This window comes from Nocardia cyriacigeorgica GUH-2 (genome assembly GCF_000284035.1).
GTDB classification, from domain to species: Bacteria; Actinomycetota; Actinomycetes; order Mycobacteriales; family Mycobacteriaceae; genus Nocardia; species Nocardia cyriacigeorgica_B.
Map to the genome: position 1 here is coordinate 2,979,378 of NC_016887.1, position 56,503 is coordinate 3,035,880.

At 68.6% G+C, this 56,503-nt stretch carries 52 protein-coding genes and 1 pseudogene (2 of these 53 only partly in view); 32 read left to right on the top strand and 21 right to left on the bottom strand.

The features are described from left to right. Positions 1-45: the final stretch of a DUF397 domain-containing protein gene (locus tag NOCYR_RS13365; protein WP_014350909.1), read on the top strand. It extends 177 nt beyond the left edge of the window; the window shows 45 of its 222 coding nt (coding positions 178-222); its start codon lies beyond the left edge, outside the window; its stop codon occupies positions 43-45. A gap of 86 nt (positions 46-131) precedes the next feature. Next, the gene (locus NOCYR_RS13370) at positions 132-1,022 is read left to right on the top strand and encodes a helix-turn-helix domain-containing protein (protein WP_048833326.1); all 891 of its coding nucleotides are present in this window, start codon (positions 132-134) and stop codon (positions 1,020-1,022) included. A 126-nt stretch (positions 1,023-1,148) separates the two neighbouring features. Here NOCYR_RS13370 and NOCYR_RS13375 read toward each other — a convergent pair whose 3' ends face one another. The 3 genes from NOCYR_RS13375 to NOCYR_RS13385 form a co-directional block, all read right to left on the bottom strand. Beyond that, entirely contained in the window at positions 1,149-1,376 is a 228-nt protein-coding gene (locus tag NOCYR_RS13375) for a hypothetical protein (protein WP_014350911.1), read from the bottom strand. Between the two features lie 264 nt (positions 1,377-1,640). Then, positions 1,641-2,300: an SDR family oxidoreductase gene (locus tag NOCYR_RS13380; RefSeq protein WP_014350912.1), complete on the bottom strand. Its 660-nt coding sequence runs from the start codon at positions 2,298-2,300 to the stop codon at positions 1,641-1,643. A 16-nt stretch (positions 2,301-2,316) separates the two neighbouring features. Next, the gene (locus NOCYR_RS13385; RefSeq protein WP_014350913.1) at positions 2,317-2,844 is read right to left on the bottom strand and encodes a DUF2599 domain-containing protein; all 528 of its coding nucleotides are present in this window, start codon (positions 2,842-2,844) and stop codon (positions 2,317-2,319) included. Positions 2,845-3,000: 156 nt separating this feature from the next. On the opposite strand from NOCYR_RS13385, the gene NOCYR_RS13390 reads away from it, so the two are divergent. Next, positions 3,001-4,128, top strand: coding sequence for an alpha/beta hydrolase (locus NOCYR_RS13390; RefSeq protein ID WP_231856076.1), 1,128 nt, complete (start codon positions 3,001-3,003; stop codon positions 4,126-4,128). A 15-nt stretch (positions 4,129-4,143) separates the two neighbouring features. Here the strand turns inward: NOCYR_RS13390 and NOCYR_RS13395 are convergent, their stop codons facing one another. Then, on the bottom strand, positions 4,144-4,386 hold the full coding sequence (locus tag NOCYR_RS13395) for a hypothetical protein (RefSeq protein ID WP_014350915.1): 243 nt from the start codon (positions 4,384-4,386) through the stop codon (positions 4,144-4,146). 278 nt (positions 4,387-4,664) lie between these two features. Here NOCYR_RS13395 and NOCYR_RS13400 point away from each other — a divergent pair, with 278 nt between their 5' ends. The 4 genes from NOCYR_RS13400 to NOCYR_RS13415 all read left to right on the top strand — a co-directional run bounded on the left by NOCYR_RS13400 (position 4,665) and on the right by NOCYR_RS13415 (position 9,796). After that, positions 4,665-5,909 (top strand): lipase family protein, encoded by a 1,245-nt coding sequence (locus tag NOCYR_RS13400; RefSeq protein WP_014350916.1) that lies wholly within the window; start codon positions 4,665-4,667, stop codon positions 5,907-5,909. Positions 5,910-6,123: 214 nt separating this feature from the next. Then, positions 6,124-7,551, top strand: coding sequence for a lipase family protein (locus tag NOCYR_RS30780; RefSeq protein ID WP_014350917.1), 1,428 nt, complete (start codon positions 6,124-6,126; stop codon positions 7,549-7,551). Positions 7,552-7,694: 143 nt separating this feature from the next. After that, positions 7,695-8,759, top strand: a complete 1,065-nt coding sequence (locus tag NOCYR_RS13410; protein ID WP_014350918.1) for a fused (3R)-hydroxyacyl-ACP dehydratase subunits HadA/HadB — start codon at positions 7,695-7,697, stop codon at positions 8,757-8,759. A gap of 182 nt (positions 8,760-8,941) precedes the next feature. Next, a complete protein-coding gene (locus NOCYR_RS13415; protein WP_014350919.1) occupies positions 8,942-9,796 on the top strand; it encodes a helix-turn-helix domain-containing protein in 855 nt (284 codons plus the stop codon). Between the two features lie 206 nt (positions 9,797-10,002). On the opposite strand, the gene NOCYR_RS13420 is transcribed toward NOCYR_RS13415, so the two are convergent. Continuing rightward, the gene (locus tag NOCYR_RS13420) at positions 10,003-11,553 is read right to left on the bottom strand and encodes an acyl-CoA carboxylase subunit beta (protein ID WP_014350920.1); all 1,551 of its coding nucleotides are present in this window, start codon (positions 11,551-11,553) and stop codon (positions 10,003-10,005) included. A gap of 501 nt (positions 11,554-12,054) precedes the next feature. Here NOCYR_RS13420 and NOCYR_RS13425 point away from each other — a divergent pair. From NOCYR_RS13425 to NOCYR_RS13435, 3 genes are read left to right on the top strand one after another with little or no spacing between them, the layout of a single operon-like run. Continuing rightward, positions 12,055-13,041, top strand: coding sequence for a hypothetical protein (locus tag NOCYR_RS13425; protein ID WP_052315502.1), 987 nt, complete (start codon positions 12,055-12,057; stop codon positions 13,039-13,041). Positions 13,042-13,087: 46 nt separating this feature from the next. Further along, on the top strand, positions 13,088-14,038 hold the full coding sequence (locus NOCYR_RS13430; protein ID WP_014350922.1) for an acyl-ACP desaturase: 951 nt from the start codon (positions 13,088-13,090) through the stop codon (positions 14,036-14,038). Then, on the top strand, positions 14,035-15,084 hold the full coding sequence (locus NOCYR_RS13435; protein WP_014350923.1) for an alpha/beta hydrolase: 1,050 nt from the start codon (positions 14,035-14,037) through the stop codon (positions 15,082-15,084). The genes NOCYR_RS13430 and NOCYR_RS13435 overlap by 4 nt, the downstream gene beginning before the upstream one ends. Positions 15,085-15,087: 3 nt before the next feature. Here NOCYR_RS13435 and NOCYR_RS13440 read toward each other — a convergent pair whose 3' ends face one another. Together NOCYR_RS13440 and NOCYR_RS13445 are read right to left on the bottom strand one after the other, a co-directional pair. After that, a complete protein-coding gene (locus NOCYR_RS13440) occupies positions 15,088-16,125 on the bottom strand; it encodes a fused (3R)-hydroxyacyl-ACP dehydratase subunits HadA/HadB (RefSeq protein ID WP_014350924.1) in 1,038 nt (345 codons plus the stop codon). A 43-nt stretch (positions 16,126-16,168) separates the two neighbouring features. Then, positions 16,169-16,789, bottom strand: coding sequence for a YdcF family protein (locus tag NOCYR_RS13445; RefSeq protein ID WP_231856077.1), 621 nt, complete (start codon positions 16,787-16,789; stop codon positions 16,169-16,171). A gap of 402 nt (positions 16,790-17,191) precedes the next feature. On the opposite strand from NOCYR_RS13445, the gene NOCYR_RS13450 reads away from it, so the two are divergent. The 3 genes from NOCYR_RS13450 (at position 17,192) to NOCYR_RS13460 (ending at position 20,647) form a co-directional block, all read left to right on the top strand. Next, complete coding sequence (locus NOCYR_RS13450) at positions 17,192-18,385, top strand: esterase/lipase family protein (RefSeq protein WP_048833327.1); 1,194 nt, start codon at positions 17,192-17,194, stop codon at positions 18,383-18,385. Between the two features lie 679 nt (positions 18,386-19,064). Next, positions 19,065-20,306, top strand: a complete 1,242-nt coding sequence (locus NOCYR_RS13455) for an oxygenase MpaB family protein (protein WP_048833328.1) — start codon at positions 19,065-19,067, stop codon at positions 20,304-20,306. Positions 20,307-20,341: 35 nt separating this feature from the next. Further along, a complete protein-coding gene (locus tag NOCYR_RS13460; RefSeq protein WP_048833329.1) occupies positions 20,342-20,647 on the top strand; it encodes a hypothetical protein in 306 nt (101 codons plus the stop codon). 13 nt (positions 20,648-20,660) lie between these two features. Here the strand turns inward: NOCYR_RS13460 and NOCYR_RS13465 are convergent, their stop codons facing one another. Continuing rightward, a complete protein-coding gene (locus NOCYR_RS13465; RefSeq protein ID WP_014350929.1) occupies positions 20,661-21,914 on the bottom strand; it encodes a Glu/Leu/Phe/Val dehydrogenase dimerization domain-containing protein in 1,254 nt (417 codons plus the stop codon). 195 nt (positions 21,915-22,109) lie between these two features. On the opposite strand from NOCYR_RS13465, the gene NOCYR_RS13470 reads away from it, so the two are divergent. Next, positions 22,110-23,063 carry a LysR family transcriptional regulator gene (locus NOCYR_RS13470; RefSeq protein ID WP_014350930.1) on the top strand — a complete coding sequence of 318 codons (954 nt, stop codon included), beginning with the start codon at positions 22,110-22,112 and terminating at the stop codon, positions 23,061-23,063. Between the two features lie 3 nt (positions 23,064-23,066). Here NOCYR_RS13470 and NOCYR_RS13475 read toward each other — a convergent pair whose 3' ends face one another. Beyond that, positions 23,067-23,525, bottom strand: a complete 459-nt coding sequence (locus NOCYR_RS13475) for a hypothetical protein (protein ID WP_014350931.1) — start codon at positions 23,523-23,525, stop codon at positions 23,067-23,069. Between the two features lie 254 nt (positions 23,526-23,779). On the opposite strand from NOCYR_RS13475, the gene NOCYR_RS13480 reads away from it, so the two are divergent. Further along, the gene (locus tag NOCYR_RS13480; protein WP_014350932.1) at positions 23,780-24,799 is read left to right on the top strand and encodes an alpha/beta hydrolase; all 1,020 of its coding nucleotides are present in this window, start codon (positions 23,780-23,782) and stop codon (positions 24,797-24,799) included. A 173-nt stretch (positions 24,800-24,972) separates the two neighbouring features. After that, positions 24,973-25,449 (top strand): HAD-IIIC family phosphatase, encoded by a 477-nt coding sequence (locus tag NOCYR_RS13485; RefSeq protein WP_014350933.1) that lies wholly within the window; start codon positions 24,973-24,975, stop codon positions 25,447-25,449. Between the two features lie 74 nt (positions 25,450-25,523). Here the strand turns inward: NOCYR_RS13485 and NOCYR_RS13490 are convergent, their stop codons facing one another. Together NOCYR_RS13490 and NOCYR_RS13495 are read right to left on the bottom strand one after the other, a co-directional pair. Next, on the bottom strand, positions 25,524-27,119 hold the full coding sequence (locus NOCYR_RS13490; protein WP_014350934.1) for a GMC family oxidoreductase: 1,596 nt from the start codon (positions 27,117-27,119) through the stop codon (positions 25,524-25,526). Between the two features lie 145 nt (positions 27,120-27,264). Next, on the bottom strand, positions 27,265-28,995 hold the full coding sequence (locus tag NOCYR_RS13495) for a GMC family oxidoreductase N-terminal domain-containing protein (RefSeq protein ID WP_014350935.1): 1,731 nt from the start codon (positions 28,993-28,995) through the stop codon (positions 27,265-27,267). A 100-nt stretch (positions 28,996-29,095) separates the two neighbouring features. On the opposite strand from NOCYR_RS13495, the gene NOCYR_RS13500 reads away from it, so the two are divergent. Together NOCYR_RS13500 and NOCYR_RS13505 are read left to right on the top strand one after the other, a co-directional pair. Further along, on the top strand, positions 29,096-29,785 hold the full coding sequence (locus NOCYR_RS13500) for a MerR family transcriptional regulator (RefSeq protein ID WP_014350936.1): 690 nt from the start codon (positions 29,096-29,098) through the stop codon (positions 29,783-29,785). A 77-nt stretch (positions 29,786-29,862) separates the two neighbouring features. Then, the gene (locus NOCYR_RS13505) at positions 29,863-30,555 is read left to right on the top strand and encodes a TetR/AcrR family transcriptional regulator (protein WP_014350937.1); all 693 of its coding nucleotides are present in this window, start codon (positions 29,863-29,865) and stop codon (positions 30,553-30,555) included. Here NOCYR_RS13505 and NOCYR_RS13510 read toward each other — a convergent pair. Next, positions 30,516-31,208 carry a TetR/AcrR family transcriptional regulator gene (locus NOCYR_RS13510; RefSeq protein ID WP_014350938.1) on the bottom strand — a complete coding sequence of 231 codons (693 nt, stop codon included), beginning with the start codon at positions 31,206-31,208 and terminating at the stop codon, positions 30,516-30,518. The genes NOCYR_RS13505 and NOCYR_RS13510 overlap by 40 nt on opposite strands. 153 nt (positions 31,209-31,361) lie before the next feature. Here NOCYR_RS13510 and NOCYR_RS13515 point away from each other — a divergent pair, with 153 nt between their 5' ends. Next, positions 31,362-33,398, top strand: coding sequence for a CocE/NonD family hydrolase (locus tag NOCYR_RS13515; protein ID WP_014350939.1), 2,037 nt, complete (start codon positions 31,362-31,364; stop codon positions 33,396-33,398). Between the two features lie 117 nt (positions 33,399-33,515). Next, positions 33,516-34,025, top strand: a complete 510-nt coding sequence (locus NOCYR_RS13520) for a GNAT family N-acetyltransferase (protein ID WP_014350940.1) — start codon at positions 33,516-33,518, stop codon at positions 34,023-34,025. 33 nt (positions 34,026-34,058) lie between these two features. Here NOCYR_RS13520 and NOCYR_RS13525 read toward each other — a convergent pair whose 3' ends face one another. The 4 genes from NOCYR_RS13525 to NOCYR_RS30785 all read right to left on the bottom strand — a co-directional run bounded on the left by NOCYR_RS13525 (position 34,059) and on the right by NOCYR_RS30785 (position 40,136). Continuing rightward, positions 34,059-35,228, bottom strand: coding sequence for an AI-2E family transporter (locus tag NOCYR_RS13525; protein WP_014350941.1), 1,170 nt, complete (start codon positions 35,226-35,228; stop codon positions 34,059-34,061). Positions 35,229-35,333: 105 nt separating this feature from the next. After that, positions 35,334-36,656 carry a family 1 glycosylhydrolase gene (locus tag NOCYR_RS13530; protein ID WP_014350942.1) on the bottom strand — a complete coding sequence of 441 codons (1,323 nt, stop codon included), beginning with the start codon at positions 36,654-36,656 and terminating at the stop codon, positions 35,334-35,336. 645 nt (positions 36,657-37,301) lie between these two features. Next, on the bottom strand, positions 37,302-38,750 hold the full coding sequence (locus NOCYR_RS13535; RefSeq protein ID WP_048834152.1) for an amidase: 1,449 nt from the start codon (positions 38,748-38,750) through the stop codon (positions 37,302-37,304). Positions 38,751-38,930: 180 nt separating this feature from the next. Next, positions 38,931-40,136 (bottom strand): site-specific integrase, encoded by a 1,206-nt coding sequence (locus NOCYR_RS30785; RefSeq protein WP_014350944.1) that lies wholly within the window; start codon positions 40,134-40,136, stop codon positions 38,931-38,933. Positions 40,137-40,318: 182 nt separating this feature from the next. Here NOCYR_RS30785 and NOCYR_RS13545 point away from each other — a divergent pair, with 182 nt between their 5' ends. The 5 genes and pseudogenes from NOCYR_RS13545 to NOCYR_RS13570 form a co-directional block, all read left to right on the top strand. Next, positions 40,319-41,512: an NAD(P)/FAD-dependent oxidoreductase gene (locus tag NOCYR_RS13545; RefSeq protein ID WP_014350945.1), complete on the top strand. Its 1,194-nt coding sequence runs from the start codon at positions 40,319-40,321 to the stop codon at positions 41,510-41,512. A gap of 10 nt (positions 41,513-41,522) precedes the next feature. Further along, entirely contained in the window at positions 41,523-42,461 is a 939-nt protein-coding gene (locus NOCYR_RS13550; protein ID WP_014350946.1) for a sigma-70 family RNA polymerase sigma factor, read from the top strand. A 91-nt stretch (positions 42,462-42,552) separates the two neighbouring features. Beyond that, positions 42,553-43,743: an NAD(P)/FAD-dependent oxidoreductase gene (locus NOCYR_RS13555; RefSeq protein ID WP_048834153.1), complete on the top strand. Its 1,191-nt coding sequence runs from the start codon at positions 42,553-42,555 to the stop codon at positions 43,741-43,743. Positions 43,744-43,835: 92 nt separating this feature from the next. Next, complete coding sequence (locus tag NOCYR_RS13560) at positions 43,836-44,750, top strand: RNA polymerase sigma-70 factor (RefSeq protein ID WP_014350948.1); 915 nt, start codon at positions 43,836-43,838, stop codon at positions 44,748-44,750. Between the two features lie 546 nt (positions 44,751-45,296). Next, positions 45,297-45,584, top strand: a pseudogene (locus tag NOCYR_RS13570) (Tn3 family transposase); the annotation flags it as partial. Between the two features lie 281 nt (positions 45,585-45,865). Here NOCYR_RS13570 and NOCYR_RS13575 read toward each other — a convergent pair. Then, on the bottom strand, positions 45,866-46,510 hold the full coding sequence (locus NOCYR_RS13575) for a class I SAM-dependent methyltransferase (RefSeq protein WP_048833331.1): 645 nt from the start codon (positions 46,508-46,510) through the stop codon (positions 45,866-45,868). Positions 46,511-47,168: 658 nt separating this feature from the next. Then, positions 47,169-47,795 carry a TetR/AcrR family transcriptional regulator gene (locus tag NOCYR_RS13580; RefSeq protein ID WP_148280629.1) on the bottom strand — a complete coding sequence of 209 codons (627 nt, stop codon included), beginning with the start codon at positions 47,793-47,795 and terminating at the stop codon, positions 47,169-47,171. Between the two features lie 183 nt (positions 47,796-47,978). Between NOCYR_RS13580 and NOCYR_RS13585 the strand changes: the two genes are divergently transcribed. The 4 genes from NOCYR_RS13585 to NOCYR_RS13600 are packed head-to-tail and all read left to right on the top strand — an operon-like array spanning position 47,979 to position 50,785. Next, positions 47,979-49,202, top strand: a complete 1,224-nt coding sequence (locus NOCYR_RS13585) for an alkane 1-monooxygenase (protein WP_014350954.1) — start codon at positions 47,979-47,981, stop codon at positions 49,200-49,202. After that, on the top strand, positions 49,202-49,378 hold the full coding sequence (locus NOCYR_RS13590; protein ID WP_014350955.1) for a rubredoxin: 177 nt from the start codon (positions 49,202-49,204) through the stop codon (positions 49,376-49,378). The genes NOCYR_RS13585 and NOCYR_RS13590 overlap by 1 nt, the downstream gene beginning before the upstream one ends. Before the next feature lies 1 nt (position 49,379). Continuing rightward, positions 49,380-49,565: a rubredoxin gene (locus NOCYR_RS13595; RefSeq protein ID WP_014350956.1), complete on the top strand. Its 186-nt coding sequence runs from the start codon at positions 49,380-49,382 to the stop codon at positions 49,563-49,565. Then, positions 49,562-50,785 carry an NAD(P)/FAD-dependent oxidoreductase gene (locus NOCYR_RS13600; RefSeq protein ID WP_014350957.1) on the top strand — a complete coding sequence of 408 codons (1,224 nt, stop codon included), beginning with the start codon at positions 49,562-49,564 and terminating at the stop codon, positions 50,783-50,785. Before NOCYR_RS13595 ends, NOCYR_RS13600 begins: the two co-directional genes overlap by 4 nt. Before the next feature lie 38 nt (positions 50,786-50,823). On the opposite strand, the gene NOCYR_RS13605 is transcribed toward NOCYR_RS13600, so the two are convergent. Continuing rightward, positions 50,824-51,981 (bottom strand): FAD-dependent oxidoreductase, encoded by a 1,158-nt coding sequence (locus NOCYR_RS13605; protein ID WP_048834155.1) that lies wholly within the window; start codon positions 51,979-51,981, stop codon positions 50,824-50,826. A 130-nt stretch (positions 51,982-52,111) separates the two neighbouring features. Here NOCYR_RS13605 and NOCYR_RS13610 point away from each other — a divergent pair, with 130 nt between their 5' ends. After that, entirely contained in the window at positions 52,112-52,462 is a 351-nt protein-coding gene (locus tag NOCYR_RS13610; protein WP_014350959.1) for a hypothetical protein, read from the top strand. A 144-nt stretch (positions 52,463-52,606) separates the two neighbouring features. On the opposite strand, the gene NOCYR_RS13615 is transcribed toward NOCYR_RS13610, so the two are convergent. Beyond that, complete coding sequence (locus NOCYR_RS13615; protein ID WP_014350960.1) at positions 52,607-53,473, bottom strand: alpha/beta fold hydrolase; 867 nt, start codon at positions 53,471-53,473, stop codon at positions 52,607-52,609. Positions 53,474-53,562: 89 nt separating this feature from the next. Between NOCYR_RS13615 and NOCYR_RS13620 the strand changes: the two genes are divergently transcribed. Next, a complete protein-coding gene (locus NOCYR_RS13620) occupies positions 53,563-54,123 on the top strand; it encodes a CGNR zinc finger domain-containing protein (protein WP_014350961.1) in 561 nt (186 codons plus the stop codon). Positions 54,124-54,710: 587 nt separating this feature from the next. Continuing rightward, complete coding sequence (locus tag NOCYR_RS13630; RefSeq protein ID WP_014350962.1) at positions 54,711-55,442, top strand: dienelactone hydrolase family protein; 732 nt, start codon at positions 54,711-54,713, stop codon at positions 55,440-55,442. A gap of 51 nt (positions 55,443-55,493) precedes the next feature. Here the strand turns inward: NOCYR_RS13630 and NOCYR_RS13635 are convergent, their stop codons facing one another. Next, a protein-coding gene (locus tag NOCYR_RS13635) for a GDSL-type esterase/lipase family protein (protein ID WP_148280630.1) crosses the window boundary here: on the bottom strand, positions 55,494-56,503 show its 3' portion. It continues 289 nt past the right edge of the window; 1,010 of the gene's 1,299 nt are visible here — the last part of the coding sequence; the start codon falls outside the window, past its right edge; the stop codon is at positions 55,494-55,496.

Sequence of the window (56,503 nt, forward strand, 5' to 3'; positions counted from 1 at the left end):
ATTCGCGGCGCGAAGGCCGGAGAGTTCGACGATCTGGCTAGCTGAGCGGTAGCATGGGCCGTCGGTGCGGTGTGTTCACGGTCTCAGTTGTGACACACTGTGGGTAAATCCCGAGTATCGGAGACGACTCCATGATCGCAGAGCCCGATGACGATGGTCGTGTGCAATCCGTTGTCGCGGAACGTGGTCCGACAGTGCTACGGATCGCGCTCGGTGGCCAGCTACGCAAGCTGCGGGAGGGGAAGGGCATCACCCGCGAGGCGGCGGGCGACGCCATCCGCGGCTCACACGCCAAGATCAGCCGGCTCGAACTCGGGCGCACCGGCTTCAAGGAACGGGATATCCGGGATCTGCTGACCCTCTACGGCGTCCACGATCCCGACGAGCGCGAGTCCTTCCTGGAACTCGCGCGCAAAGCGAACGAACCAGGATGGTGGCACCGCTACAGCGATCTGCTGCCGTCCTGGTTCGGCACGTATCTGGGCCTGGAACAGGCCGCCACCAAGATCCGCACCTATGAGGCGCATCTGGTGCCCGGCCTGTTGCAGACCCCGGAATACGCCCGCGCGGTGGTCACCCTCGGCTACGAAGACGCCGATACCGATCGCCGCGTCGCGGTGCGTCAGCGCAGGCAGGAGATCCTGCACCGGTCCGATCCGCCGTTCGTGTGGGCGGTGATCGACGAGGCCGCACTGCATCGTCCGGTCGGCGGGCCCGAGGTCCATCGCGCCCAGATGCGCCACCTCATCGAACTGGCCCAGCTGCCCAACGTCACCATTCAGGTGGTGCCGTACTCGGCGGGTGAGCACGCCGCGGCGGGAAGCTCGTTCAGCATCCTGCGTTTCGCCGAGGCGGAGCTGCCCGACATCGTCTACCTCGAACACCTGACCAGCGCCCTGTACCTGGACCGGCGCGAGGATCTGGCGCTGTACCTGTCGGTCATGGACCGGCTCAGTGTGCAGGCGGCCCGTCCGGAACGCTCGATGGAGATCATCAGCGACTACGCGAAGGGCCTGGGATAGCGGCCGCGAAAAAACCTCGGCCGTGATCACTTGCCGGGCAAGTGATCACGGCCTTCGTATGTTGGACGCGGTCGCACCGGCCGCCGGCGGGCAGGTGGCATCGCGAGCCGTGCCGAGCGGGCGCGGCTACTCCTTGATGAAACTGGAGGCGACGCGCCAGAACGTCGCGCTCTGCAACGAGGTGAAATCCCAGTCGTCGGCCAAGGCGTGCACGTGGGTCACGATCTGGTCGATATCGAAATCGTAACGAGTTGCCGCACCGGTGGATTCGATCGCGTCGATGACGAACTCGACGGCGCTCTCCCGGGTGGGGGCCTGGATTCGATGGCCACCGCGGGCCGAGATCGTATTCATATCAATACCGTTCGCCGACCGGGCAGCCGGTGCGGGATCGGCAATCGCGAACCGGCCGCTGGGTAGTGGTTGTTGCATGAACGCCCCTCACGTCAGGCGGCAGCGAACCGATGGTGATCTCAACCGCCGGCGCGCTCACGCGGCCTTCTTGGTTGTCCCCTGTAAAGCGTTGTAGGGCTGAGTCTAAGTTCATGTGCCTTTCAGATGCAAGCACATCTGCACGATCTAATGTGCGCGCGCTCTTCGGTTTTGGTGGGCAAATCCTCAGCGTCGCAAGGCCGCGACCGCGTCCGCGACCGGGGTGGAGCCGCCGACCAGCTCGAGGGTGAGACCCGCGGTGTGGCCGGCGGGCAGCAGCGCCGCGAGCACCGCGGCGACGTCGGCCCTGGCAATATCGCCGCGCTCGATCCGCGGCGTGGCGAGCCTGACCCGTCCGGTAGCGCCGTTGTCGGTCAGCACGCCCGGCCGCAGGATGGTCCAGTCGAGATCGCGGGCGCGCAGATCGTCTTCGGCCTGGGTCTTGGCGTCGATATAGGCGGCCCAGACCTCGTCGCGGTCGGGTGCGGGCGGCAATCCGGCGCCCATGGTGGAGATTTGCAGGAACCGCCGCACACCGGCTGCTTCGGCGGCGTCGGCCAGCAGCACCGAACCGTCGCGATCGACGCTGTATTTGCGGGCGGCGGTGCTGCCGGGCCCGGCGCCCGCGGCGAATACCACGGCGTCCGAACCCTGGACGGTGGCGGTGAGATCGGCGACGTCGGCGCGTTCGAGGTCGATGACGACCGGCTCGGCACCCACCGCGTAGACCTCGGGGGCGTGGCCGGGATTGCGGATCAGGGCCGCGACGCTGTGCCCGCGTCCGGTGAGCAATTCGGCCAGCAGGAGTGCGATCTTGCCGTGTCCGCCTGCCATGACGATGCGCATGGTCGTGTCCTTTCGCTCACCGTTCCGGTCCACCGGGGTTGCAGCGGGCCTCGACGGTGGCCAGATAGCCGACGTCGGGCCGCCAGGGTTCCAGATTCCAGCTGGGCTTGTCCGGTGCGACGATGCGCGCCCAATCCCAGTGGCAGATGAACTGATCGCGCATACCGGGGCTGCCGGCTTCCGGCGACCGGGCCAGGACCTCCTGCCAGGCGCGTTCCTCCGAGCCGGGGAAGGTGGTCTTACGCCCGGCGGGGGTGGGATGGACCAGCAGGCGGGGGCCGTCGATGTTCTCGGTCCACACGACGTTGTCGATCAGGGGTTGGCCGGCGTAGGGGTCGACCGTCGGCGCGGAGGCCAGCGGAGTTTCGGCGGGCGCGCCGAGCGGGGCCGCGGGCGTGGTGGTCGGCGGTGGGGTCGTGGTGGCGGGAGCCGTGGTGGTGGACGTCGGGCGGGCGACGGGGGCGTCGTCGGATCCGCAGCCGGTGAGCGCGAGTGCGGCCGGAATGAGCAGGGCGCAGACCGCCCCTGCGGTTGGTCGCCCCATCTGCTGATCCTCCCGGTCTTCGCGCCGGCACCGTCTGCCGGTCCGATCGAGCTTAGTGGTTGTGGCGTGCGTTGGCCCGATCGTGCAGCGTGGCCCGTGCGCGCCACTGATTGTGGTGTCTTGCCGACCACCGCCGCCGGTGGCGATAGTCGGTCGGTGAAGCGGACTCGGATCTCGACGGTGACAGTGGGCGCCGTGGTCGCGGTGGCCGTTGTCCTGGCGAATCCGGTGGCCGCCTCGGCCGTGGAGGCACCGGGCACGGTCATCGACTCGGTGGCACTGTCGGGACGTGTGCAGGTGCCCGCGGCGGCGTCATCGCACCGGTTGACCTACTGGTCGCGCGGTCCTCGCGCGCCGATGCAGAGCACGGCGGCGGTGTATCTGCCGCCGGGCACGCCACCGGCAGGTGGGTGGCCGATCCTGGCCTACGCGCACGGCTCGGTCGGGATCGCCGATCACTGTGCCTTCACCGCGAACCCGCGCGACTACTACCTGGACACGCTGTATCCGCGCCTGCTCGAGGCCGGGTACGCGGTGGTGATCTCCGATTACGTCGGCCTCGGCACCCCGGGCACCCATCCGTACCTGGACGGGCCATCGCAGGCGCGCAGCGTGATCGACGGCGTGCGAGCGGCGCGGTCGGCGATTCCCGAGCTGAGCGCGCAGTGGGCGGTGCTCGGCCAGTCCCAGGGCGGGCAGACCGCGTTGTTCACCGCACACATCGCCGCGGCCGACGCTCCCGAGCTCGATTTCCGCGGCGCCGCGGCGACCGGCGCGCCGTCGAATCTGGAGCTGGCGGTGCCCCTGGCCGGTCCGTGGATTCCGCGGTTGCCGTTGCGCCGCACCACCACCTATTTCGGGCTGCTGCTGGCCGGGTTGCGGGTCACCGCGCCGGAACTCGATATCGACAGCTATCTGACGCCGGTGGGGCGGGAGGTGCTGCGGATCGTGGAGTCCGACTGTGTTCCGGAGGCGGCCGCGCAGGTCGACGAGATCGCCATCGGCGCGATGCTGAACCGTCCACTCGACGATCCGGCGCTGTGGGCGGCGGCCGAGACGATGATGCGCATTCCGACTTCGGGCTATCCGGCGCCGCTGTTCGTCGCTCAGGGCCTCGCCGATCGGGAGGTGCCCGCGCCGTTGAGCGCGAAACTCATCGCCGAGCTGCGGGCGTCGGGGACCGATATGCAGGTGGCGGTGTATCCGGGCGATCACCTCGAGGCCGCCGATCAAGCGCTGCCGGACGTGCTGGAATTCCTGCGCCGCATTTTCGGCCGGCAGTGAGCGGGCCGGGCGCGATCAATGCCAGAGCGAACTGCACGGCAGGCGGCGCAGTCCGGGCCGGATCATGCCGTCGACGGTGACGGTGAGGCCGGCGTGGACGGCGGCCGAGGTGAATTCCCACGCCTCGGTCTTGGTGGCCGCGTATTCGAGGATCAGCGCGTCCTCGGGCGTCGGTCCGTCGAAGTAGACGGTGACGCGCCGGGTCGGCATCTCCGTGGGGCGGGTGCGGTAGGCGAATGCGTGTGCTGTGCCGTCCATATCACCGTCTCCTTCTCGGTGCCGGGTTCGGCACCGTTAGGTGTGACGGTAAGTCCTCACCATTACCGAGAACATGTTCCTACGTGCGCGCTGGACAATTCACAGCGGCACCCGTGGCAGTGTCGGAGATTCTCACCAGTGCGCACCCCCGCCACTCACAGGCCGGTCGGTGCACACTTGTGAATTGTCAAAAAGTCGGCCCGGTCCCGGGCCGGACGACGGTGCCGCAGCCGAGCATGTTCACAAACAGATCGCGAATATCGGGAGGCTCGACGTCGATGTGGCAGGCCAAACCTTCGACCGGAAAGGGACGGCCGCGTCGTCGGCTGCTGCGTGCGGCGGGCGCGTTGGCCGCCGGAGTGGTGCTGGTTCTCGGCACGGCCGCACAGGCGAGTACGGCTCCGCTGTATCCGGCTCCCGATCCCGACCCGTTCTACGCCGAACCACCGGGTCTGGCCGAGAAAAAGCCGGGTGATGTCCTGGCGGTGCGGCAGATGCCGCCGCTGGCGATGTTCCCGGACACCACGGTGACGGTGGTGCGTTTCCGGTCGACCAACTCCACCGGCAAGCCGATCGCGGCCACCACCACGGTGCTGACCCCGCGCTCGCACCGCAAGGACGGGCCGCTGCTGTCGTTGCAGCACATCATCAACGCGCTCGGCGCCAAATGCTCGGTGTCGCGGGTGCTCTACACCGACGACCCCGACCTGATGGTGCGCGAGGCCCCGGCGTGGAATGTGCTGTTGCAGCGGGGCTGGAGCATCGCGCTGCCCGATCACCTCGGGCCGCAATTCGCCTATGGCGCAGCCAAACTCGGTGGCCAGGTGACCTTGGACGGCATTCGCGCGGTCCAGCGGGTGGGTGAGCTCCAGGTCGAGAACAGCCCGGTGTCGATGATCGGCTACTCCGGTGGCGGCATGGCCACCGCCTGGGCCGCGGCCTTGCAGCCGACCTACGCCCCGGAGCTGAAGATCGCCGGCGCCGCGATGGGCGGGGTGCCGATGAACCTGGTGAAGATGCTCGAGGGGCTCGGCTTCGGTTCGCATCCGGTATTCGGGCTCGCGATGGCCGCCGGTATCGGCCTGGAACGGGAATACCCGGAGCGGTTTCCGATCAGCGATCAGCTCAATGCCAAGGGCTTGGCCGCGCGGGCCGCGATGGCCAACAGCTGCACCAATGGGCTGCTGACCACCGGCGCCGGTCACGGTGTGCTGGACTTCGCCGCGACCACTTCGATGGTCGATGATCCGCAGGCGCGGGCCGTCGTCGAGGAAAACAGCCTCGAGCTCTACGACGGCGCGCCGACGATGCCGGTCTTCGAATGGCATTCCCCGATCGACGGGCTGGTCCCGGTGGACGCCATCGTCAACACCAACCGCCGCTGGTGCGCGGCGGGCACCAAGGTGCAGGCCGAGACGGTGGCCGTGCCGGACCATCTGACGGCGGCGGTACTCGGCCTGCCCGCCGCGCTGGTGTGGGTCGATGCCCGGTTCCGCGGCGAGCCGGCGCCCAGCAACTGCTGAGCGGCGATAAGCGAAATCCGCTGGGCGAGGCCGCATCCGCCTCGATCGTCACGATCCGGCCTCGCCACGCGCACAACTCGGGCACGATGCGGTGTCCGGGTGTGCGCGCCCGCGTAATCTGATCTTCCGGCCCCGGCACACAGGGGGTTTTCGGGGGTCGACAACCGCATCACCCGGGGCGCCGGCATTCGAGGTCGCTGTAGAGGCGGGTGCCATGAAATCCTTACGAGCCGTCGTCGTCGCGACCCTGGTCGCGGGGGTGCTGATGTCCACCGGACCCGCCGCTGCGCAGCCACCGCTGCCGGCCCCACCGCCGCCGGTGCCCGCGCTGGGATTGCCGCTGCCGCCGCCTCCGGCGCTGCCCGATCCGGCGACGATCCTGCCGGGCATCCAGCAGTGGATCGACCAGGTGATCCCGCCGCCGCCCATTCCACCGCTACCGGCCGGGCCCGCTCCGGCACCCGCGCTCACCTCGCCGGCCCTGGCGGCACTGCATCAGGCGGTGCTGCCGTCCCCGGTGGGCGACCCGATGTTCGATCTGTGGCCCGCCGATCTGGCCGGTTTCCGCAATGGCGAGGTACTCGCGGTCCGTGATGTCACCGCGACCGCGGGCCTGCTGCTGACCGTGCCGATCGCGCGGGCTCAGCTGGTGAAGTACCGCACCGAGGACGCGCACGGCCGCCCGTCGTTCGCGACCGCGACCCTGGCGGTACCGGCGGCGGCGTGGACCGGCCCGGGTGCGCGCCCGGTGGTGGTGAACAACCTGCCCATCGACGCCCTCGGACGCGACTGCACTCCGGGATACACACTCGCGCACGGCTTTACGGCGCACACCGCGCTCACCGATTTCATTCCGCCGACCTCGCAGCTGGCCCTGTTGCGCGGCTACGCGCTGCTGATCCCCGATCACGAAGGCCCGCGCATGGCCTACGCCGAACCGTATGTGGCCGGTCATGCCGTGCTCGACGGCATTCGTGCCGTGCGCGGGCTGGCCCCGCACGAATTCGGCGCGAGCCGCTTCGCCATCACCGGCTACTCCGGAGGTGCCATCGCCACGCACGGGGCGGTCAAACTGATCGAGACCTACGCACCGGAGCTGGCGCCGGTGATCGCCGGGGCGGCGCTGGGCGGTGTGCCCGCCGACTACGAGGTGCTCGCCCGCAGCATGAATGCCAACCTGGCCTCCGGGGTGTTCATGGCCGCCGTGCTCGCGATCGGCCGGGAACGCCCGGAGATCCTGGACCGGATGAACCATCTGGCGCAGTGGGTGGCCACCTCGCCGATGAAGGACCAGTGCGTGTCGGTGTTCGCGCTGCCCGGAATCCTGCATCTGCCGATCGATATCGCCGCCGATATGGCCGATCCGCTGCGCTCGCCGCTGGCCGCCGAGATCTACCGGGTGACCAGGATGACGGGCCTGCGCTCGGCCACCCCACTCTACATCTACCACGGTGAACACGAGTGGTGGCTGCCCGCCGACGCGGCCCGGGCGCTGTTCGCCGAACAATGCGCGCTCGGCGCGACGGCGGTGTACCGCAACGTCTTCGGTGAGCACATCATCGCCGCCGGGCTGGGCTATCCGGAGGCCATGCTGTGGCTCGACGAGCGGTTACGCGGGGTGCCCGCCGCCAGCGAATGCTGAACCGCGATTTGTGAACGCCGACGACGCCGGCGCGCGCGGTTTGTCGCCCACCCCAGACTCGCCGCACGGCCGGGCACACCGCGCGTGGCGCCGATACGTTTACCCGGTCCCGGCGGCGGAGCGCCGGGCCGGAAGGCAGGCAGATGAACCACACCTCGACCACGGCGTCGGCGCAGGCCGCCGCCCTCGTCGGACGGCACTACCGGATGATCGACCACTACGAGGTCGGCCGGGAGAAGATCCGCGAATTCGCCCGGGCGTTGCAGGACCACCACCCCGCGCACTGGCGCGAGGACGCGGCCGCCGCACTCGGCTACGACACCCTGATCGCACCGCTGACCTTCCCGTCGGTGGTGTGGTTGCAGATGCAGCGGGCCATGTTCGAGGCCGTGCTCACCGGCTACGACATCAGCCAGGTCCTGCAGACCGAGCAGACCATCCGGATGTATCGCCCACTGGTGGCCGGTGACCGGTTGCGCTGTGATGCCTATGTCGAGTCGTTTCGCCAGTTCGGCGACAAGGACTTCATGGTCACCCGCAATGTGCTCTCCGATGAACACAAAGAGGTCGTGCAGGTCGCCCACACCACGGTCGTCGCCGTCACCGGATCGGTCGTCACCGACGAACTCGCCGCCGCGGTGGACGGGGTGATCATGTCCGGTCATTCCAAGGCCGACCGGCTGGCCATGGCGGCGCGCCGGGCCGAGCACGACGACGAGCCCGCGGTGATGGAATGCTTCGATCAGCTCAGCCCGGCCGAACCGGAACCGGCGCGCCCGTCGCGCGCACGGATTCGCTTCGACGATGTCGCCGTCGGTGACACGCTGCCCGCGCGCACGATCGCGCTCTCACGGGGCGATCTGGTCAACTACGCCGGTGTGTCGGGTGATTCCAACCCGATCCACTACAGCGACCGGGTCGCGCGCGCGGCCGGCCTGCCGGACGTGGTCTCGCACGGCTTGCTGACCATGGGGCTGGGCGCGGGCTACGTCACCGAATGGCTCGATGACCCGGCGGCGGTGGCCTACTACGGTGTGCGCTTCGCCGGCTTCGCCCCGATCGAGGCCACCCGCGCAGGCGCGGTCGAATTCCAGGGCCGGATCAAGGCGCTGGATCCGGCCCGGCGCTCGGCGACGGTGGCGATCACCGCGACATGCGGTGGGCGCAAACTGTTCGGGCGGGCCACCGCCGAGGTGCTGTTGCGCTGATCGTGGCCGGTCACCGGTGCGAACAGCGGTCGGGGCGGGGTGTTTTCGCGCCGGTGGCCGGGTGGGATCCATGGGAGACTCGAAGGATGGGTGCCTCGGAGCTACGTTCTGTCCCTATCGGCGTCCCGCATCCGGCGGGGGAGCGGACCCCGGCGGTCGACGGCGGGCCGACCGTCTTACGGATGGTGCTCGGCGGCCGGTTACGGCGCTTGCGGGAAGGGGCCGGCATCACCCGGGAGGCGGCCGGTGAGCACATCCGTGGCTCGCATTCCAAGATCAGCCGCATCGAACTGGGCCGCACACCCATCCGGGAACGCGATCTGGTGGACCTGCTCACGCTCTACGGCATGACCGATCCCGCCGAGGTCGGCGAATTCCGCAGGCTCGCAGAGGAAGCGGGCAGTTCGGGATGGTGGCACCGCGACAACGACTGGCTGCCCAAATGGTTCGACATGTACCTCGGGCTCGAACAGGCCGCGGCGATGATCCGCGGCTACGAGCCGCGCGCGGTGCCCGAACTGTTGCAGACCCCCGACTACGCCCGCGCCCTCATCCGGCTCGCTCATCCCACCGAATCCGAGGACGGCATCGAACGCCGGGTCGCGCTGCGGATGCGCCGCCAGGAGATTCTCACCCGGCCCGATCCGCCGCAGCTGTGGCTGATGGTGGAGGAAGCGGCATTGCGGCGTCGCATCGGCGGGACGGCGGTGTGGAGCGAACAGCTCGACCGCTTGCTGGCGGCGGTGGAGCAGCCGAATGTGACGGTGCAGCTGCTCGCCGATCACGTCGGCGGTCCGGCGCTGACCGAGGGCGCGTTCACCATGTTGCGGTTCGCCGAACCCGATCTGCCCGACATCGTCTACATCCAGCAGCTCACCGGCGCACTGTATCTGGACAAACGCGCCGACTTGGATGCCTACCGGACGGTGGCCAACCAGCTGTCGGTGCACGCCGCTGCGCCGGAACACACCCCCGATCTGCTGCGCGCGCTGCGTTCCCGGGAACAGCCGATCCTGCGCCACCCCAGCGCCGAATAGCGCGGGCCGCGACAGTGGCCTGCCCGGTGAGCAAGGGTAGGGAACGAGCTCACCGGACAGGCCGTGCACCCGGTCGACGCGGCGAACGAGAACCGGGCACGGCACCGACGTTAGGCCACCCCGGCCGGTACGGCACGGTGCGCGCACCGATCTCGTACATTCTCCGGGGCGCGGTGGAAACTGTTGTGAGCGAACACAATCGGCGTCTACACCGGGAACAGGCTGTGCCGCCGCGGATCGTGCTCGGCGACGCTGCCCTTTTCCCGCAGCAACCGCAACGCGCGCCGGATCTCGAGCCGGGTGTCGGCCGGTTCGATGACGGCGTCGATGTAGCCGCGTTCGGCCGCGATCCACGGGGTGGCGGTGGTGGCGTTGTACTGGTCGATCATGTAGTCGCGCACCGCCGCGCGCTGGTCGGCGGGCACCATCGACAACTGCTTGCGCCCGACGATGCTCACCGCGCTCTGCGCACCCATCACCGCGATCCGCGCGGTCGGCCAGGCCAGGCTGATATCGGCGCCCAGCTGTTTGCAGCCCATGACCGCGTAACCGCCGCCGTAGGCCTTGCGCACCACCACCGTCACGATCGGCACCGTGGCTTCCAGCACGGCCCGGAAGAAGCGCCCGCCGCGTTTGATCACCCCGTTGCGTTCCTCCTCCACACCCGGCAGCACGCCCGGGGTGTCGACGACGAAGATCAGCGGCAGCCCGAACGCGTTGCACAGCCGGATGAAATGGGTCGCCTTGTCCGAGCACTGGGCGTCGATGGCGCCGCCGAGGGCCATCGGCTGGTTGGCGACCACGCCCACGCTGCGGCCGTCGACCCGGCTGAAGCCGGTGATCAGATTCGGTGCGGTGGCGGCGCTGATCTCGTGGAATTCGCCGTCGTCGAAGATGCGCAGCAGGATCTCGTGCATGTCGTAGCCGTGGGAGTCGGCGTCCGGGATGATCGCATTGAGCTCGAGATCGGAGTCGGTGCGCTCGGGTTCGAGACCGGGGTTGACCACCGGCGGCTGCTCCAGACAACTCGACGGCAGATAGCTCAGGTATTGGCGTGCCCAGGCGAAGGCGTCCTCCTCGGTGGCGGCGACGTGGTGCACGGTGCCGTTGGCGGCCTGCACATGCGCGCCGCCGAGCTCCTCCATGCTCACCTCTTCGCCGGTCACCTCCTTGATGACCTCCGGCCCGGTGACGAACATGTACGACTTCTCGGTGGCGATCAGCACGTCGGTGTTGACCGGCGCATACACCGATCCGGCCGCGCACTTGCCGAGCATGATCGACACCTGCGGGACGAAACCGGACAGCTTGCCCTGCCTGCGGCTCATCAGCGCATACCAGGCCAGGGAGGTGACCGCGTCCTGGATGCGGGCGCCACCGGAGTCGTTGATCGCCACCACCGGGCAGGCGTTGTCGAGCGCGAAGTCCAGCGCGGCGGCCACCTTGCGGCCGAACATCTCGCCGACCGAGCCGCCGAAGACGGTCTGGTCGTGGGCGATGACCACCACCGGCCTGCCGTCGATGCGGCCGCGTCCGGTCACCACGCCGTCGCCGTACATGGCATCACCGGTGGCGGGCTGGCGCACCAGGGCACCGATTTCGACGAAGCTGCCCGGGTCCACCAGCGCGCGCACCCGCTGCCTGGCGCTGGGTATGCCCTTCTGTTTGCGTTTGGCGATTCCGGCTTCGCCTGCCGGTTCTTCGGCGAGCTCCAGGATGTCCCGCAGCTGTTCCAGCTTTTCTCGTGTACCGCTCATTACCTGTGGATCCAGCCCTTCACCTTCGCCGGCGCCGGAAAATCCCGCGCGGCCGAGCCGTGCGTAGGCGCAGCGCCCGATGTTAATGGTGGTGCGGGTCCGGGCACAGCGGCGGAGCCGATCTGATGGGAGACCTCACAGCCGGTCGTATCCGGCTCTCATCCGACCTCGGCCGCAGCGGGAACTACCGCACCGCCTTTTGTGGGTAATCCCTGACCGGAAACAGGGGAACTGGTGATCGGTCCCGAAGGCGATACGGGGCGCTCCCACCTGGTGGCGGGCGGCCGTACAGTGACCGCGACGCGGCGCCGGGAAATGCGCGGCCGGCGCCGCGTCGCATAATTGTCGCGGCCATGGCGGGCCAGCGCTCGGATCGTTGTCCCTACAGTCCGTTATCTTATTGTGATTCCGCCCAACCGGCCCGGATTGCGCTCATGACTTCTCCGATTCCCCACCGCAGGGGGTAATTTCGCCGCTGATCCCCGATAGCGTCCGGTAGTCATGATGGGCACACAGGCCGGCGCGGATATCTCGAGCCTGGAAGCGAAACTCGTGCGATTCCTGATGCGCCGCAGGCGGGGCACGCACGGCGGCGACATCGCGGCCACGGTGCGGCACTGCCTTGCCGAAGCGGTACAGCAGCTGCACCCGCGCAGCGGGCGGCCGGGCGCGGGCGCCGAGGCGATCGCGGGGGCGGCGGCGCGGTGGGCGCGTGAGGGCGTCGCCCTCGAGACGGTGCTGGGCGCCTACCACGAGGGGATCCGTCAGGGACTGGAATTCCTGGCCGATCACGCCACTGACGACGACGCCGCCGACGGCTCGGCCGCGCAACTGCTGGCCGGTACGCAGCTGATGGTGCAGGTGCTCGAACTGGTGACGGTCACCGCCTCGGCCGCCTACCTCGACGAGCACCGCCTCGTCGCGCGCGAACATCAGACCGCCGCCCAGACCCTGGTCTCGGCGCTGTTGAGCGGCCACGGCGTCGGCGCGCTGGCCCGGCGCACCGGCATCGCGGTGGCACCGGCCTACCAGGTGGTGGCGCTGGCGATCCCGCCGCATCCGGACGAACTCGACGCCGGCATCGGCGCGGTCTCGGCGGGCCGGCGCAAACTGCGCCGGGTACAGGCGGCGCTGGCCGCTCCGCTGGGCTCGCGGTCGTTGTCGCTGCTGTCCGCCGACGGGGGCACGGTGCTCGTCCCGCAGGACCCGGCCTCCGCGTTCGCACCGTCGCCCGCGATGACCGGTGAGGTGCTCGAGGTGGTCGGCGAGGCCGCCGAGGTGGCGCTGACCGCCGTGGTGATCAGCGGACCCACCCAGCGCATTCCGGAACTGGCCGGTCGCGCCCACGACGTGCTCGAACACGTCCGCGGCGCAGGGCATCCGGCGGGCCTGTACCGGATCACCGAAGGCAGTGACGCCGACGGTGAGGCCGGCTGCCGGTACCTGCCCGACGTCCCCGACGCCGTCCGCATCGGCCGATCGGCCTGAGCATCCGCGCCCGATCTCGATTCCGCCCCGGGACAAGGAGAACACTGTGACCACCGCGCTGACCGATCGCGACATCTTGCGCGAACTGGAACCGATCGCCGAACGCCAGCTCCACGATCATCTCCGCAAAGCCAAGTCCTGGAATCCGCACGACTATGTGCCCTGGGACGACGGCCGCAATTTCGCGGCGCTGGGCGGCATCGATTGGGAACCGGGACAATCGAAGCTGTCGGACGTAGCGCGCGTGGCCATGGTCACCAATCTGCTCACCGAAGACAATCTGCCGTCCTATCACCGCGAATTGGCCGACACCTTCACCCAGGACGGTGTCTGGGGCACCTGGGTGGGACGCTGGACCGCCGAGGAGAACCGGCACTCCATCGTCATGCGCGACTACCTGGTGGTGACCAGGGCCGTCGACCCGGTCGCGCTGGAACAGGCCCGCATGACCCATATGAGCACCGGTGTGGCGAAACCGGAGCGGGGCTCGCAATTCCTGCGCTCCACCGCCTACGTCACCTTTCAGGAACTGGCCACCCGGATCAGTCACCGCAATACCGGAATCGCCTGCCAGGAACCGATCGCCGAACGCATGCTCCAGCGCATCGCCGCCGACGAAAACCTGCACATGATCTTCTACCGCACCATCAGTGGCGCCGCCCTGGATCTGGCACCCGACGACATGCTGCGCGCGATCACCGATGTGGTGACCCGGTTCCAGATGCCCGGCCTGACCCAACCGGATTTCCGCCGCAATTCGGTGCTGTTGGCCAAGAACGGCATCTACGACCTGCGCCAGCACCTGGATGTGGTGCTGCGGCCGGTGCTGCGGGCCTGGCGGGTCTTCGACCGCACCGACCTCGGCGGCGAGGGCGAACGAGCCCGCGACGAACTGCACGCCTTCCTCGACAATCTCGAACGGCGCGCGGTGCGGTTCGAGGAACGTCGCGAGGCCGTGGCCGCGCGCCGGGCGGAACGAAGCGCTGCGGCCGGATGAGTACACGACTACCGGTGACGGCGGCGGCGATGGCACTGGTCGCCGCCGTCTGCGTGACGCCCGCGGCCGCCGAACCCACAGAATCGGTGCCCGTGCTGGGTTCGCCCGGCCCTGGCGTCGAAACCGCCGTCACCCGAACATCTTTGATTCGTGTGGAGGTACTCGACAAGCAGCGCATCCGGCTGCATATCGCGTCGGCGGCGATGCGGCGGGTGATCGCCATCGACACCCTGATCGGCACCGGCCCGGCCCCGCGCCCGACGCTGTATCTGCTCGACGGCGTCGACGGCGAGAAGACCTCGGGCTGGCTGACCAAGGGCGGGGCGGCGGAATTCTTCGCCGGCAAACCGGTCGACGTCGTGCTCACCACCGGCGGCACCGGCAGCATGTACAGCGACTGGGTGCGCTCCGACGCCGCCCTGGGCCTGAATCGGTGGGAAACCTTTCTCACCGAGGAACTGCCGCCGCTGGTGGAGACCTATCTCGGCGGCACCGGCGTCCGCGCGATCGCAGGGGTGTCGATGGGTGCGCAGGCGGCGATGATGCTCACCCAGCGTCATCCGGGGATGTACCGGGCGGTGGCGGGAATGAGCGGCTGCTATTCGACCGCCGATCCGCTGGGTCGCGCGGTCACCACCATCACCGTCGCCTCCCGCGGCGGTAACCCGGAGAACCTGTGGGGGCCGCCGTCGTCGCCGGAATGGGCCGCCCACGACAGCCTGCTCGGCGCCGAACAGTTGCGTGGCACCGCGATCTACCTGTCGGCGGCCACCGGCGCGCCGACCGGCGTCGACCTGACCGAGGTGGCGCGGGCGCCCGATATCGTCGCGGCGCTGGGGGAGATGGGCGGTGGCGCGGCCCTGGAAGCGGGCGCGCGCTCGTGTACCGAGCGCATGGCCGCCCGCCTCGACGAACTCGGTATCCCGGCCACGGTGGAGCTGCTGGACCAGGGCATGCACACCTGGCCCGACTTCCGGGCGCAGCTGCCGCGCACCTGGCCGACGCTGGCGACCGCACTCGGGGTGTCGTCCACCCCGCCGCGCTGACACTCAGGCGGTGAAGCGCACTTCGGCGGCGGCATAGCCGAACAGTTTGCGCCCGTGCGAGCGTGCATCGATGGCAACGGTACCGCGACGTCCGCTCGCATCGAGTGAGGTGATCCGGCCGCTGAACTCGATCGGGCTCGACGCCAGCGCCGGCACCCGCAGATAGTGGGTGTTGTGCGCGAATTGCGCGCGCAGCCGGGTGACCGCGGCGGGATCGCCGAGCCAGGAACTCAGATACCCCGCCGCCAGCCCGAGCTTGAGCATGCCCGGCGCCACCACGGTGGGCAGCCCACATTCGATGGCGGTGCGTTCGTCGAACAACACCGGGTTCGTATCGCCGGTGACGCCCGCGTAATTCACCAGATCACCCCGCGAGAGCCACAACACCGTCGGTGGCAGCACGGCGCCGACCCGCAGCGACGCGGGATCGATCGTGGTGCACGGTATGTGCCGCGGCACCACCGCGGACACCGTTTCCGGGCCGGCCGCGGTGATGGTGCCGGGCACCGCGTCGGCGCGCGGATCGGTCATCGCCACCCGGCGTACCGCCTCGCCGAGACGTTCGGCCTCACCGGTTCGTGCCAGCAGCGCGGTCGACCCGGTCTGCACCACCTCACCGGTGGCGTCGGTGAGCACGCTCTTGATCGCCATCACGTCGTAATCGGCGAAATGGCGGAAGGATTCGAAGTAGATATCGCAGGTCAACTCGTCGCCGGCGATGAGTGGACGGCCGATGTCGATCACCTGATCGGCGTGCAGGATCCGGGCCGGGTCGTAGCCGGTGAGCACGGTGTCCAGGATCTCCCGGTGCACTCGCAGCAGGATGATCGAGGCGAACGTCGACGGTGCGATCAGACCCGGGTATCCGAGTGCGGCGGCGGCGGATTCGTCCCAGTGCGCCGGGTGGCGGTCCTGTACCGCACGGGCGTATTCGCGGATCTTCTCCCGGCCCACGGTATACCGGTGCGAGGACCGGTAACGGTGGTCGAGCAGGGCCCGCACCTGATCGGCGGGGGCGAGAGTGGTGGCTGCCTCGGACATCTGTGCTCCCTACAAAGCGCTCGGAACGAAAATTCGGGCGGTCTCAGCGCATGGGCCCGAACACCCAGGCGGGGACCGGATTGTGGTCGGGGGTGACGGCCGCGGCGACCGGCACGCCCGCGCCGATGAAGCTGGCGACGGCGCGGTCGATATGGTCGGCCGAGGTCACCACGACGGCGTCGCGGGCGCCGATCTCCTGCATGATCCGCGCCGAATGGTGTGCGTTCTGCACGGTGTCGACCGCGGCCGGATCCAGATGCACCCGCTCGGCCGGAATACCGTGGCGTACCAGCCAATCCGCCATGGCGACGGCCTCGCTGACACCGTTGCGCGGGTTGCCGCCGGTGACGATGATCGGCGAGCCCGGCGCCAGCAGCGCCTGGATGTAGCCGGCGCGTAACCGCGCGACCAGCTCGGGCCGCATGCTGCCGTCGGGTAGGAGCCCATAGCCCAGCACCACGATCGCGGTGCCCGGCCCGTGCACCTGGACCAGCGGCCCGGACACGAACTCGGCCGAACCCGTCGAATCGGCGGCGGCCGCGGGGGAGTGCAGACCCGAGCCGATCAGCGCGGCCGCACCGAGCAGCGTGGCTGCGGTCAGCCGCAGCCCGACTCGCTTGCGGTGCGGCCTGCCGGCGGAATGGATGCGGGTCGGCGATGCCATCGAGTCGAACATGGGCACTCCCAGAATGTGCCGGGCGGTGATCACCGCTGGCGGAAAATGGTATTGCTCCATGATTCGGCACGGGCCGGGAAATGTGTCGTGATCAGTTGGTTATCTGGAGGATTCACCGATTCCCGCGGCCGCTTTTCGTGCCGACCCACGTGTGATTGTGATGGCGGACCGGGCACCGCCGTGCGGGTCTGTGAGATTCACCGGGCGTGGTTGCGCGGCGATTTCTGTGTCCGGTCCCTAATGGCGCGTGAGGGCGTTCGTGAGGTTTCCAGACCCCATGGCGGCGCGCTGGTTTCGGGGTCTTGCGGTCTTAGCGTTGGCGCAGTTTCCGTGCCGACGACCGGCACGTCGGCACTGACACTGGAACATTGTTGTTCAGGAAGGCACGTTATGAGACGAAGTACCTCTCGCCGGTTGTTGCGTTCGGTGGTGGTGGCGAGTGCGGCGGTGCTCGCGTTGTCCACGGTGGGTGGGCAGGCCGCGGCCGCGCCGACGGAGCAGGATCTGGCCGACTATATTGCGGCGGGGCGGTCGGTGGCGGGGCCGGTGGCCGATTCGGGGTCGAGTTCGGGGTCGGCGTGTGATTCCGGTAGCGGCGCCGGCTCGGGTAACGGGTCCGGTGATTGCTACGGGGGTTCGGGGTCGAGTTCGGGGTCGTCGGGTGGGTATGCCTCCGATACCATCGGTTACGGGCCTTCGCAGACGTCGTGGCTGGCGGCGTTCGCCTACGGCCTGGCCAACGGTGATGCGGCCCCGCCCGGCGCCAACGACTGGAATTGCAAGCCGACGGCGGAGCATCCGCGGCCGGTGTTGTTGATCCACGGCACCTGGATGAACGCCTACAACGGGTTCGCCTACATGGGTCAGCCGATCAAGGATGCCGGGTTCTGCACCTTCACCTTCAACTACGGGCGCTCGAATCTGCTCGAGGGTGGCGGGTTGGGGTCGGTGCTGCCCGGGGTGATGGGCACCGGCTACATCCAGGACTCGGCCAAACAACTGGCGGTGTTCGTCGACCGGGTGTTGGCGGCGACCGGCGCGTCCGAGGTCGATATCGTGGCGCATTCGCAGGGTGGGTCGATGTCGAACTGGTACACCAAGTTCGAAGGGGGTGCGGCGAAGGTGAAGAACCTCATCACCTACGGCGCCACCCATCACGGCACCAGCCTCGACGGCATCGGCGCCCTCGGTCGCGCGATCAACAACCTGGGCATCGATATCCTCGGGTTCATCGAGATCTTCGTCGGGCACGCCGGGATCCAGCAGACCATCGGCTCGGACTTCGTCAACCAACTCAACGCAGGCGGCGACACCGTCCCGGGCGTCGACTACACCATCGTCGGGACCCGGTATGACGAGATCACCAACCCCTATGATCTGACGTTCCTGAAGCCGGGACCGGGAGCCACGGTCCGCAACATCACCCTGCAAGACGGCTGCGAACAAGACATCTCCGACCACCTGACGATGATGTACTCGCCGCGCGCGTTGTCGATCGCGTTGAACGCGTTGGATCCGGTGCAGTTCCCGCAACTGCAATGCACCTTCAACCCCTGGCTCATCGGCGGCGGCGGACAACTCTGACCCGCCCCTAGACCGGCACCCACCGGACCGGATCGACTAGCGACTCCGGCGACCGGCCCGGTAGCTGCCAGGCCGCCGCGCCCACCGTGCCGGCGGACGGGAGACCCCTCAACCCGCCCCTGTCCGTCCCCCGCATCGCGAGCCCGGCGGAAAATGCCCACCGAACGGCCGACACGCACCCGGCCGTTCGGTGGGCATGCGGCCTTTCCGGGCGTGCGCCGGTCCGTCTGCCGCGCATCCCGGTAGCGGCGCCCGTGCTGATTTTTCAGGCCACCGGCCGTCATCGTTGCTCGATGGCGGCCGGTGGCCTGTGTCATGCCTGGGTCTGTGTTGTCGCTTGGGTGTGCTGGTGTCGCTAAGTTACTCGGAATTGCTGTTGTTTCGGGGAGGGTTGCCGACCGGGCAGCGCCTCCTGGGTCGCAGCGCGCGCAGTGCCGTCCCGCCTGGCTGACCGGGCCGATTCTGCTGGTCCAGCGAGCCTTGTCAGGGCTGTTGATCATCGTCTGCGCGGCTTGCGGTGATGGGAAGGGGAGTGGACGAACCGATTCTCCGAAAACGTGTACACGGTTACGGCGCCCTGTTAAGTTAATGACTATTCCGCACCGCTGCGGGGGTGGGTGGCCTGCCTGTTCTCCGCGCGCGGGGGGGATCTGCTTGTACTCGATGAGGAGTGGACGCCATGGATGGACTCAACAGGCGAAATGCGTTGAAGGCCGGTGGGATTCTGGGTGCGCTCGGCGCCATGGCGGTGGTCTCGCCCGCCCGCGCCGAACCCTGGACCTGGTCACCCAACGGTTCGGTCGCCGGATCCGGGACCGGAGCCGACCCGATGACGGTATGGGACCCCGAGGCCGATGAGCTGGTCGCCGGCCTGATCGACCGCGGCGACGTCCCGAGGGTCAACGAACTACTGCGCACCTGGACGGCCAACGGGCAGCCGCTGCCCGCCGGGCTGCCTGCGGACCTGCGCGACTTCATGGAGTACGCCCGGCAGATGCCGCACTGGACCGATCCGGCGAAACTGAACACCGCGATCGAATTCAACAAGAAGCGCGGCCTCTACCTCGGTGTGCTCTACGGATTCGCCAGCGGCATGATGAGCACCGTCATTCCCAAGGAGGCGCGCGCGGTCTACTACTCCAAGGGCGGCCACGACCTCAAAGACCGCATCACCAAGACCGCCAAACTCGGCTACGACATCGGCAGCAACAATGCCTACGCCCCCGACGGGGAAATGGTCGTCACCTGCGTCAAGACCCGGCTCGTGCACGCGGCCGTGCGGCATCTGCTGCCGCAATCGCCGCACTGGGTGCAGTCGGCCGAGGAAGACATTCCGATCAGCCAGAACGACATGATGGTCACCTGGCACAGCCTGCCCACCACCGTCATGAAACACCTGACCAATTGGAAGGTGCCGATCCCGCCGCACGAATCGGAGGCATTCCTGCATTCGTGGCAGGTGGCCGCGCACATGCTGGGCATCCGCGACGAATACATCCCCAATTCCTGGCCGGAAGCCAATTCCCAAGCGGCACAGGTGCTCGACCCGATCCTCGCCGCGACTCCGGAGGGGGCGAAGCTGGCCGATCGGCTGCTGGGGCTGGGCGCCAATGTCGATTTCGCCATTCTCAGCAAGCCGGTACTGGGTTCGTTCACCCGATTCCTGCTGGGCGACCGCATCGCCGACGGGTTGCGCATTCCGCGTGAACCGCTGTGGGATCCGTTGCTCCAGTTCAGCTGGGGCCCGTTCATCGCGGTGCGCGAAGGTGTGCTCACCGTGGCACCCCCGGCGGCGGATGTGTATTGGCTGTTCGACGAATTCCTGCGCAAGGGCGCGCTGACGTATCTGTCCGAACTGCGGATGCCGATCAGCATCGAAATCCCCACCATGAACCGCGATATGAGCAAGCCCCATCGCTGAGCCACCGATCCACCGAACATCAAGGAGCGCGAAAAGTGCGTAATACCCTGCGTTGTGCCGCGGCCTCCGTCGCGGCGGCCTCCCTCGTCGCCGCGGCAGCCGGCGCGAACGCCGAATCGCCGGCGTCCGTCGCGCCGGTTGCCGAAGCCGGCACCGGCTCGTCCATGCTCGATGCGGGCTCGTCGGCCGCGCAGTCGGCCGGCTACCTCGCTCAGCGCGGCGACATCATCGGCGTCCTCGTCCTGCTGGGCATCACCCCGTTCCAGATGCTCACCAGCGGAATCTGTGATCTGGCCACGGGTTCGGGCCTCGGCAATCCCTGCTCGCCGTCGCGGTACTGACCGGTGACGGCGCTCAGGGGATGACGACGGGCCCCGCGATCGGAGCCGGATCGTCGGCCCAGCGCTGCCCGGCCTCGCGCGGGGTGAGCCCCTGCTCGGCCCAGGCCGCCAGCAGTTGCGCGACTTTCGCGTGCATGATGGTGCGCAGCCGGTCGAACGAGGTGTCCGGATCGTCGTCGACCTCACCGAGCAACAACCACCACGCCCAAGCGACGGCCCCGGCATTGGCGACGAAATCCGGTACCACCGGGATGCCACGCGCGGCGAGCATGGCCTCGGCCTCCGGTGTGGTGGCGGCGTTCGCGGCCTCGACGACGATGCGGGCCCGGATGCCGAAGGAGTTGTCCGGGGTGATCGCATAGGAGATGGCCGCGGGCACCAGAATGTCGGCCTCGCAGGACAGGATCGCCGAGCGCGGCAACTGCTCGATGCCCTCCGGCAGCCGGGAGCGGTCGATCTCCCCGTAGCCGTCGCGCAACGCGAGCAGTGCCGGGATATCGAGTCCGTCGGCGCAGTGGAGGGTGCCGGCGGCGTCGGCGATGGCGGTGATCGTCATCCCGGCCTCGTGCAGGTAGTAGGCCGCCGCACCGCCCATGGTGCCGATGCCCTGGATCGCCACCGTGGTGCCCGACGGCGCCTGCCCCCACCAGACTGCCGCCGCCAGACAGGCGTGCGCGACGCCGTAGCCGCCGATCACGTCGCCGAGCAGGAAACCGCCGTCGACCGCCGCGTCCAGCCCGCGCCGCACCCGGGCCAGCGTGGCGGCTGGGTCGGCGGCGCGGCGGATGGCGGCGTGATAGCTCTGGCCGAGGCCGAGTGTGTCGAACACCGCGTCGATCAGATGTTGCGGGACGCCGAGGTCCTCGGCGGTGACCCAGTGCGCGTCCAGCCACGGACGCATGGCCTCACAGAACCGTTCCAGCACCTCGACCGCGCGCGGATCCTTGGGGTCGAAGTCGATGCCGCCCTTCGCGCCGCCGACCGGGAGATCGAAGGTGGCGGTTTTGGCGGCCATCCCGCGCGCCAGATCTTCGACCTCGCTCAGCGTGCACCCGGCGCGCATCCGGGTGCCGCCGGTGGCCAGGCCGGCCCGCAGGGTGTGCACGACGAGGTAGCCGACCGCGCCGGTGTGCGAGTCGGTCCAGTGCAGGCGCAGATACGGTTCGGTGCGGCGGATGGCAGGCGCGGCGGGTGGCGCGGTGAGGGCCGCGACATCGTGTGCGCTCGCCTGCGCGGGACCTCCGACCGGTTCGTGCATTGTCGTCATGGCCGACACCTCCCTGTTTCTGCTCCATGCCTGCCAGGGCAACGCCGCGTCGCGCACACTCCGGCTCGGTTTCGATCGCACCCGATTCGGGTACGACCTCTGCTGCCAGCGTGCATTCGCACAGGTCCATGCGTCTATTTACGGTTGGTTCACGGCTGTGTTCACCGTTGCTGCACAGCGCTTAGGCTCGAGGGCATGGATCTGTCGCTGGCCCGCCTGCGTATGTTGCGTGAGCTGCACCGGCGCGGCACCATCACCGCGGCCGCCACCGCGCTCCACTACACCGCCTCGGCGGTGTCGCAGCAGCTGGCCCAACTCGAACGCGATGTCGGGACGCGGCTGCTGGAGCGGCGGGGCCGCCGGGTTCAGCTCACCGACCAAGGTGTTCTGCTGGCCGAACATGCCGAGGAAATCCTGGCCTCGGTGGAACGTGCCACCCAGGCGCTCGAGGACGCGGCCGATTCGGTGACGGCGACGCTCACCGCCGGGGTGTGGGCCTCGGTTGCCTCCGGTCTGCTTCCCGACGCCCTCAATGCCCTCGCCCGCACCCACCCCGGCATCCTCGTGCGCACGCGGGAACTCGCGCCCGAATCGACGGCCGCCGCAGTGCGCGACGGTGCGCTCGATCTGTCGTTCGTGCTCGACTACTCCAACTACCCGATGGCTTGGGATCGTGGCCTCGAGCGTGCGGTGATCGCGGTGGAGCGGCTCTACGCCGCGGTGCCCGCTGGTGCTGTGCCCGCCACCAGCATCACGCTGGCCGAACTGGCCGAGCACCCGTGGATTCTGGCGCCGGCCCGTTCGCATTTCGGGCACGCGGTGCGGTTGGCGTTCCAATCGGCCGGGGTGGCGCCGCGCATCGACCACGAAGTGGAGGAACAGGCCACCGCGATGGCCATGGTGGCGGCCGGACTGGGCGTCACCCTCGTCTCCGACCTGGGCCTGGCGCTACGCCCGCCCGGGGTGGACGTCGTCGCGCTCGGCGACATCCTCACCCGGACGGTGTCGCTGGCCTACCGCACCACCACGGCTCGCCGCGCGGCGCTGCTGCTGGTGGTCGACGCGATCCGGGCCGCCGCGCAGGACAAGGGCCTGGGCGCCGACACCGCGCTACCGAACCTCAGCGAGATCGCACCCCCACCGCGCTAGCGGTCAGTTGTCCCAGCCCGCCAGCGCCGACGCCAGATCGGGCACCTCCAGGATGTCGATCGCCTGCTGACGCACATCCGGGCAGGTCTGAGTGGTCACGGTGTCGACGATCGAATTGTCGCGAATCACCTCGTCATTGAGCCCTTCATTGCGAGCCGCCCAGTTCTGCACCGTGCCGTTGAAGCTGACCTTCGCCACGGTCGAGCCCTGATCGCGCCAGTTGTCCAGCTCCGGCTCGATCATGTCGCACAACTGCTGCGCGGCCTGCGGGGTCACGGTGTCGTCGTCACCGTCGGGCGAGGTGGTCGCGCCCGGCGTGGTCATGGTGATGGTGGGCATGTCGGGCGTTCCCGGCACCGGATCGGAGCTCTCGTCATCGCCACACCCCGCCAGCACCGCACCCGCCGCCAACGCAGCAGCCGCCGCCGTCGATCGCACCAGATAGCCACGGAACCGTTTCATCACATCTCCTCACAGATAAACGGGTACCTGTCGTGGCTGTACCCGATCGATCTGCGGACAACCAGCGGCCGTCCGCCGCTTGTGTTCTGTCTCTAGGCATGAAGACGGGTGTTGGTGAGGTGTCCAGACCCGATCTTGTTCCCCGGGGTGTGGGGGCGGGCGGGTTCTAGGTTGGGCGTGTTTCATCTGCCGTCGACCAGCTGGTGAGTGCCGGTTCGTGCCGGGCGCCGGCCAGGACAGGAGCTCGAGGTCTCATGATCGGATCTGGATTGGCCCGCCGCGGGCGCAGGGTGGCGATCGCGCTCGCCGTGGTGGCCGCCGCGTCGGGCGTGGCGGTGGGGCCGAGTGCGACGGCCGAGCCCGCGTCCTCGATCACCGGGTCCTGGGCGATCGACGACCGGACGGTGCAGTTGCGGGTGCATTCGGCGTCGATGGACACCGACATCATGGTGAATGTGCAGCGGCCGGCCGATCGGTCGGTGCCGCGGCCGGTGCTGTATCTGCTGAACGGCGGCGGTGGGGGACAGGACAGTGCAACCTGGCAGAAGAACACCGATGTGCTGCGATTCCTCGCCGACAAGGACGTCAACGTGGTCCAGCCGATCGGCGGGCGCTGGAGTTACTACACCGACTGGCGGGCGCGTGACCCGAAACTCGGTGTGTACAAATGGAAGACGTTCCTGACCGAGGAACTGCCGCCGTTGATCGACGCCGAATTCGGCACCACCGGCGTCAACGCGATCGCCGGCCTGTCCACCTCGGGCACCTCGGTGCTGCAACTGCCGATCGCCAAACCCGGCCTGTATCGTGCCGTGGCGGCCTACAGCGGGTGCGCGCAGATCAGCGACCCGATCGGCCAGCAGTTCGTGAAGCTGGCGGTGGAGTCGTGGGGCGGCGGCGACACCGACAACATGTACGGCCCGCCGGGCGATCCGATGTGGGCGGCCAACGACCCGTATGTCAACGCCGAGGGACTGCGCGGGTTGAAGCTGTTCATCTCCACCGGCACCGGAATCCCGGGAATGTTCGACGTCTACAACGGCACCCACATGCAGCCCGGCCCACGCGGTTTCGCCAATCAGCTGGTCCTGGGCGGCCTGATCGAGGCCGCGGTGAACTGGTGCACCCACAATCTGCGTGACCGGCTGCATCAGCTGGGTATCCCGGCCACCTTCGACTTCCAGCCGACCGGCACCCATTCCTGGGGATATTGGCAGCAAGCGATGAAGGACTCGTGGCCGGTGCTGGCCGACGGGCTCGGTTTGCCGCGATGACATCCCGCGCACGAGTGGTCGCCGGATGATCGCTATGGGTAGCATCGTCCCGGCCGTATGGGCCCGGGAAAGCCGGGTCTTGCCCGGCCCGTGCCGTGCGCTGGATGGTGTGCTGGACCCGCCTGCCGTGTTCGGCGCGGCAGCAGTGATGAGAGACCGATAGGGGCGCCCAGATGCAACCGGCACTGCGATGTCTTGTCTGGGAACTGGACAACACGCTGTGGGACGGCGTCGTCTACGACGGCACCGTGGGCGCGTTGGACCGCTCCGCGCTGCGCACGCTGCGGATCCTCAGTGAACGCGGCATGTGGCACGCGGTGGCCAGCCGCGGCGACCGCGCCCGCACCACCGAGATGCTGCGCAGGCACGGGCTGCACGAGATGTTCTCCGTCGTCGAGATCGGCTGGGGCCGCAAGTCCTCGGCCATCGTGCGCATCAGCAACACGCTGGGCCTGCGGCTGGACTCGATCGGTTTCGTCGATCCCGAGCCGGTGGAGCGGGCCGAGGTGGCACGGGCGCTGCCGCTGGTGCGCTGCTATGCCGCGCGCAACGCGGGCATGTTGCTCAATCACCCCGACTTCCGGCCGGTGGTGCGCCCTGAGCGTGACCCCACCCCGCCGCTGGGCTTCGCCCGCGTGCCCGCACGCTGAACGGCACCGAGATATCCAGGAAGCCACGTGGTTTCGGCCCGCCCATGATCACGATCGTGGGCGGGCCGCTCGGCTCAGCTGTTCGCGCCGCGCTTGATGAACGTCGCCGCCTGCTCACCGATGAGCACCGACGGTGCGTGCGTGTGCCCGCGCACCAGCACCGGCATCACCGACGCATCGGCCACCCGCAGCCCCTGCACGCCACGCACTTCCAGCTGCGGGGTGACGACGCTGGCGGAATCGGTGCCCATCCGGCAGGTTCCGGCCGGATGGTAGAGGGTATGCGAGTAGCGATTGAGCGACAGTTCCAGGGTCTGCTCGATATCGGCGGGCGGCTGCGGCGGGTAGATGATGGGCCCGAGCACCGATTTCAGCGCCGGTGACTCGGCCAGCCGAACACAGGTGCGCAGCCCGGACAGGATCGCCGCGCGGTCCGCACCCTCGGCGTCGGACAGATAGCGCGGGTCGATGACCGGTTTGGCCGCTGGATCCTTCGAGGCCAGACTGATCCGGCCGCGGCTGTGCGGGCGCAGCAGCACCGTCGCCAGCACCACGCCGTGCTCGGTGGGCTCGCGCAACCCTTCATAGAAGAACGGGGCGGGGGCGAAGATCAGCTCCAGATCGGGCAGCTCCAGCTCCGGATCGCTGCGCAGGAAGCCGTAGGCCTCACCGACGTTGGAGGTCAGCATGCCGCGGTGGCGCAGCAGATAATCCAGCAGTTGACGCGGCTTCTCGGCAGCGAACAGCGAATCGGAGCCGACACCGTAACCCACCGCCGACACAAGATGGTCCTGCAGGTTCGCACCGACCTCGGGGGCGTGGTGCACGGTCTCGATGCCGAGCCGGCTCAACTCCTCGCGGTCGCCGATGCCGGACAGCATCAGCAGCTGCGGGCTGTTGATCGCCCCGCCACACAGCACCACCTCGCGTCGCGCGGTCGCGGTGACGGTGGCGCCGCCTTGGCGGAATTCCACGCCGGTGGCGCGGGTTCCGTCGAACAGCACCCGGGTGGCCAGCGCCTCGGCCCGCACGATCAGGTTCGGCCTGCGCAGCGCCGGGCGCAGGTAGGCATCGGCGGTGCTCCAGCGACGGCCACCGCGCTGGGTCACCATCGTCTGGCTGAAACCCTCCGGCGCGGGCCGGTTCGCCGGCTCCACCGGGAAACCGCATTCGCGCACCGCCTCCAGATAGGCGGCGGTGAGACCGCGCGGGCTGCGCTGATGGGAGATGTGCAGCGGGCCGCCGGTGCCCTCGTCGGGATACTGGGCACCCTCGACGTTCTCGATGCGCCGGTACTGTTCGACAACCTTGGCGAAACTCCAGTCCTCGCCTGCCAGCAGCGCCCATTCGTCGTAATCGGCGCGGAAACCGCGCACCCACATCATCGCGTTCATCGACGACGACCCACCGAAGGTCTTACCGCGCGGCCAGTAGATCTGGCGGCCGTCGAGCTCCGGCTGCGGTTCGGTCAGGTAATCCCAATCCACCTCGCTGCGGAACAACTTGGAGAACCCGGCCGGGATATGGATGAACTTGTTCTTGTCCTGTGGCCCCGCCTCCAGCAGCACGACCGTGGTATCCGGATCGTCGCTGAGCCGCGCGGCCAGCGCCGCACCCGCCGACCCCGCCCCGACGATCACGTAATCCGCAGCGACCTCACCTGTACTCACTGTCCATCTCCGATCTCACTGTGTAGGGCAAACATACGAGCACGCGATGGTCACCGGGCCGGAATCCCGGCATCCCCGCCGACGGCTCCGGAAACGTCGCGCCCCCGCCGGCGGGAGAGCCGGCGGGGGCGCGACGAGCGGGGGATCAGCCTGCCGCTGGGGCGCTGTCGGAGCGGCGGGCGGGGATGGTCGGCAGCTTCAGCGCGGTGGGCGCGTGCGCCGGTACGACCGGGTGGTGCGGGGCGATCGGGGCGATGCGCTGGTACGGCGCGCCCTGTTCGGGCCGCAGATCCTGTTCGCCCTTGTTGGGCCAGTAGGCGGCGGCGCGCTCGGCCTGGGCGGTGATGGTCAGCGACGGGTTGACGCCGAGGTTGGCCGAGACGGCGGCACCGTCGACGACGCTGAGCGTGGGGTAGCCGTAGACGCGGTGGTAGGCGTCGATGACCCCGTGCTCGCGGTCGGCGCCGATGGCCGCCCCACCCAGGAAGTGCGCGGTGAGCGGAATGTTGAACACTTCGCCCCAGGTGCCGCCCGCGACGCCGCCGATCTTTTCCGCGACGCGGCGGGTGACGTCGTTGCCCGCCGGAATCCAGGTCGGGTTCGGTTCACCGTGGCCCTGCTTGGAGGTGAGTTTGCGGCCGAACAGCCCGCGCTTGGTGTAGGTGGTGATGGAGTTGTCCAGATGCTGCATGACCAGCGAGATGATGGTGCGCTCACTCCAGTTGCGCACGCTCAGGAAGCTCAGCAGCGTCAACGGGTGCAGCAGTGCGATGCCGAGGAAGCGCAGCCAGCGCGGGATGCGGCCGCCGCCGTCGACCATCAGCGTCTGCAACAGGCCCATCGAGTTGGAGCCCTTGCCGTAGCGCACCGGCTCGATATGGGTGTCGGGGGTGGGGTGGATCGAGGAGGTGATCGCCACGCCCTTGGTGAAGTCCTGGCCCGGCACCACCTTCTTGGTGGCCGCGCCGACGATGGACTCGGAGTTGGTGCGGGTGAGCACGCCGAGCCGGTCCGACAGCTCGGGCAGCACACCCTGATCCTTCATGGCGTGCAACAGCTTCTGGGTGCCGAGCGTGCCGGCGGCGAGCACCACATGGCGGGCGGTGTAGACGGCCGGATTCTTGCGCACCCAGGCACCGGTGCGTTCGGTCGCCACTTCCCAGCTGCCGTCCGGCTGCGGCCGCAGCGCGGTGACCGTGGTCATCGGAATGACCTGCGCGCCCGCCTTTTCCGCGAGGTAGAGGTAGTTCTTCACCAGGGTGTTCTTGGCACCGAACTTGCAGCCGACCATGCAGTCACCGCATTCCAGGCAGCCGGTGCGCTCGGGGCCGACCCCGCCGAAGTAGGGATCTTCCACCGTCTTGCCGGGTTCACCGAAGAACACGCCGACCGGGGTCTGCACGAAGGTGTCGCCGACGCCCATGTCCTCGGCGACCTGTTTGAACACCTCGTCGGCCGGAGTCATGTGCGGGTTGCGGACCACGCCGAGCATCTTCTGCGCCTGCTCGTAGTACGGGCTCAGCTCGTCGCGCCAATCGGTGATCTCACGCCACTGCGCGTCCTGGAAGAACGGCTCCGGCGGCACGTACAGGGTGTTGGCGTAGTTGAGCGAGCCGCCGCCGACGCCGGCGCCGCCGAGGATCAGCACATCGCGCAGCGGGTGGATGCGCTGGATGCCGAAGCAGCCGAGCTTGGGCGCCCACAAGAATTTGCGCAGGTCCCAGCTGGTCTTGGGTAGTTCGTCGTCGGCGAAGCGGCGGCCGGCCTCGATCACGGCGACCTTGTAGCCCTTCTCCACCAGTCGCAGCGCCGTGACGCTGCCGCCGAATCCGGACCCGACGATGAGGACGTCGTAGTCCGTCGCGTGCTGAGACATGGGGAAACTCCTCGATCGGCGTCGGCAGTGACGCCGGTTACGCTAATGACGACAGTTGGAACTGTCAACGAAGGGTGCGCTTGGTATCTATGCTGGTCGCGTGTCCCGATACAGCCGCACCCAGCTGGCCGAACTGAGCGGCGTCCCGGCGCGAACGATCCGCTACTACCATTCGCTCGGCTTGCTGCCCAAGCCCGAGCGGGTCGGCAAGGAGGCGCTCTACCGCACCGAGCACCTCGACCGGCTGCGCGACATCCTCGCCATGCAAGCCCGTGGCCTGCGGCTGGACGCGATTCGCGAGGTCTTCGCCACCGAAACCGGCACGGGCACCAGCGACTGGCGTGCGGTCTTCGATCCACGCAAACCGGGTCATGCGGATCAGTCCACTGTCCTCGACGACGACGAACTCAGCGAACTGCTCGGCGACCGCCGCCCCGACATCCTCGACGAACTGCAGGCCGCGCAATACCTGGAACGCCGCGGCGAGAACTGGGCGATCCCGGACCTGCCCATGCTCAAAGGTGCGCTGATCCTCTACGACGTGGGCACCGACGTCACCCTCAGCGGCGCCCTGCGCAAACTCATCCGCGCCCGCATCGCCGACCTGGCCGACGAAATGGTGCGCACCTTCCGCGACGCCGCCGCCACCAGCTACGGCGGCGAGGGCATCGGCAGCGACCTGAGCCGATTCCGGGACCGTTTCCGCGCCGCCGCCTGGGAGGTCGGCGGCGCCACGCTGGCCGATGAGATCGAGCGCGCGGTCGCCGAGCTGGACGAATCCGGGCACTGAACCGCAGCGATTCGCGTGCTGGGGAGCGGTGATCACTATTGTTGACATCGCTCTCGGCAATGGTTCAGGGTGGCACCATGACCACACCCAGGGCCCGCGCCCGCGCCCAGACGATGGACGACATCAAACGTATCGCGCGCACCCAGCTGGCCACCGAGGGCGCCGCCGCGCTGTCGCTGCGTGCCGTTGCCCGCGAGCTCGGGGTCGTCTCCTCGGCGGTCTACCGCTACGTCCGCAGCCGCGACGAACTGCTGACGCTACTGGTGGTCGACGGCTACGACGCGCTCGGCGATGCCGTCGACGCCGCCGTCGCAGCCGCCCCCGACGACCCCGCCGCCCGTCTGCGCGCCGCCGCACACGCCGTACGCGACTGGGGCCTGGCCGAACCCGCCTGGTACGGCCTGCTATTCGGCACCCCCGTACCGGGCTACGCCGCCCCCGCCGAGCAGACCGTCGCACCCGGCACCCGCGTCATCGCGACCCTGCTGCGCCTGCTCGAAACCGCCCACCACGCCGGTGCGCTCACCGAGCCGACCACCACCGCACCCGCTTCCCCGGCCACCCTCGCCGACTTCGCCCGCATCCGTACCGAATTCGACCTCGACATCCCCGACTGGCTACTGGCCCGGGCCCTGGTGCTGTGGAGCGCGCTATTCGGCGCGGTGAGCTTCGACGTCTTCGACATGTACGGCGCAGGCACCTTCAGCGACCGCGCCGACGTGTTCGACCTTCAGTTGACGGGCTGGCTGGAGCTGCTCGGATTCGGCTGAGCAGGCCGTGCCCCACACAGAATGAGCGCGGTCCGGGTGAACAGCTCGGCGAGCTCGGGCAACTTGTCGGCGCCCCGCTCGTACAGGCATGCGACGATCCGATCGCTGATACCGCCCAACAGCATGTCGATCAGCGCGGGATCCGGTTCGGCGGGAACCTCGCCCCGCTCCACGCCGATCCGCGCGACCGCCATGATGTGCTCGGCGAACAGGCGATGCACCCGTGCCCGGTGTTCGACCAGAGCCGGTCCCGCGGCCAGGATCTCGATATAGAGCGCCCGGGTGGCGGCGGGTTGAGCAGCCAGAATTTCCAGGAAGACCCGGAACGAAGCATGCACCCGGTCGGCGAACGGCGTATCCGCGCTCAGGGTGATCGTCTCGCCCAGCAGCCGCAGGCACCCGTCCACGGCCGTGTCGTAGGCGGCGGCGAAGCATTCCTCCTTGCCGCCGAACAGCGCGTAGAAGGTGCGCCGGGCGACCCGCGCACGTCCGACGATCTCGGTGACCGTGGTCGGGGCATAACCCAGCTCACCCACCGCTTCCAAGGCGGCCGCGCACAGCCGCTGGTACTGCGAGTTTTCGACTTCTTCGCGGGTCAGGCGGTGCGGGCCATGCGGCAGCCGATCGGGCGGCCCATCAGTCAGCACGGTCATGTGACCAGGATATGGGTTCGGCGGTACATGGCTCTTCCGCGCGGCGGGCCGATGGTGAGATCCACGCCATAGTTGCCACCGAATGTGATCCATCCTATGGTTACCCGCGAGTCAGGAACGAGGTAGTTCCGCTCAGTCGGGATGAGGGGACACATGATCAGACATCGACGTCTCGTCCGCAGTGCCGTAGTCACCCTGGTGAGCATCGTCGCGGTCGCCACCGCGCTGGTGGCGGCCCAGACCGGACAGGCCCAACCGGACGGCGGCGCACTCGGCGCGCACTGGACCGCCACTCACGACGGACCGCGGACCTATCCGAATGTGCACATCGACTGGGATGTGCCGATCACGATGAGCGACGGCACGGTGCTCAAGGCCAACGTCTACCGTCCGGCCGACGCCGCGGGCAGGCCCATCGAGGAGAAGACGCCGACCATCGTCAACCTCACCCCGTACACCAAACTCGTCGGCAACGTACTGGATTCGGCGCTCACCTTCCCGGTGCTGGCCGACGCGCTGACCGAGCTGTTCAAGAGCTTCGACCTGTCCGCCTACGGCCTGGGCGGGCTCACCGAGATCACCAAGGCCATGCCCGCGGGCACCCTGCGCTCATTCGGCGTGGACCGCAAGCTCATTCAGAGCGGCTACACCCAGGTCGTCGTCGACGTCCGCGGCACCGGCTTCTCCCAGGGCATCTGGCAGGTCTTCGGCGAGCGCGAACAACTCGACGGCGTCGAAGTGGTGAATTGGGCCGCCGCCCAGCCCTGGTCCACCGGCAAAGTCGGCATGACCGGCATCTCCTATTCGGCGATCAACCAGCTGCAGACCGCCGAACGCAATCCCGAAGCGCTCCAAGCGATCTTCCCGATCGTGCCGGGCAGCGACCTGCTGCGCGATATCGCCGCGACCGGTGGTGGCGTCGGCTTCGGCTTCCTGCCGGCCTGGCTGCTGGCCGTCAACTCCTCCAAGCTGATCCCGGACGTGAAGTCGATCTTCGACGGCCGGTTCGACTGGAAATGGCTGGCCGACCGCGTCCAGGACCCGCTGACCTTCGTCAACTACCTGCTCGCCGCACTCACCGTGCCCAGCGTCGATGCCATCCCGCCGCATCTGATGGAACTCATCCAGGAAGACAGCGCGATCCGGCAGTCCTGGCTCGGCCACCCGGACAAGATCGACATCCCGACCTTCGTCTACGGCGGCTGGCACGACATCTTCACCTACTCCTCGCCCCGGGTCTACAACGCCGTCGACGTGCCCGACTCGCAGAAGAAGCTGATCATGGGCGACATCTACCACCTGACCACCGGCAGCGGGAACGGCCTGCCCGGTGCGCCACCGCGACTGGACGTGCTGCAACGCGCCTGGTTCGACAAGTGGCTCAAGGGCATCGACAACGGCATCGACACCTACGACAACGTCACCCTCTGGCAGCAGGGCGGCGGCTGGACCAGCACCACCGCCTTCCCCCGCCCGGGCATGGACTACCGGCGCATGTACCTCGACGCCGCGCCCTCGGGCACCGTGCGCAGTGTCCACGATGGCAGCCTGACCAGCGCGCCCGGCGCACCCGCGCAACTCACCGTCGCACCCGGCCTGGCCACCCTGTGCTCGCGTGACTCGGCCACCGGCACCGCGGGCATCACCGGCATCCTCGACGCCTGCGCCAAGGACTCCCGGATCAGCGAGACCAGCGCGCTGACCTTCACCAGCGCGCCCGTGCAGGGGCCCACCGAGATCTCCGGGCCGATCAACCTGCACCTCAACGCCGTCCACGACGCCACCGACGGCTACTGGTCGGTCACCGTCAACGATGTCGCGCCCGACGGCCGCTCCACCGTGCTGACCAGCGGCCAGCTCACCGCCTCGCTGCGCAAGGTCGACGAAAGCCGCGCCAGCCGCTCGGCCAACGGCGACTACACCGACCCGTACCCGGTGCTCACCCTCGACACCCGGCAGCCGCTGGTGCCTGGTCAACCCACCATCATCGATATCGGGCTGACCGCCACCGACGCCATCCTGCAACCCGGACACCGGCTGCGCGTGGACGTCTACGCGATGAACTTCCCGCGCGGCCTCCCACTGCGTCCACTGCTCAACGAAAGCGAGCTGAAACCGCAGCACGTGCGCCTGGACCCGAACCAACCCAGCTGGATCAACATCCCGGTCTCGGGCAACCCCGGCTGGTAACCAGCACCGCCGCAAGATATCTCGTGACCGCTCGGCTGCTCCCGTCGCTCTCCGGCGCGAGCAGCCGAGCGCGCTGATCTCACTATCCGGCGCCGAGTGAACACGTACGCTCGGCCCGTGGTGAACGAGACCGAGGCAGCGGTAGAACTCGTCGCGATAGACGACGCGGTGCTCGACGAACTTGTTCGAGTCGCCGTCACCGAGGCCGACGCCAACGAGGTGACGCCACCGATCACCCCGGGGCAGAACTGGACGCCGGCTCGCGAATCCTGGCTGCGGGCCTGTCACCGAGACCGTCGAGCCGGTTTCGACGGGCCACTACAGGAGTCGACGTGGGCGATCACGCTCGACGGCCGGGTGGTCGGGTCGATTCGTTTGCGGCGTCTCGAGGCCGGTGCGGCGGAGACCGGAATCTGGCTGGCGCGCAGTGCGCGTGGCCGCGGTATCGGTCACGGCGCGTTCGAGATCCTGCTCGCCGAGGCGCACGAGTTGGGCGTGACAACTGTCGTGGCCGACACCACTGCGGCGAACGCGGGTGCGCTCGGCATTCTCCGGCGCGCGGGATTCGTCATCGAGCCGCCGGACGCCGACGGCCGGGTCCGGGCGTCACTGGTCCTGGCGCGGTAGCCGGGCCGCGCGACGCTCATCCATCCAGCGTGCTCAATCCGCCACCGGCTCGATATCCGCACCTGGTTCCTCGGCAGTCACCGGCGGCGCGGTGAACAGATCGATCTGCTCGCCCACATACCGGATCACCACCGCCGCGACCGCCGCCACCGGCACCGCGAGGAACGCGCCGACGATCCCGTACAGCGCGCCGCCCCCGGTCACCGCCAGCAACACGATCACCGCGTGCAACTTCATGCTGCGGCTCTGCAACACCGGCTGGAGCACATTGCCCTCCAGCTGCTGCACCGCGATGATGATGCCAAGCACGATCAACGCGGTGGTCAAACCATTGGCGACCAACGCGACCAGCACCGCCAGCGCGCCGGCGACGAACGCACCGACCATCGGGATGAACCCGCCCAGGAAGGTGATCACCGCCAGCACCAATGCCAACGGGACATCCAGGATCACCAGGCCCAGACCGATCAGCACCGCGTCGATCATGCTGACCACCGCCTGGGTCCGGATGAACCCGCCGAGCACCGTCCAGACCCGGGACAGCACCTCCTCGAGATGCTGGCCGGCGGGGGAGCCGACCGTAGTGTGCAGCCACGGCAGGAACCGCGGCCCGTCCTTGACGAAGAAAAACGACAGCACCAACACCAGGAACAAGGTGATCAGCGCCGAAGTCGCGGCGCTGACGCCGGTGAACACGCCGGTCGCGATCTGCTCGGCACTGGACTGCAAGCGCGTGACCACGGCATCCACCGCGGAATCGAGCTGCTCGTCGCGGACATTGAGCGGCGGGCCCTGCAACCAATCGCGCACCTTGTTGATGCCCTCGGTCGACTTGTCCGCCAACGCCGGCGCCTGATCCACCACCGACGGCACGATCAGCGCGATCACCCCCGCCAGCACCGCGAGGAACCCGATCACCGTGACCGAGGCGGCCGCGGCCGGACGCAACTTGTGATCCATCAGCCACCGCGTCGGTGGCCACAGCACCGTGGCCACCACGATCGCCAGCAGCACCGGCAGCAGCACCACCCAGAGCTTGGCGATCACATTCCCGATCACCCAGGCACCGGCCGCGATCGCGACCACGCACAGCGCCCATTTCGCCAGCCACAGCACCCCGACCCCGATGGCGTCGCCCCGATTCGGCGTCCGGTCGCGAGCGGTCGGCTCGGCTGCGGTCTTCTCCTCGTTCGGCCCGTTCACGCCGCCAGTCTTACACGGATCCGGCACCCGGACCGGGCACGGCGATCGTGACGCCCATCGCCGTCAGCGGTCCGGGACCTCCGGTGTGATGGCCCGGGCGCCGACTCAGCGCGGGACCTGCACCGGGTCGACGCAGCTGGCCGGCGAATCGACGAAGGAACAGCCTGCCGGTCCACGCGTGGGCCGATAGCCGGAAGCGACACCACCCGCGCGGGTGATCTCGGCGTAGGCGGGCACCGCATCGGTCGGGCGGCGGGTCAGCGTCGGATCGGTCAGGACATCGACGGTGTAGAGGCCGAACCGCGGTGTGTAGGAGCCCCATTCGTAGTTGTCGGTGAGGCTCCAGTAGTTGTAGCCCATCAGGTTCATCCCGTCGGCCTTCGCCCGTTGCAGCCAGTAGACGGTGTCGCGCAGCAGATCCGCGCGGGTGTAGCCGTCCGCGCGTGGCCGGCCGTTCTCCGTGGGCATGCCGTTCTCGACGATGTAGAGCGGGCGCCCCGGGAACCGGCGCGCGTAATACTGCAGGGCGTAATAGATGCCCTCGGCCTGCAGCGGCATCGTCCAGAGCCGCTCGAAATCCGGCAGACCCGACATCATCGACTCGGGGGAGAAGCCGTAGTAATAGTCGATGCCGATGTAGTCGAGTTTCGCGCCGATCCGATCGATCAGCGGCCCGTTGACCACACCCTCGGCGGTCGGAATGTAGGCGACATTGCTGGAAACCATCGCACCCGGGTGGACGCGGTGGATGTGGTCGTAGATGGTGTTGTGCGCCAGTGCGATGCGCTCCTGCATGGCCGGCACGTGGCCGACCCCGATTCCGCCGTGCCGCATTTCGTTCAGCATGTAGATCGCGGGCTCGTTGAAGGTGATCCAGAGCGGGTCGTACGCGGCGTAGCGATCGACGACGGCGCGCGCATTGGCCAGCCAGTCGTCCACCATCGCCGGATTGCGCCAGCCGCCCCGGTCCACCTCCCATCCCGGGTACACCCAGTGGTCCAGCGTGAGCATCGGCCGCATTCCGGTCGCCCGGATCGCGGCGATGACGTCGTCGTAGAACCGGAATCCCGCCGGATCCCATTCACCCGGCCGCGGCTGTAGCCGGGCCCACTCGATGCCGATCCGATAGACCCGCACCCCCAGCTGCGCCGCCAACCCGATATCGGACCGGAACCGGCCGTAGAAGTCGATCGAGTTCAGATACGGATCATCGGTCTTACCCGCGGCGATATAGCGCGTCCAGTTGCTGTCCGGCGCATTGCCTTCGGACTGGAATCCGGAAGCCGCCACGCCCCACAGGAAATCGTCACCGAGCGGCGCGACCGTCTGCGGGGCCGGCGGCCGCGCCAGCGCCTTCCCGCCCAGTAGGGCAGTGGTGGTCGCGGCGGCGAACCCGGCGAGAACGTGGCGGCGGTTCGGTTGACCCATCGGACTCCAGCTCCTCATGGTGAAGGGTGCTCGGGGGCGGGTATGTCGCGGTAAGCCTAACGACCGATTGGGCGATGGGGTGGGGAAGTGGAGAGGCCCAAGGGATCTGCTGGCGCGGGGTAGGGGAGAGATGGAGCTCGGACGGAGGGTATCGAGGTAGAGCTGATGCCGTACCTCGGTGGAGGTCGGGCTGCTGGCCTATCCACTTCGCTCGTCGTAAACAATTACGCTACGTAGATATGCGCATCTACGCATGTGCACCCTCTCCAACCAAAGTCACCCCAACCGTTGGGGTACCTTCAAAAAGAAGCCAGGACGAGGGAGGGGACAGCGACGCTGCGGCGATCGGCTGCTGCTGCTGTTGCTGTTGCTGTTGCTGTTGGGAACCGGTTGGCATTGACTCTTCGGTTGGTGAGATCGGCATCGGTCACTCCTACGTGAGGCGGTCGGGGGAGATCGATGCGTGGAATCCCGTTGTTGCGAAGCGGGATACGCGCACGACAACGTCGTAGCCTGCGTCGATTACGGGCAACGGAATCGACGCAGCAGATTGTTGCTCGTTCCGGAATCCGCCCTGGAGCCGAGCGAAACAGACCACGTGCAGTACGAGAGCCGACCCACGGGTACGGCTCTCGTACGCGCCTCCTACGGTGCTTGGAACCCGCCGATCTTCTCCTCGAGTAGTTCTGCCAACCGCAATGGTGTGCGGTCCTCGAATCTCGGACCGATGAGCTGTACTCCCACCGGCAGACCCTCGGGGGAGCGGCCTGTGGGAATCGCGGTGGCGGGCAGGCCGGGCATGGTGGCCATTCCGGCCCAGACGAGCTGGTCGAAGTACGGGTATTGGGTGCCATCGATGTCGATGCGCCGATTGTCCAGACCGCCGTCGTGGTTGTGCGGGAAGGCGGGAGTGGGCGTGATCGGGCAGACCACGGCATCGAATTCGGCGAACAGTCGGCTCCAGCCTTGACGGTGGAGTTCACGGCGATAGTCGGCCGCGACCCAGTCGCGGTGGCTGAGCACCATGCCGCGCAGCCGCGCCGCATCGAGACTGTGGTCGTTGCCGTCGAGTGCGGCGGCCTTGGTGTGTAGCTGCTGGTACGCGTCGAGGGGAAGGCCGGCGGCGGCGTTCGACATCATCAGCGTCATGTAGATCGTCGCCGCTTCGGCGGGATCGGGCAGCAGCGGACTGTGCCGCTCGACGCGGGCACCTTCGTCGGCGAGCGCCTCGGCGACCCGGTTCACGCCCGCCCGCACGGCCGATCCGGTCGGGATGAGCGGATGGTCTTCGATGATCAGGACGCGGAAGTCCGACAGCCGTTGATGGCGCGGGGGCGGTAGGGCGAGGTCGTAGGCGATGCCGTGGGTCAGCGGATCGGGGCCGGCCATCACGTCGAGCAGGAGGGTGAGGTCGCGGGCGGTGCGTGCCATCGGCCCGGCAACGGCGAGGTCGAGGTCGACCGGCAAGGCGGGTGCGGGCGGTGCGACCATGCCGCGGGTCGGCAGCAGGCCGAACGTCGGCTTGTGTGCGTAGATGCCGCAGAAATGTGCTGGGGTGCGCAGTGACCCGGCGAGGTCGGAGCCGATGGACAGGGCGCCGAAGCCTGCCGCCAGGGCCGCGGCCGAACCGCCGGACGAGCCGCCGGAGGTGCGGCTGTGGTCCCACGGATTGCTGGTGGTTCCGTAGATGTCGTTGAAGCTCTGGATGTCTCGCAGCATGACCGGCACGTTGGTTTTGCCGAGGATGACCGCGCCTGCGTCCTTCAGCCGCGTCACCTGCACCGCGTCTTCGGCCGGTATGTGGTTGGCGTGTTGCGGCATGCCCCAGGTGGTGGGCAGACCGGCCATGTTGAAGGACTCTTTGACCGTCACGGGTATGCCGAGCAGCGGCCGGTCCTCGCCGCGGGCACGTGCCTGGTCGGCGCGGTGTGCGTCGGCCCGTGCGCGGTCGAAGGTTGCGACGCAGATCGCGTTGATCGTCTCGTCGTCGCGCTCGATACGGGCGATCGCTTCGTCGGTCAGTTCCACCGAGGTGACGTCACCGGCGTGCAATGCGGCCGCGAGTTCTACGGCCGGCCGAAAACTCCATTCCATGAATTCGACGGTATCGGCCATGCGAAATAGCCATAAAATGCCGGATCGCGCAATCGGAACCGGCGGAATTCGATCCGAATTGTGGTTCGTGTCGTGTCGAAACGCAGGTCACGGTGGGTCCAGGCGGCAGCGGCCGGCGCAGGGCACGAAATGGTGTTCCGCACAATCGGATAGATGTCACTACAATCCGAGCTTGGTCACGGCATTGTCGTCCAACGGGTTCGCGGTGCGGATGTAGCGGTGCACGGTGCGGGGGTTGGACCAGCGGCCTTGGCGCATGATCTCGCGGTCGGCGGCGCCGCCGAGGGCGGCTTGGGTGGCGAAGCCTGCGCGCAGGGAGTGGCCGGAAAACAGCGCGGGGTCCAGGCCGGCGCGGGCGGCGTAGCGCTTGACGAGTTCGGCGATGGCGCGGCCGGAGATCGGGGTGGACCCGATGCCGCCGTGGCGGGTGACGGCGGGGAAGAGAGGTTGGTCCGGAAGCAGTGCCGGCGGAAGGCCGGTGAAACCGTGGCAGCGGTGAATGTTCGGGTCGGGTTGGGGTGCGGCGGTGAGCTGTTCGCGCAGGCGGCCCGGCGCGCTGGTGTACACGGCGAGCAGGGCGATCCAGTCGGCGAAGGCGCACACGGGGCAGGTGTGCGGGCGGGTGCCGCGGGGGAGGGCGACGCGTTGTTCGGTGATGCCGGTGGGGTCGGTTTTGCTGGTGGGCAGGTGGATGAGCAGGACCGGTTCGCCGGTGGTGTGGTCCTGGGTGACGTGCACGTCGCCGACGCGCAGGGCGGCGAGTTCGCTGCGGCGCAGGGCACCGGCGAATCCGATGAGCAGGGCGAGGGTGTCGCGGCGGCGGGCGGGTTCGGTGGGCCAGCCGGGTGCGGGCAGGCCGTCGAGGAGTTGTTCGAGGGTGTGCAGCAGGATCGGACGTTTGCGGACCGGGCGGGCGCGGCGGGTGCGCCGGATGCCGCGCAGGGTGAGGCGGACGACGTCGGAGCGGGTGGGTGAGGGTAATCCGTTGGCGGCGTGCACAGCTGCGATGGCGGCGGATTTGCGTTCGAGGGTGGCCGGGGCGAAGGCGGGTGCGCCGTCGTCGGTGCGGGCGTCGGCCGCGGCGGCGAGGTAGACGGCGACGTCGAGGGCGTCGGCGGGCAGTGCCTGGCGTCCTTCGGCGGCGCACCAGGCCGTCCAGGCGATCCAGTCGGTGCGGTAGGCGCGCACGGTGTTGGCCGATTGGGAGGCTTCGAGGTAGCGGGCGAGGGTGGCGGCTTGATCGTCGGCGAATCGTTGCCGGACTTCGCGCAGTGCCGCGGTGTCGACGAGGACGCTGCGCACGCCGCGGCGCAGTTGTGCGCGGACGGGGTCGGGGAGGGCGAGTGCGCCGGTGTCCTCGGTCATCGTTCCCCGTTCGGTCGGGCGGCGCGGCGGCCGCACAAGTGTTCTGCCCGAATGTATCCGGTGGGCCGGTCGACGGGGTGGGTCCGTGGCGGCGCGGTGCGTGGTTCACGTCACTGGATCGGGCTGTCAGGAATTCGGGGGCTGTCTCGTTCAGGGTGCACACGAACAGATAGGAGCGATCCATGAAGCACCGCATCGTCGTCCTCGGGGCCGGTTACGCCGGAGCGTATTGCGCGGGATATCTGGCTCGGAAGCTGCGCGCCGACGAGGTGGAGATCACTGTGGTCAATGCCGAGCCCGATTTCGTGGAGCGTTTGCGCCTGCATCAGCTGGCCGCCGGTCACGAGCTTCCGCGTCGGCCGCTGAGCGAGGTGTTCGCCGGCACCGGCATCGTGCTGCGCACGGCTCGGGTGACCGCCCTCGACGCCGATCACCGCACCGTCACCATCGCCGATGGTTCGGGGGTGGATCGGATCGAGTACGACACCCTGGTCTACACCCTCGGTAGCGCCGGCGCCGGCCACGGTGTGCCGGGTGTCGGTGAGTTCGCCTTCGATGTGGCTGCGCGGCCGTCGGCGCTGCGGTTGCGGGCCCGGCTGGATGAGCTGGACGGGACCGGGAAGGTGGTCGTAGTCGGTGGGAATCTGACCGCGATCGAGACCGTCACCGAGATCGCCGAAGCCCATCCGGGTCTCGAGGTGAGCTTGGTGACCAGTGGTGAAGTCGGTGGCTGGCTGGGCCCGAAGGCGCGGCGGCATTTGTTGCGTGCGTTCGAGCGGTTCGGGATCTCGATTCATGAGCACACGGCTGTCGAGCGGGTGGATGAGACGGCGGTGGTCGCGGCCGATGGCGCGGTTTTCGCCTCGGATGCGACGGTGTGGGCGGCGGGATTCGCGGTGCCCGCGATCGCGGCCGCCGGTGGTCTCGCGGTGCAGGCCGATGGCCGGATCACCGTGGATCGGCAGATGCGGTCGGTGTCGCACCCGAATGTCTATGCCGCCGGGGACAGCGTGTTCGTCATCGGTGCGAACGGGCGTCCGTTGCCGATGTCGTGCGCGTCGGCGGGGTTCACCGGGATGCAGGCGGTTTCGGCGATCGTCGGGGATCTGACCGGGCGCGCGGTGAAGGCGACCGCGCTGAGCTACGTCGGCAACCACATCAGCCTCGGCCGCAGGGATGCGATCTATCAGGTGGTCGATGGTGACGGTCGGGCGAAGCCGGGTGCGTTGTGCGGGCGTGCGGCGGTGGCGGTGAAGTCGTCGATCGTGGCGGTGAGCGGGTGGGCGATCAGCCGTCCGACGTTCGGAATGCCGAGCCGCCGATACCGATTGACCGCTGCCGAGCAGGCGGGTTCGCCTGAGGTGGCTGTCGCCTAGGGTCGTCGGTATGGACACTGCCACCGTGGCGCGTTTCGAGGCCAGCCGGGATCGGCTGGCCTCGCTCGCCTACCGTCTGCTCGGTTCGGCGGCCGATGCCGAGGACACGGTGCAGGATGCGTTTCTGCGGTGGCAGGCCGCCGACCACGACTACGTCGAGGTGCCCGAGGCGTGGTTGACCAAGATCGTGACCAATCTGGCGCTGGACCGGCTGCGTTCGGCGCGGGTCCGGCGGGAGCGGTCGGTCGGTGCGTGGATGCCGGAACCGTTGCTCGACGGTGATCCGATGCTCGGCCCGGCCGACACGGTCGAGCAGCGTGAATCGGTGACGCTGGCGATGCTGACGTTGCTGGAGCGGCTCTCGCCGGTCGAGCGGGCGGTGTATGTGCTGCGGGAGGCGTTTTCCTACAGTCATGCCGAGATCGCCGAGATCCTGGAGATTTCGGAGTCGGCGAGCCAGCAGCATGCGCATCGGGCGCGCCGTCGCATGGCGGGGGAGAAGAGGTCGGCGACGGTGGATGCGGCCTCGGCGCGGCGGATTGTCGAGGCGTTCGTGGCCGCGGCGTCGTCGGGGCGCACCGATCGGCTGGTGGAGCTGCTGACCGCGGATGCGACCGGTGTCTCGGATGGGGCCGGTGGGCTGGCCAAGAGGTTGATTCATTTTCCGACGCGGGAGCGGATCGCGGAGGCGTTGCGGTCGGGTTTGCGGCCGACAGCGGCCAAGCGCCGGCTGGCCGGTGGGTCGCCGTCTATTCATTCCGCCGTCGTCAATGGGTGTCCGGCGATGCTGTTCGCCCTGGGCGACCGGGTGCTGGGTGTTGCGGTGCTGGATGTGCGCGACGGCAAGGTCGCGGCGGTGCGTGCGATCGCTGCGCCGCGCCGTCTGGGTCGGCTCGCCGAGCAGTGGCGGCGTCGTGGGCATGATGTTCCGGTGGTCGACGCCTGGTAACACCCGCTGTCAGTGATGTGGGTCACATGATGTCAGGATCGGGGGCGCGGCGGTGTCTTGTGCTCGAGTCCCGCAGAGCGAAGGAGACATCATTAGCAACAACATCGACGTCGTCGTGGTCGGCGGTGGATACGCCGGGGTGATGGCGGCCAACCGGATGACCCAGCGTGCGAACGTGACGGTGACCGTGATCAACCCGCGCGCGGTGTTCGTCCCGCGGCTGCGGCTGCATCAGATGGTGGGCGGAACCCATGACGCGACCGTCGATTACGTCGATGTCCTGGCCGACGGGGTGCGGCTGGTCGTAGCCAGTGTCGCCGAGATCGATGCGGCCGCGCGCAGCGTGCGCCTGGCCGACGGCGGCCGGATCGGCTACGACTATCTGATCTACGCGGTCGGCAGTGCCGCCGCGCAGTCGCAGGTGCCCGGTGTGGGCGAATTCGCGTATCCGGTGGCGACGTACGAGGCGGCGCAGCGGCTGCGGTCGGTGCTCTTCGATACCCCGATGGACGCCGCGGTCACCGTGGTCGGCGGTGGGCCGACCGGCATCGAAACCGCTGCGGAGCTGGCCGAACAGGGCCGCGATGTGACGTTGCTCTGCGGTGGCCTGGTCGGTACGTACCTGCATCCGAGTGCGCGGCGCACCGCTCGCAAGTACCTCGCGAAACTCGGGGTGCGTGTGCTCGAAGGCTCCGACACCGCGGTGACGGCGGTGCGGGCCGAGGAGGTGGAGTTGCGTGACGGGCGGACGGTGCCCAGCCGCGTCACCATCTGGGCCGTGGGTTTCAGCGTCCCGGATCTGGCCGAACGCAGCGGCCTGCGCTCCGACGGCGCCGGGCGTCTGCTCACCGATGAAACGTTGACCAGCGTCGATGACGAGCGGATCGTGGCGGCGGGCGACTGCTCGGCGCCGTCGGGTCTGCCGTTCAAGATGAGCGCCTACGCCGCGGGCTGCCTGGGTGCGCACGCGGCCGACACCGTGCTGCGGCGGATCGCCGGCCAGGAGCCGGAACCGGTCGATCTGGCGTTCCCGGCGATGTGCATCAGTTTCGGGCGTCGCGCCGGGATCTTCCAGCTCGGCCACAAGGACGATACGGCGATGCGGCTGTATTTCACCGGCCCGGTGGGTAAGGCGCTCAAGGAGTTCTCCTGCCAGGCCAGCGTCAAGCATCTGGTCGCCGAGTCGCGCAAGCCCGGTTCGCACCATTGGCCCAGCGACGGCAAGCATCGTCCGAAGCTGTTGCAGGCCTTGGTTTCCGATGCGCCCGCGACCATTGCCTGACATTCGATAGCGGCGGGTGGCGCCGCACGACCGCAGACGCCGCCACCCGCTCGATCTACCACAATGCACCTGCGACACAGGGAGAGGACGTCATGAACACACCGGACGTACCCGACGACCACACCACCGTCGACGCGACCCAGATGTTCGTCCGGCACCGCAATCTGCTGTTCACCGTCGCCTACGAGATGCTCGGTTCGGCAGCCGACGCCGAAGACGTGTTGCAGGAGACATGGTTGCGGTGGGTGAAGGTCGACCTGACCCAGGTGAGCGACGAGCGCGCCTATCTGGTGCGGATCACGACCCGCCAGGCGCTCAACCGGTTGCGTTCACTCAAACGCCGCCGCGAGGCATATGTCGGTTCGTGGCTGCCGGAGCCGCTGCTGACCGCGCCGGAAGCCGCCGCCGATGCCGAACTCGCCGAGAGCGTGTCGATGGCGTTGATGCTGGTGCTCGAGACATTGACGCCGACCGAACGCGCGGTGTTCGTGCTGCGTGAGGCATTCGGATTCGGTTACGACGACATCGCGGCCGCGGTCGACAAGACCCCGGCCGCGGTGCACCAGATCGCCCACCGCGCGCGCCGCCACGTCGAGGCGCGCCGCCCGCGCCGCACGGTCACGCCGAGTCAGGCGCAGGCGGCGGTCGATGCGTTCCAGCGTGCGCTGGAAACCCGGGATCTTCAGGGCTTGCTCGACGTGCTGGCTCCCGATGTGGTGGCGATCAGCGACGGCGGCGGGATCAGGCAGGCCACGCCACGCCCGGTCGTCGGCGCCGACAAGGTGGCCCGGTTCATCGTCGGCGGGCTCACCAAGCACGATGTGGTGGTCACTGTCGAGGCGACGGTGGTGAACGCCGGCCCCGCGCTGGCGCTGTATGCCGATGGTGAACTAGACGGGGTCATCGTCGTTCATGTCGAGGACGGCGATATCGATGGCCTGTACTACGTTCGCAACCCCCACAAGCTGACCCACCTCGACACCGCGACGCCGCTGACCTTGCGGTGAGAGCGGTTGTGCGGCACGGCCGCCGCCGCGCTGACGGCGGCTGGCCGGCCGAGCTGATCTTCGTGCGCTTAGGGGGTTCCGGTAGTAACCGCCGAAGAATCAACGGATATGGCGTAGCCGCAGCTGACTGCCGGTGAGGCCCTGGTTCGGTCTGCGGCGATGGCCGGTTGCTGGTTGGCTTGGCTCCCAACGCTATTGGTTGCTGTGGGAGGTCGGTTTCGTGGCGACGCGGGTGTTCGCGGATGAGGAGTTGGCTCGTCTGCGGGAATTCCCGGAGATCGGGCGTGAGGAGTTGTTCCGGTTCTTCACGCTCTCACCGGCGGATCTGGCGTTCGTCGATCCCGGTCGCGGTCGTGGTCCGGCCGATCGGCACCGAGATCCGTTCCTACGGCCGCCGCGCCGAGACCCGCACCGACCATTTGCGCCTGGCCGCGCAGTATCTGGGGTTGCGGACCGCCGGTGCGCTCGAACTCTTCGCTCACGAGGGCCTGTCGAAGGCGCGGTTTGGCCTGCGCGATCGCCGCCCGCAGGCGTTCCCACCCGATCGGCATGATCCGGGCCCGCCAGCTGCAAGACCAGACCGAACAAGCCTGGTGTCTGACCCTGGCCACCAACGCGGTGATCGCCTGGACCACCGAGTACTACGGCCTCGCGGTCGAGCAGATGCGCCGGGGCGGCCACCGCATCGACGACGAGGTCCTGGCCCACATCTCACCCGCGCGCAGTGCCAACATCAACTTCTTCGGCGCGATCGAAGACGACATCGACGCCGAACTCGCCGCGCTCGGCCCGACGGGCTACCGGCCGCTGCGGGTGCGTGACACCCTGTTCTGACCGGTCCCGGCGCTACCCCAGGGCCCGGTTCGTGTGCTCGCGGCCGAGCCATTCGGTGGTCGTCATATCCGGGATCAGGTCCGCGCAGGATCGTCCGTCCTGGGTCCTGTCGTGGTCCCAGGCTCGCGGGTAGTGCGGTCCGGCGACGTAGCCGAATGAGTAGGGGCGCCCTCGACTCCGATCCGCAGCTTATCGGCGGTGATGCCCGCCCACTGGCGTCCGGTGTGCCAGATGATCACCCCGCCACACCCGGCCAGTGGCGAGCCCGACATATGCAGAGGTTAGGACTTACTGCGTGCGAAAAGAATCGCTTGTTGAGCTTTCGCATCCGGGTCGAGCAGCATCTGGGCCTCGACCACGAATCCGGCATCGTGCAGCCAGGATGCCACCTGGTTCGGCTGACGGTGGTGGACATGGACCTTCATCGGGTGACCGCCGTAGCCCTCCGTCTTCAACAGCGACTCGTCGCCGACGTGAAACAGCAGTTGCAACGGTCCGCCGGGACGCAATGCTCGGTGGAAGCGCCCGAACACAGTCGGCACCTCGTCGTCGGGGATGTGGATCAACGACTGCCAGGCGAGCAGGCCGGCCACCGAAGCGACGGGCAGGTTCAGCTCCGTCATCGAGCCCACCTCGAACCGCAGGCCGGGGTGGTCGCGCCGGGCCACGTCGATCATCGCCGGGGAGAGGTCGATACCGAAGGCGTCGACACCGAGCTCATGCAGGTGGGCGGTGACTTCACCGGGGCCGCAGCCGACGTCCGCGACCGGTCCGCCGCCAGCGGTCCGCACGCTGTCGGCGAACAACGCCAGAGCCGCGCGAAGGTACTGGTGTCCGGCGAGGGCGCCGCGCACTTGGTTGGCATAGCTGACCGCGACCGTGTCATACGAGGTTCGGGTGTCGGCCAACCAGTCATCCGTGCTCATGACCGGCACGATATTCCATGATCGCGGCGGACTCGGCGCTACCCGGGAACGACAAAGGTGGCTCCACCCGGCCGGGTGGAGCCACCGGTAGGCAGGACGGCATCGCTCATGGCGCGGGCCCCGAGACACTCTGGCCGACTCTGTCATCCGGTGGCGAGGGCATCAGTGACTGCGGCGAACGGCGGTACGCGTCCTCGACACCATCGGATCGGCGAACACCCGCCGCTCCTACGGCATCGCGATCGTCAAGACCGTCGACCAGCTCGACGGCCGCCCGGACGGACTCACCGGGCCAGCCGCGCCCTGGACTCGATCACCGACACCCCTAGGCCGAGAACCAGCGCCGCTACTTCAAACCCTCGCCGCAGGCGATCCGTGAGCTGACCTCGATCCTGGGCCCGGGAGCCGAACGCCGACGCTGACCAGCAGCTACGCCATATCCGTTGGTTTTTCGGCGGTTACTACCGGAACCCCAGATGGCGGCGGCTGGCCGGCCGAGCTGATTTTCGTGCGCTACGTGTCGGTCTTCCAGCTGCCCGGGGCGCTGCTCCTCGGCGCCATCGTGCCGGCGCCCCGGGAGAGGTTCGGGCCGCGCAGGCCGCCGGTTCAGTGATCCAATGCCGATCGCACAGCCGAATCACGTTGATGCGCGCCGGATTCAGCGCACCGGCGCCGTCTCCTCGACCGCCGGTCCGAAGATGGCGCCGATGACGAGCGCGATCTGGGTGACGGCGCGGTCGATGGGTCCGGTGGGCTGGAACAGGTGGCTCAGCGCCAGGCGGACGACGGCTTCGACTCGACTGCCCAGTTCGTCGTCGCTGAGGGCGGACAGCCCGTATTGGGTGCGTAGCACGGTGGTGAGGGTGCTGGCCGCGCGGCCGAGGACCGGTTCGGGTTCGGTCATCAGGGTGGGCAGCAGAGTGGTATCGGCGCTGGATCGCCCGGCGAGGACGGCCTTGAGCAGGGTGTTCTCGGCGGCGGTGCGCAGGGTGAAGTCGACGGCGGCGGTGAGCGCGGCGAGCACGTGGCGGGGGTGGGCGGCGATGGTTTCGGTGATGCCGGCCAGGAAGGTGTCGAGTTCGGCGGCGATGACGGCGTCGGCGAGGTCTTGCCGGGTGCCGATCTCTTTGTAGAGCACCGGCCTGCTCACGCCCACTTCTTTGGCCACGCGCGACATGTTGACCGCGCCCCAGCCCTCGGTGCAGACGAGTTGGCGGGCGGTGTCGATGACGCGGGCGCGCAGCAGTTGACGCATCTCGCTGTGAAAGTTCGGCGCTTCAGCCACGACAGCCATCGTACATCAATGCTGGTTTCGTCCATCCGTTGACAATCGTCGGTGATGTGTTTCTAATGAATACACATCACAGCACAGTGTAAACAGGGCTGGTCCGGACGCCGATGAGGGCAGCAGCGACCGGTGGTCCCGCCGTGGACCGTTTCCCGCTCACCGATCCGAGGAGAACCGACGATGACGACCTCACCGCTGGGGCAACCCACCGACGCGGTCACCCCGCCGTGGCGTGACCGCAAGCGCTATCTGTGGTTGTTCGGGCTGATCCCGCCGACCGCGCTCGGCCTGGCGGCCGCGCTGGTGTGGGTGTTCAACCAGCTGGGCTGGCAGCAGGTGGCGCCGGTGTGGTGGTGGATCGGTCCGCTGCTGCTGTATGTGCTGCTGCCGATCCTGGACCGGTTCTTCGGCCCCGACGGGCAGAATCCGCCCGATGAGGTGATGGAGCAGCTCGAACACGATCGCTACTACCGCTACTGCGTGTACGCCTACATCCCGTTCCAGCTGGCCAGCCTGGTGTTCGCGGCCTACCTGTGGACGGCGACGGACCTGTCGTGGCTCGGCATCGACGGCGGTCTGGGCCTGTGGTCGAAGATCGGCGTCGCGTTGAGCGTCGGTGTGATGGGCGGTGTCGGCATCAACACCGCGCACGAACTCGGCCACAAGAAAGACGAGCTGGAGCGGTGGCTGTCCAAGATCACCCTCGCTCAAACCGGCTACGGCCACTTCTACATCGAGCACAACCGCGGCCATCACGTCCGCGTGGCGACGCCGGAGGATCCGGCCAGTTCCCGGTTCGCCGAATCGTTCTGGGCCTTCCTGCCGCGCAGCGTGTGGGGGAGCCTGCGCTCGGCGTGGGAGCTGGAACGCACCCGGCTGCACCGCATGGGCACAAGCCCGTGGACGCTGCGCAACGACGTGCTCAACGCGTGGCTGATGTCGGTGGTGCTGTGGGCGGGGTTGGTCGCGGTATTCGGTCCGATGGTCCTGCCGTTCCTGGTGATCCAGGCGGTCTACGGGTTCTCGCTGTTGGAGACGGTGAACTATCTCGAGCACTACGGGTTGCTGCGGCAGCGCACCCCGGCGGGCCGCTATGAGCGCTGCACCCCCGAGCACAGCTGGAACTCCGACCACATCGTCACCAACATCTTCCTCTACCACCTGCAGCGCCACAGCGACCATCACGCCAACCCCACCCGCCGCTACCAGATCCTGCGCAGCATGGACGGCGCCCCGAACCTGCCCAGCGGCTACGCCAGCATGATCTCGCTGGCCTACTTCCCGCCGCTGTGGCGCAAGGTCATGGACCATCGCGTCCTCGACCACTACGACGGCGACATCACCCGCGTGAATATCCACCCCGCCAAGCGCGATCGGGTGCTGGCCCGGTACGGGGTGGCGTAATGGCCGCCTACCGCTGCCCGGTCTGCGACTACCGCTACGACGAAGCCACCGGCGCACCCCGCGAGGGTTTCCCCGCGGGGACCGCGTGGCCGGCGATCCCCGACGACTGGTGCTGCCCCGACTGCGGGGTCCGCGAAAAGCTCGACTTCCAGACCGTTTCCACGACAGGAGCCTGACATGAGCACCGACTACAAGCTGTTCCGTTGCGTGCAGTGCGGTTTCGAATACGACGAAGCCCTCGGCTGGCCCGACGACGGCATCGCCGCGGGCACCCGCTGGGACGACATCCCCGAGGACTGGTCGTGCCCGGATTGCGGTGCGGCCAAGGCCGATTTCGAGATGGTCGAGGTCAGCCGCGCATGAGTGGGCGCATCGTCATCGTGGGCGCCGGAATCGCCGGCGCCGCCGCCGCACGCACCCTGCGCCGCGAGGGCTACACCGGCCAGATCGTGCTCCTCGGCGGCGAGACCACGCTGCCCTACCGGCGACCCGCGGTGTCGAAGGAGGCGCTGGCCGGCACCGCGGTACCGGCGCGGCTGCTGATCGATACCGCCGACGCCTGGCGCGCCGCCGACATCGACGTGCGCCCCGGGACCTGGGTGGACCGCATCGAACCGGACCGCCGGCGGGTGCGGTTGGCCGACGGCACCCCACTCGACTACGACCGGCTACTGCTGGCGACCGGCGCGCGGGCCCGCACCCTGCCGGGTCAGCATCCGTCGGCGCGCACGCTGCGCTCGCTCGCCGACGCCGACACGCTGCGCGCGCTGCTGTTCGACGGCGGTTCGCTACTCGTGGTGGGTGCGGGGCTGATCGGTTGCGAGGTCGCGGCGACCGCGCGAGGTCTGGGTGTGGCGGTCACGGTGGTGCATGCGGCGTCTCGTCCGCTCGACCGCGTCGCGCCGGCCGTGCTCGGTGCGCACCTGCAACGCCTGCACACCGAACACGGCGTCACCATCCACAACGACGTCACCCTCGAACGCCTCGACCACACCGATGACGCCGTCACCGCCACCGCGGCCGATGGCCGCAGCTGGACCGCGTCCTCGGTTCTGGTGGCCATCGGCTCGGTGCCCGACACCGGGCTGGCCGAGGCCGCGGGTGTGCTCGTCGACAACGGCATTCGCGTCGACGAGCACTACCGCACCTCGGTTCCGGGCATCTACGCCGCCGGTGATGTCGCCAGCCGCTACGTTCCCGAGCTCGGGGTATTCGAGCGCAGTGAACACTGGAACAGCGCCCAATTTCAGGGTGCCGCGGCAGCTCGCGCCATGCTCGACGCCACACCCAGTGCCCCGGAAGTGCCGTGGGGTTGGTCCACCCAGTACGGGGTGAACCTGCAGTTCGCCGGGCGCATCGGCGCCGACGATGAGCTCATCGTGCGCGGCGCCGATACCGAGACACCCGCGGTGCTGGCCTTGCGTGAGGGCAGGCTCGTCGGGGCGGCAGGGATCGGATGTGCCGCCGACATGCGTGCGGCGCGCGGGCTGATCGCCGAGGGCGCCTTTCTCGACCAGATGGTCTGTGCGCGGGGGCCGCTGGAATCCGCGATGCGCGATGGGGAGTGTGTGCGGGTCCGGTGAGGATTGGCGGTGGGTCGGTCCGGCGGTGCATGCGACGGTCAGTGCGGCTGGACTTCGTCGAAGAGCGCGAGGGCGGCGGCCGGGTCCGGGCTGACGAGGCGTTCCAGACCGGCCGCGGTGATCGTTGCCCACCGGGCGGCGCGCGCCCACATCCGTTCCTCGAAGCCGCGCACGGCGTCGTCCAGTTCGTCGGGTGCGGCGGCGATCGCCTCGGCGAGTTCGGCGCCATCGAGCATCGCCAGGTTCGCACCGGCTCCCAGCGGCGGCATCAGATGCGCGGCGTCGCCCAGCAATGTCACTCCGGCAACGTGGGTCCAGGTGTGGGACACGGGCAGCACGTAGAGGGGCCGGTGGATGAAGGCGCTGCCGTGGCGCAGAAGCGCGAGGATCGGTTCGGCCCACCCGTCGAACAGTTCCGGCACGAACGCGCGCACCGCCTCGACATCGCTGAGGTCCAGACTCGACCCCGCCCGCCGGTTCAGCCCCAGATGCCGGTTCAGGTCGGTGTGCCACTCCAACGGCGCCCGGAACTGGGCATACACCTTGACATGGCCGCCGCTGTTGCGTTGAGCCACCACAGCGCGGCTCACCCCGTACACGGCCAACGCGCCGTCACCGATCAGTTCGGCCAGTTCCGGGTGCCGGGTGTCGACGTCGTCGATCGAGGTTTCCAGCGCGGTGACGCCGGTGTAGTGCGGCACCGCCGCCGACACCGCAGGCCGCACCCGCGACCACGCACCATCCGCGCCGACCACCAGATCGAAACGTTCCGGCCGCCCATCGGCGAAACGCACCAGCACACCACCGGTTTCGGCCCGCACCTCCGTCACCTGTCGCCCCCACCGCACCTCCAGCGGCCCGAGCAGCAGATCACGCAGCTGCCCCCGGTCGATCTCGGGATTGGCCCGCTCGTCCGGCCCCGGCCGCCAGTCCCGCAACACCCGCGCATCAGTGTCGAGGATCCGCATAGCCTGCCCCTCCGGCCGCGCCAGCTCTTGAAACTCCGCCAGCAACCCCGCTTTCCGCAGCGCCAACTGCCCCAACTGTTCATGCAGATCCAGCGTGCCACCCGCAGGACGGGCATCCGACGCGTCATCGCGCTCGACAACGGTGACGCGGTGACCGTGACGATGCAGGACACGCGCGAAGCTGAGTCCGCCGGGCCCGGCCCCGACCACGGCGATACGAGGGCTCATACCCATACACGGTAGTGACGTGCCGGCCGCGGCGCTCCGAACACGATGCCGAGTACAACCCGATCCGGCCGTCGGGTGCCACAATGGCGTGCACGAACAAGGCGATGGTGTTGGGGGAGGTGAAACCAGCATGACCACCGGGGATCGGGACGAAACCATCACAACGATCACTGGTGCCGCGCCCAGCGTGATCGTGGCGCTGCGTCGCGCCGCTACCATCGCCGCCGAGCACGGCCACAACCACCTCGGCGTCGAAGACCTGCTCGCCGCGCTACTCGAACCCGGATCGCCGTTGGAACTGCGGTGGCGGCAGCGAAATCTCGGCGCGCTGACCTTCGACGAGGTTCGCGAGCTCGCCCAGGCGACGATCCCAGACGCGGTCATCGGCGACCACGGACCCGCCGACCCTGCGACCGTCGTGTTCGAGGTGTCCGGCCGCCACTCCGACGAGTTCACCGCGATGATCAACCAGTGCTCGTGATGGGCTGCGGCTGGATGCGGATGTGGTGCAGGCCGGCAGGGGTGGATCGGGCGGCGTTGTATGCCGGTGAATCCGCACTGCGGATGAGCGAGGTGATGTCGGCGAAGCGGGCTGTGGCCGAGCTGGCGGGCTGAGAGCGAAGGCTCAGCGGGGGATCCGGTCGAGGAAGGCGGCGATGAGTGGGGCGATCTCGCTGGCGTGGGTTTCGAGTGCGAAGTGGCCGGTGTCGAATAGGTGCAGTTCGGCTTCGGGCAGGTCGGCCAGGTAGGCGTGGGCGCCGGTGGCGGGGAAGAAGGGGTCGCCTGCGCCCCAGGTGATGAGGGTGGGCGGGGTGTACTTGCGCAGCCACGCCTGCCAGGCCGGGTAGCGGGCGACGTTGGATTTGTAGTCGAAAGCCAGAGCCACCTGCGCCTGCTTGCGGCCCGGCAGATCCAGGAAATGCTGGTCCAGCAGCCAGGATTCCGGTGACAGCACACTCGGGTCGGCGACGCCGGTTTCGTACTGGCTGCGGGTGCCGTCGAGGGTGAGCAGGGCGCGGATGGTGTCTTCGGCGCCGTCGTCCTCGGGGCGCAGTGCGGTGAATGCGCGCGCGCCGTCGGACAGCCCGGCTTCGTAGGCATTGCCGTTCTGCACGACCAGGCCGGCGATCCATTCCGGGTGACGTTCGGCAAGGCGGAAACCGATCGGCGCGCCGAAATCGAAGACGTACATGGCGAAGCGGGTCAGTCCCAGTCGCTGGACGAAACCTTCGGTGATATCGGCCAGGCGGTCGAAGGTGTAGGTGAAATCGTCCGGCGTGGTGGTGTTTCCGAATCCGGGGTAGTCGGGTGCGATGAGCCGGTAGCGGTCGCCGAGCAGGTCGATGAGCCGCCGGAACTGGTGCGAGGCCGACGGGAAGCCGTGCAGCAGCAGCAGCGTCGGCGCCTCCGTGCGGGTGGGCACGGACTCCCGGTAGAAGACCTGCACACCGTCGACGTCGAGGTAGCGGTGGTGGACCAGCGGCAAACTCATGGCGTTCACATGCTTTCTGTTGGTGATGATGCATTAGGTGTAGTCGATCAGCGTCTAATGTGTCAACTCGTTGATGTAGCATTAGTGACATGAGTGAGGCGTTCCTGACCGGTGAACCGCTGGCCCTGGACCTGGTCAACACCCGCCCGGCCGGCACCGACCTGCTGAGCACCCCCGAGCAGTTGGCCGACTGGCTGCGACATCAGGCCGGTCGGCTACCCGAACCCGGACACGTCACCACCGACGACCTGAACCAGATCCGCGAGGTCCGCGGCCACATCGCCGCGATCTGCGAGGCCCTGCTGCACGACCGCCGCCCACCCGAAGCCGCCCTCCGCGGCCTCGCCGCCGCCCAAACCGCCGCACCCGCCATCCGGCACCTGCACTGGACCGGCACCGCACTCACCGCGACCACCCACCGCACCGGCTCACCCGGCGCCGAACTCGCCGCCGCCCTCGCCGAATCCGCCGTCGACCTCTTCGCCGACCCCGCCATCACCCGCCTCAAACAATGCGAAGCCCACGACTGCGTCCTGCTGTTCCTGCCCGCCCACCCGCGCCGCCGCTGGTGCTCCCCGCAACGCTGCGGCAACCGAATCCGCGTCGCCCGCTACTACGACCGCCACACCAAACGCACCGACACGCCCTGAACCTCACCCGCGGTCAACGCGCCCCGCGGGTCAGGGCGCACAGCGACTCCACCGGACCAGTGGCGATCTCGGCCACCCGCGCCGGCTCCCGCGCTTCAACAGCTGGAACGCCGCATGCTCGGCACGACCTCTCCCCATCCGGATCGATCTCGATTAACGGCTCGGATTCGCTGGTCTCAGGCGCCGAAGACGGCGCCGACGACCGATTGGGTCTCCGTCGACCTCTATCAGTCCGAGGTTGCGGGCATCGCCGAGGGTGAGCGCCCCGGCGACGAGGGCGAGGATGTACGGGGGATCGGCGCGGCGACACATCGCTCGAGGGAGACGAACGCGGACCGCTCGGGGGAGATGAACCACTAGAACCGATGCGGGTCGAGGCCCTGACGCGGCCGCCGCGGCAAGGAGTGGTCCGAGAAAACCCGTTGGCGGACGACGGAGACCCTGCTACCGTCCCAAGCGCCGTGCCAGAGTCCGAGGAGGTGATACCCGTGAACGCAGTATCGACATGGGTGCTCCCCTCTGGGGTCGCGGTCGGGCGATAGGTCGTCCGGGAGCGCCGTTCACGAGCACTCCCGAAAGGCACCATCGTGCACTTGCTTACCGAACAACGCCTCGACGACGACATCCTCGAACGCACCTTCACCCTCGGAGAGATCCCCGGCATCCTGTGGACGCCCCCCTCCACCTCGGCGCCGGCTCCACTGATCCTGATCGGACACCCCGGCGGACTGCCGGCGATGTATCCGCGGCTGTTGTCGCGGGCCCGGCTCGCGGTCGCGGAAGGCTTCGCCGCGGCCACGATCGAACTTCCCGGCACAGGTGAGCGGCCCCGTTCGGCCGCCGCCGACCAGGCCCGCGCCGACCTGCGCCGCGCGGTGCAGGCGGGGGAGCCGGTCGCGGACGAGATCATCGACCGGCTCGTCCTCCCACTGGTCGAACAGGCCGTACCGGAATGGCGGGCCGCGCTCGATTCGCTACTCGACATGCCCGAGATCGGCGGACCGGTCGGGTATTCCGGCGGCGTGATCTCGATCGGCACCCGGCTGGCAGCGGTCGAACCACGCATCGCAGCCGCCGTCCTGTTCGCGGGGAGTTACGTCCCCCGCGCGATAGTCGACGAAGCCCGCCACGTCACCATCCCACTGCACGTGCTGCTGCAATGGGACGACGAGGGCAACGACCGGCAGATGGCCCTGGACCTGTTCGATGCGTTCGGTTCGACAGAGAAGACGCTGCACGCGAACATGGGCGGCCACACAGGCGTCCCGTCATTCGCCGGCGAAGAAGCCAACCGGTTCTTCACCCGGCACTTGACATGACCCGGCCGGTTACCGCTGTCGAACCTCGACAGCGGTAACCGCCGATCAAGGTCAGTTGCGGCACCCCACGAACGCATCGATATCGACGGCCTCGGCCATCGCCTGATACCCGGCGGCACTGGGGTGCAGGTTGTCCGGCCCGGCGAAACGGGGATCGAGGACATTCGGGCGGGCCGGATCGCGCAGGGCCGCATCGAAGTCGATCACACTGTCGGAGAGCTGCTGGGTGCGGATCCAGGCGTTGATCCGCTGCCGGACCGGATCGGCGTAGGGGAGGGTGAGCACGCCGTCGGCGAGGGCGTTGTCGGCGGGCAGAATCGTGCCCAGATGCACCGCCAGACCGGCGGCGTGCAGCCGGTCGATGAGCCGGGTGTAGCCGGCCACGACCTCGTCGTAGCTCGCTCCGATCGGGATACCGAGGTCGTTGATCCCCTCGAGGATGATCACATCGGTGACCCCGGCCTTATCGATTACATCCTGCTGCAAGCGCGCACCCGCGTTCGGCCCGAACTGCGGGATGAAACCGTCACGGGTCACCCGGTTCCCGGAAATACCGGCATTGAGCACGCTGAACGGCAACCCGGCCGCGTCGATGCGGCGCTGCAGGAAATCCGGGTAACGCACATTGCGATCCACCACACCGCGGTCCTGTGGTGTGCCGAGCAGGTTCGCCGAGACGTAACCGTCGGTGATCGAGTCGCCGAACGCGACCACCGTGGCCACCTCCGGGCCGGCCTGCACGTCCAGCCCCGACACCAGCGGCACCGCCGTGGTCGTCAACGGCAGCTGCGCGCCGCCGGGATCGGTGGTGCGATCACCGGCGAACGGGAGGCTGTAATAGCTGGTGGCGTTGCCGTTGAAATGCTCGGTCGGCAGCACCGCCAGGCCCGGCACGTGCACGCTCACCGACAGCGGCGCGAAAGCCGCGACGTCGACCTCGACGGGGTCGCTCACGACATCGCCCCATGCTGGAATGCTGACCTCGCGCCGACCGCCGAAGGTCACCTCGCGCAGCGCCTCCGCGCGCACCGACCCGCCCGTCGTCTGCGGCGCCACGGTGA

Excerpts from the sequence above, each read along its gene's own strand:
- NOCYR_RS13370 (WP_048833326.1), top strand. The coding sequence starts at position 132 with ATGATCGCAGAGCCCGATGACGATGGTCGTGTGCAATCCGTTGTCGCG.
- NOCYR_RS13375 (WP_014350911.1), bottom strand. The coding sequence starts at position 1,376 with ATGAATACGATCTCGGCCCGCGGTGGCCATCGAATCCAGGCCCCCACC.
- NOCYR_RS13380 (WP_014350912.1), bottom strand. The coding sequence starts at position 2,300 with ATGCGCATCGTCATGGCAGGCGGACACGGCAAGATCGCACTCCTGCTG.
- NOCYR_RS13385 (WP_014350913.1), bottom strand. The coding sequence starts at position 2,844 with ATGGGGCGACCAACCGCAGGGGCGGTCTGCGCCCTGCTCATTCCGGCC.
- NOCYR_RS13395 (WP_014350915.1), bottom strand. The coding sequence starts at position 4,386 with ATGGACGGCACAGCACACGCATTCGCCTACCGCACCCGCCCCACGGAG.
- NOCYR_RS13400 (WP_014350916.1), top strand. The coding sequence starts at position 4,665 with ATGTGGCAGGCCAAACCTTCGACCGGAAAGGGACGGCCGCGTCGTCGG.
- NOCYR_RS30780 (WP_014350917.1), top strand. The coding sequence starts at position 6,124 with ATGAAATCCTTACGAGCCGTCGTCGTCGCGACCCTGGTCGCGGGGGTG.
- NOCYR_RS13410 (WP_014350918.1), top strand. The coding sequence starts at position 7,695 with ATGAACCACACCTCGACCACGGCGTCGGCGCAGGCCGCCGCCCTCGTC.
- NOCYR_RS13415 (WP_014350919.1), top strand. The coding sequence starts at position 8,942 with ATGGTGCTCGGCGGCCGGTTACGGCGCTTGCGGGAAGGGGCCGGCATC.
- NOCYR_RS13420 (WP_014350920.1), bottom strand. The coding sequence starts at position 11,553 with ATGAGCGGTACACGAGAAAAGCTGGAACAGCTGCGGGACATCCTGGAG.
- NOCYR_RS13425 (WP_052315502.1), top strand. The coding sequence starts at position 12,055 with ATGATGGGCACACAGGCCGGCGCGGATATCTCGAGCCTGGAAGCGAAA.
- NOCYR_RS13435 (WP_014350923.1), top strand. The coding sequence starts at position 14,035 with ATGAGTACACGACTACCGGTGACGGCGGCGGCGATGGCACTGGTCGCC.
- NOCYR_RS13440 (WP_014350924.1), bottom strand. The coding sequence starts at position 16,125 with ATGTCCGAGGCAGCCACCACTCTCGCCCCCGCCGATCAGGTGCGGGCC.
- NOCYR_RS13445 (WP_231856077.1), bottom strand. The coding sequence starts at position 16,789 with ATGGCATCGCCGACCCGCATCCATTCCGCCGGCAGGCCGCACCGCAAG.
- NOCYR_RS13450 (WP_048833327.1), top strand. The coding sequence starts at position 17,192 with ATGAGACGAAGTACCTCTCGCCGGTTGTTGCGTTCGGTGGTGGTGGCG.
- NOCYR_RS13455 (WP_048833328.1), top strand. The coding sequence starts at position 19,065 with ATGGATGGACTCAACAGGCGAAATGCGTTGAAGGCCGGTGGGATTCTG.
- NOCYR_RS13465 (WP_014350929.1), bottom strand. The coding sequence starts at position 21,914 with ATGACGACAATGCACGAACCGGTCGGAGGTCCCGCGCAGGCGAGCGCA.
- NOCYR_RS13470 (WP_014350930.1), top strand. The coding sequence starts at position 22,110 with ATGGATCTGTCGCTGGCCCGCCTGCGTATGTTGCGTGAGCTGCACCGG.
- NOCYR_RS13475 (WP_014350931.1), bottom strand. The coding sequence starts at position 23,525 with ATGAAACGGTTCCGTGGCTATCTGGTGCGATCGACGGCGGCGGCTGCT.
- NOCYR_RS13480 (WP_014350932.1), top strand. The coding sequence starts at position 23,780 with ATGATCGGATCTGGATTGGCCCGCCGCGGGCGCAGGGTGGCGATCGCG.
- NOCYR_RS13485 (WP_014350933.1), top strand. The coding sequence starts at position 24,973 with ATGCAACCGGCACTGCGATGTCTTGTCTGGGAACTGGACAACACGCTG.
- NOCYR_RS13495 (WP_014350935.1), bottom strand. The coding sequence starts at position 28,995 with ATGTCTCAGCACGCGACGGACTACGACGTCCTCATCGTCGGGTCCGGA.
- NOCYR_RS13505 (WP_014350937.1), top strand. The coding sequence starts at position 29,863 with ATGACCACACCCAGGGCCCGCGCCCGCGCCCAGACGATGGACGACATC.
- NOCYR_RS13510 (WP_014350938.1), bottom strand. The coding sequence starts at position 31,208 with ATGACCGTGCTGACTGATGGGCCGCCCGATCGGCTGCCGCATGGCCCG.
- NOCYR_RS13515 (WP_014350939.1), top strand. The coding sequence starts at position 31,362 with ATGATCAGACATCGACGTCTCGTCCGCAGTGCCGTAGTCACCCTGGTG.
- NOCYR_RS13530 (WP_014350942.1), bottom strand. The coding sequence starts at position 36,656 with ATGGGTCAACCGAACCGCCGCCACGTTCTCGCCGGGTTCGCCGCCGCG.
- NOCYR_RS13535 (WP_048834152.1), bottom strand. The coding sequence starts at position 38,750 with ATGGAATGGAGTTTTCGGCCGGCCGTAGAACTCGCGGCCGCATTGCAC.
- NOCYR_RS30785 (WP_014350944.1), bottom strand. The coding sequence starts at position 40,136 with ATGACCGAGGACACCGGCGCACTCGCCCTCCCCGACCCCGTCCGCGCA.
- NOCYR_RS13545 (WP_014350945.1), top strand. The coding sequence starts at position 40,319 with ATGAAGCACCGCATCGTCGTCCTCGGGGCCGGTTACGCCGGAGCGTAT.
- NOCYR_RS13550 (WP_014350946.1), top strand. The coding sequence starts at position 41,523 with ATGGACACTGCCACCGTGGCGCGTTTCGAGGCCAGCCGGGATCGGCTG.
- NOCYR_RS13560 (WP_014350948.1), top strand. The coding sequence starts at position 43,836 with ATGAACACACCGGACGTACCCGACGACCACACCACCGTCGACGCGACC.
- NOCYR_RS13575 (WP_048833331.1), bottom strand. The coding sequence starts at position 46,510 with ATGAGCACGGATGACTGGTTGGCCGACACCCGAACCTCGTATGACACG.
- NOCYR_RS13585 (WP_014350954.1), top strand. The coding sequence starts at position 47,979 with ATGACGACCTCACCGCTGGGGCAACCCACCGACGCGGTCACCCCGCCG.
- NOCYR_RS13590 (WP_014350955.1), top strand. The coding sequence starts at position 49,202 with ATGGCCGCCTACCGCTGCCCGGTCTGCGACTACCGCTACGACGAAGCC.
- NOCYR_RS13595 (WP_014350956.1), top strand. The coding sequence starts at position 49,380 with ATGAGCACCGACTACAAGCTGTTCCGTTGCGTGCAGTGCGGTTTCGAA.
- NOCYR_RS13600 (WP_014350957.1), top strand. The coding sequence starts at position 49,562 with ATGAGTGGGCGCATCGTCATCGTGGGCGCCGGAATCGCCGGCGCCGCC.
- NOCYR_RS13605 (WP_048834155.1), bottom strand. The coding sequence starts at position 51,981 with ATGAGCCCTCGTATCGCCGTGGTCGGGGCCGGGCCCGGCGGACTCAGC.
- NOCYR_RS13610 (WP_014350959.1), top strand. The coding sequence starts at position 52,112 with ATGACCACCGGGGATCGGGACGAAACCATCACAACGATCACTGGTGCC.
- NOCYR_RS13615 (WP_014350960.1), bottom strand. The coding sequence starts at position 53,473 with ATGAGTTTGCCGCTGGTCCACCACCGCTACCTCGACGTCGACGGTGTG.
- NOCYR_RS13620 (WP_014350961.1), top strand. The coding sequence starts at position 53,563 with ATGAGTGAGGCGTTCCTGACCGGTGAACCGCTGGCCCTGGACCTGGTC.